The sequence below is a fragment of the Aeromonas sp. LsrichE-8G genome, assembly GCF_022869435.1.
GTDB lineage: Bacteria > Pseudomonadota > Gammaproteobacteria > Enterobacterales > Aeromonadaceae > Aeromonas > Aeromonas caviae.
Genome location: NZ_JALIHH010000214.1, coordinates 1 through 56,045 on the forward strand (window position 1 = coordinate 1; position 56,045 = coordinate 56,045).

Consider the following 56,045-nt stretch of genomic DNA (forward strand, 5'->3'; position numbering starts at 1 on the left):
AGTGGTGGGCATTCCCGCGGAATGCATGGTGTTTTTGCTCATGGGGGGAGCGTATCTAAGGAGCAGGATCAAGCAAGCAGGAAAGTGGGATCAAGAGACGATCGTCTCATTTTTCCTGTGTCAATACTGTTCCGGTGAATACTTACGTTTTGTCCATGGGGATCACGCAGAGCGCCTGCCAATGGGAGAGGAGCTGCCAGCTCAAGTCTTCCAGCTGCTGGTAGGGAATCTTGCGTGCCAGAAAATGGCGAACCGCCTGTGCCAGCGGGTCGGCGTGTTGGGTTATGTAATCATGACAGGTCACCGGCTCCTCCTTCTGGTTCTGCTCCCCGATGCGTGGCACACATCGGGGAGCAGAGTATAGAAAAAGAGACCGGTGACCCGTTCAGGGACGCGGTGGAATGTGATCCGGGCCGCGTTATTTGTCCGCGAGCAGCACCACTTTCTTCAGGATGATGGGGCTGGTGGGGACGTCGTTGGCACGCAGGATGGAGCTGTAGCCGGTCTGGACCTGGGCCAGTTTGTCCAGCACCTCCATCCCCTTCACAACCTGGCCGAACACGGTGTAACCGGCGCCGGCATTGGCGTTGAGGTTGTCGTTGTCCACCAGATTGAAATAGAACTGGCGAGTGGCGCTGTCGACCGCCTGGGTGCGGGCCATGGCGATGGTACCGCGCTTGTTGGGCAGGCCGCCTCTGGACTCGTTGACCACGGGATCGAAGGTCGGCAGGGGCTGGAACTGCTGGTTGTAGCCCCCACCCTGCACCACGAAGTTCTGGATCACCCGGTGGAACAGGCTGCCGTCATAGCTGCCGTCTGCCACGTAGCGCAGGAAGTTCTTCACGGTCTGGGGTGCCTGTTTGGGGGCCAGCTCCACGACGATGGTGCCATGGTTGGTCTCCATCTGGACTTTTTGACCGGCAAAAGCCAGGGGGGCGATTAAGGTGATCAGTAACCAGAGTTTCTTCATTTATATGTCCTCGCTCAGCTCGGCTGGCCCTTGAGATAACCGCGCAGCGCCTCGTCGGCCATGATCTGCTGCAGCACGCTGCCCAGTTGCTGGTTCAGGGTGGATTCCAGATCGGCCATGCTCGGCTCGCCCGGGCTCTCTTTGCTGGAGGACATGTTGAACTGCTTGGTCAGCTTGCTGCCCTGGAAGTCGGCAATCACCTGCAGGCTGACGCGGGACTTGGTGACATAGGTGAAGGTCTTCTCTTCCACGGTGACGGCGGCAGTGGAGATGGCCAGCGTCAGGTTGGTGGTGCCGCTGTTGCCCACTTCCAGGCCCTGGCTGCGCAGCCCTTCCGCCAGTTTTTCAGCCAGCAGGCTGTTGAGAGGCTGACTGCTGTTCACCAGCACAGGAGCCTTCTCTTTCTTCTTGATGGAGAAGACATAGGCGGCTTCACGCTTGTCCACCCCTTCCATGGTGATGCGGTTGCCGGAGTAGTACTGCTGGTTGGAGGGGATGACTTGCGGGTTGAGCAGGGCGCTCTCGGGCCAGTGAGTAGCACAACCGCCCAATACCAGAGCAGCCAGCAGCAAGAGTGACTTTTTCATCATGGGTTTCCTTTAGCTTTATCTTTAGCGTTTGATGGCTTTCAAAATAACGAATTTGCTGTTCGACGCAACGACTTGTGCGTTGCCAAACAGGCGCTTGAGTTTGTTGTGATAGTCCAGATGACGGTTGCCTACTATCCAGAGTTCGCCCCCCTGAGGCAACACCCGGTGGGCATCGCTGAACATCTGCCAGGCGATGTGATCGGTGATCGCCTGCAACTGATGGAAGGGGGGATTGCAGAGGATCCTGTCCGCTGCCCCGACGGGAACGTCATCGAGACAGTTGTTGACCATGAAGTGGGCACGGGGCAGGGCATCGGGCAGGTTGTGCTCGACGTTGAGCCGTGCGGACGCCACCGCCATCCGGGATTCGTCGATGAAGGTCACCTCCACCTCGCTGTCCCGCGCGAGCAGGGAGAGCCCGAGCACGCCGTTGCCACAGCCCAGATCGATCACTCTACGGGCACTGTGGATGGGCAGGTTGTCCAGCATGAAGCGGGCGCCGATATCCAGGCTGGTGCGCGAGAAGACGTTGGCATGGTTGTGGATGAGCATGTCGGTGCCTTCCAGCGGCCAGACGGTCGGGAAGGGACTGGTCAGGGACGGGCGCTCGGCGGCCGGGGTGCAATGAATGAGGCGCGCCTTCTTCCAGGCGAGCGAGGTGCGGGTCTCTCCCAGATACTTCTCGAACAGCTTGAGGGTGGATGTGTGGATGTCCTTGGCCTTGCCGGCAGCAATGATGCGGGTCGCGGGGGTCACGACCCCGCGCAGGGCAAGCAGTTGCTGCTCCAGCAGCGCCTGATACTTGGAGACCTTGATCACCACCAGGGCGGGGGCATCGGGCAGGGGGGCCAGGGCATCCTGCAGGGTGATGGCGTGGGGATCCAGCCCGTTTTCCGCCAGATTGGCCAGGGTGGCCCGCTCGCTGATGTGGGAGTCGGTCACGCAGACGGGGTCGTGGGCATGCAGGTAGCCTGCCAGGGCGCCGAAGCCGTCGTTCATGATGATGACGGGGCCGTCAGGTGCCTGCTGCGATTCGGCAAGGTGGCTTATCAGATACTCGTCCGCCGCATCCCAGGCCTGCAGGGGGTCCTGGCTCTGCCGCGGGTAACGATACAGGGTCAGGCGGCAGTGGGCCGTGTCGAGCAGGGTTTGCATAGGCAAGAGTCCAACGTGTGATTGATGAATGGCGACCGTCTGCCCCGTGTTGCCCGGCAGCGGTGAAAGTGGCGCTATTCTAGCGGCGGCGGAGAAATTCACCAGTCCGGTGCGGCGAGAGCGAGCGGATCCTTCGTACCTGATGCATCGGGCGCACAACCCTGGCTACAATGGCCGGATATTCAACGAGGAGTCCTTACCGTGAGCATGCAACAACAGATAGAGGCCAAGCTGGCCGCCGCGCTCTCCCCGAGCCACCTGGAAGTGATCAATGAAAGCTACATGCACAGGGTGGCACCGGGCTCCGAAAGCCACTTCAAGGTAGTTGTGGTGAGCCAGGCGTTTGAGGGACAGCGTTTGCTGGGGCGCCATCGTCAGGTGAACGGGGTGCTGGCCGACGAGCTGGCGGGAGCCATTCATGCATTGGCGCTGCATACCTATACCGAATCCGAGTGGCAGGCCCGGGAGCAGGCGCCAAAGACGCCGGGTTGCGTCAGCAAATCCCCCTTTGCGTGAGCCGTTGGACCTTCTGATGGCGCCTTCCTCGGGCCATTAACAGCGCTATCACGAATGGTGTGCCGCCAGGGATGAGGGGTGTAGCATTATTTTTTCTAATCCTTTTCCTTACGCCTGAAAAATACCTCTATATGGTTAGTTTTGCGAAAAGTCCTTTAAAACCACGGTTTGCAAGGACGTGCGCGAAATATTCAGTGAAGGTTAATTTTGTGATAGGGCGGGGATTTTCCCCATTTGGCGTGGCGGCTAACTCGCCTAAGGTGGTAAACTCAGGCGCTTTTGAATGATCCTGTATGTTGCTGATTTGTTTATTTCTTCGACAGCTTTCCGCGATGTTGACGGGCTCATTCAACAACTCGTCGTGATGTATTTCTCGGCGCTAACCAACCTGTCTTCCCTTAACGGTAGTGCAAGTGAGTATGATTACAATTAAAAGAGGACTGGACATCCCCGTGCTGGGTGCTCCGGAGCAAGTAATCTACGATGGCCCGGCCATCACCCGTGTTGCTACACTCGGCGAAGAGTTCGTGGGGATGCGTCCTACTATGTTTGTCAAAGTAGGTGATCGCGTCATTAAAGGTCAGGAGCTCTTCGAAGATAAGAAGAATCCCGGCGTTAAATTCACGGCCCCTGCCACCGGTGTGGTTTCTGAGATCAACCGTGGTGCCAAGCGTGTTCTCCAGTCCGTCGTCATCGACATCGATGGGTCCGACGAGCAGGTGACCTTTGAGCATTTTGCCTCCGCCGAGCTGGCACAGCTCGAGCGCAGCAAGGTGCAGGAAATCCTGGTTGCATCAGGCCAATGGACCGCGCTGCGTACCCGCCCGTTCAGCAAGGTACCGGCCGTGGGTTCCACCCCGCGCGCCATCTTCGTCACCGCCATGGACACCAACCCGCTGGCCGCCAGTGCGGAGCTGATCATCAAGGAACAGGCCCAGGCCTTCCTCGACGGTCTGGCCGTGCTGACCCGCCTGACCGATGGTACCGTCCACGTCTGCAAGGGCGAAGCCAGCCTGCCGCACTCCTCCTTGGCCCAGGTCAAGGAAGCCGTGTTCGTCGGTCCGCATCCCGCCGGTCTGCCGGGTACCCACATCCACTTCCTGGATCCGGTCGGTGCCAACAAGGTGCAGTGGCACATCAACTATCAGGACGTGATCGCTTACGGCAAGCTGTTCACCACCGGCCAGATCTTCACCGACAAGGTGATCTCCCTGGCTGGCCCGAACGTCATCAAGCCGCGTCTGCTGCGTACCCGTCTGGGTGCCAGCCTCAGCCAGCTGACCAACAACGAGCTGCGTGCGGACGAAAACCGCATCATCTCCGGTTCCCTGCTGAGCGGTGCCAAGGCCGAAGGGGTCCATGACTACCTGGGTCGCTTCCACAACCAGGTGAGCGTGCTGGGCGAAGGCCGTGAGAAAGAGTTCATGGGCTGGGTCAAACCCAGTGCCAACAAGTTCTCCATCACCCGTACCACCCTCTCTCACCTGATGAAGGGCAAACTCATCAACTTCACTACCACCACCAACGGTAGTGATCGCTCCATGGTGCCTATCGGCAACTATGAGCGTGTGATGCCGCTCGACATCCTGCCGACCCTGCTGCTGCGGGATCTGATCTCCGGTGACACCGACAGCGCGCAGGCGCTCGGCTGCCTGGAGCTGGATGAGGAAGATTTGGCGCTCTGTACCTTCGTCTGCCCCGGCAAGACAGAGTACGGCCCCGTCTTGCGTGAGTGCCTGACCAAGATCGAACTGGAAGGTTAAGCGATGAGTTTCAAGCAACTTCTTGAAAATATGGAACATCACTTCGAGCCGGGTGGCAAGTACGCCAAGTACTATGCCCTGTTCGAAGCGGCGTACACCCTGTTTTATACCCCGGGTTCCGTGACCCGCAATGCCGCCCACGTCCGTGATGCGATCGATCTGAAGCGCATGATGATCATGGTGTGGCTGGCCGTGTTCCCGGCCATGTTCTGGGGCATGTACAACGTCGGCAACCAGTCCATCGCCGCCATCGCCCACATGGGCAGCGCGGCCGGTGCCGATTCCTGGCAATACGCCCTGGCCACCCTGTTCGGTGCCTCGCTGGATCCGGCCGTCGCCGGCATCGGCAGCAAGATGCTGATCGGTGCGGCGCACTTCTTCCCGATCTACATCACCGTCTTCATCGTCGGTGGTTTCTGGGAAGTGTTGTTCGCCATGGTGCGCAAGCACGAGATCAACGAAGGCTTCTTCGTGACCTCCATCCTGTTCGCCCTGATCGTGCCGCCCGAGCTGCCCCTGTGGCAAGCTGCCCTGGGTATCACCTTCGGTGTGGTGCTGGCCAAGGAAGTGTTCGGTGGTACCGGCAAAAACTTCCTGAACCCGGCGCTGGCGGGTCGTGCCTTCCTGTTCTTCGCCTACCCGGGTCAAATCTCCGGTGATGCGGTCTGGGTTGCCGTTGACGGCTTCTCCGGCGCAACCGCACTGAGCCAGTGGGCCCAGGGCGGCCAGATGGCGCTGATCAACGGTGCCACCGGTGAAGCCATCAGCTGGATGGATGCCTTCCTTGGCAACCTGCCCGGTTCCATCGGTGAAGTTTCCACCCTGATGATCCTCATCGGCGCAGCCATGATCGTCTACATGCGCATCGCCTCCTGGCGCATCATCGCCGGCGTCATGGTCGGCATGGTCGCGACCTCCCTGCTGTTCAACGTCATCGGCTCCGATACCAACCCCATGTTCAGCATGCCGTGGCACTGGCACCTGGTGCTGGGTGGTTTCGCGTTCGGCATGGCCTTCATGGCGACCGACCCCGTTTCCGCTGCCTTCACCAACAAGGGAAAGTGGTGGTATGGCGCCCTGATCGGCGTGATGGTGGTGCTGATCCGGGTAGTGAACCCTGCATTCCCGGAAGGCATGATGCTGGCCATTCTGTTCGCCAACCTGTTTGCCCCCTTGTTTGACCATTTCGTGGCGCAGGCGAACATCAAGCGGAGGATCGCACGTGGCGTTTAATAAAGACTCTACTACCGGCACCCTCGCCGTAGTGACCGGTCTGTGTCTGGTCTGCTCCATCGTGGTCTCCGTGGCTGCCGTGGGTCTGCGTCCGGCCCAGCTGGAAAACAAGGCACTGGACAAGCAAAGCAACATCCTGTCCGTCGCCGGCGTCGACATCAGCGCCGTGGCCAAGCGTGATCTGGCCCAGCTCTATGGCGACAAGATTGAAGCGCGTCTGGTGGATCTGACCACTGGTGAGTTCGTTGACGGCGACGCCGACAACTTCGACACCAAGGTTGCCGCCAAGGATCCGGCCAAGAGCATCCGTCTGGCCCCGGCCGACGACAAGGCCGGCCTGCGTCAGATCTCCAAGCTGGTTCCCGTGTTCTTCGCGAAAGATGCCGAAGGCAAGGTCGACAACATCATCCTGCCGATCTACGGCCAGGGTCTGTGGTCCACCATGTACGCCTTCGTAGCGGTCGCGGCCGATGGTCAGACCATCAAGGGCATCACCTACTATGACCACGGTGAAACCCCGGGTCTGGGTGGCGAGATCGAGAACCCGGCCTGGCGCGAGCTGTTCGTCGGCAAGAAGCTGTTCGACCAGAACGGTCAGCCTGCGCTGCGGGTGATCAAGGGCCATGCTCCGGCTGGTTCCGAGCATGAAATCGACGGCCTGTCTGGTGCAACCCTGACCGGTAATGGTGTACAGCACACCTTCGACTTCTGGATGGGCCCCAAGGGCTTCGGTCCCTTCCTGGCCAAGGTACGTGCAGGAGAAATCAACAATGGCTGACAAGAGCGAAATGAAAAAGTTGCTGTTGACGCCTGTGCTCGGCAACAACCCCATCGCACTGCAGGTGCTGGGTGTCTGTTCCGCGCTGGCCGTTACCAGCCAGATGAAGACGGCGTTCGTGATGACGCTGGCCGTTACCGCGGTCACCGCCTTCTCCAACCTGTTCATCTCCCTGATCCGCAACCAGATCCCGAACAGCGTGCGGATCATCGCCCAGATGGCGGTGATTGCCTCGCTGGTTATCGTGGTTGACCAGGTGCTCAAGGCGTATGCCTATGACATCTCCAAGCAACTGTCGGTGTTCGTCGGCCTCATCATCACCAACTGTATCGTGATGGGTCGTGCCGAAGCCTACGCCATGAAGAGTGCCCCGCTGCCCTCCTTCCTGGACGGTATCGGCAACGGTCTGGGTTATGGCGCCGTGCTGCTGACCGTGGCCACCGTGCGCGAGATCCTGGGTTCCGGCACCTGGTTCGGCATCGAGCTGCTGCCGCTGGTGAACAATGGTGGCTGGTATGTGCCCAACGGCCTGCTGCTGCTGCCGCCGAGTGCGTTCTTCATCATTGGTCTGATCATCTGGGGCGTGCGCACCAAGGATCCCAAGCAGGTGGAGGCGAAGGATTAAGGTATGGAACACTATATCAGTCTGTTGATTCGCTCGATCTTCATCGAGAACCTGGCGCTCTCCTTCTTCCTGGGGATGTGTACCTTCCTGGCGGTGTCCAAGAAGGTCAAGACCGCCATGGGTCTGGGGATTGCCGTTATCGTGGTTCAGACCGTGGCCGTCCCGGCCAACAACCTGATCTACAACTACGTGCTCAAAGACGGTGCCCTGGTATCCGGTCTGGATCTGAGCTTCCTGAGCTTCATCACCTTCATCGGGGTGATCGCGGCCCTGGTACAGATCCTGGAGATGGCGCTGGACAAGTACTTCCCGGCCCTCTACAACGCCCTCGGTATCTTCCTGCCGCTCATCACCGTGAACTGCGCCATCTTCGGCGGCGTCTCCTTCATGGTGCAGCGTGACTACAACTTCGTTGAGTCCGTGGTCTATGGCGTGGGTTCGGGTGCAGGCTGGATGCTGGCCATCGTCGCGATGGCAGGGATCCGCGAGAAGATGAAATATTCCGATGTTCCGGAAGGCCTGCGCGGCCTCGGCATCACCTTCATCACCGCGGGTCTGATGGCGCTGGGCTTCATGTCCTTCTCTGGTATTTCCCTGTAATCGGAAAGGAAATATAGATGGAAATTATTCTGGGTGTGGTCATGTTCACCGTGATCCTGCTGGCCTTGGTGGCAGTCATTCTGTTCGCCAAGTCCAAGCTGGTGACCGCCGGTGACGTGACAATCAGCATCAACGGCGACCCGGCCAAGGCTGTGACCAGCCCGGCGGGTGGCAAGCTGCTTGGCGTGCTCGCCGGCAGTGGTATCTTCGTCTCCTCCGCCTGTGGCGGCGGTGGCTCCTGTGGTCAGTGCAAGGTGCGTGTGAAATCCGGCGGCGGCGACATCCTGCCGACCGAGCTGGATCACATCAGCAAGGGCGAAGCCCGTCATGGGGAGCGTCTGGCCTGCCAGGTCACCGTGCGTTCCGACATGGACATCGAGCTGCCGGAAGAGATCTTCGGCGTGAAGAAGTGGGACTGTACCGTCATCTCCAATGACAACAAGGCCACCTTCATCAAGGAGCTCAAACTGCAGATCCCCGATGGCGAGAGCGTGCCGTTCCGCGCCGGTGGTTATATCCAGATCGAAGCGCCTGCCCACCACGTGCAGTACAAGAACTTCGATATTCCCGAGGAGTATCGTGGCGACTGGGATCGCTTCAAGATCTTCGAGCTGGAGTCCAAGGTCAACGAGCCGATCATTCGTGCCTACTCCATGGCGAACTATCCGGAAGAGTTCGGCATCATCATGCTGAACGTGCGGATCGCAACTCCGCCGCCCAGCAACTGGACTGCCCCTCCCGGCCAGATGTCTTCCTACATCTTCAGCCTGAAGGCCGGTGACAAGGTGACCATCTCCGGTCCGTTCGGCGAGTTCTTCGCCAAGGACACCGACGCCGAAATGGTGTTCGTCGGTGGTGGTGCGGGTATGGCGCCGATGCGCTCCCACATCTTCGACCAGCTGCGCCGTCTGAAGACCAAGCGCAAGATGAGCTTCTGGTACGGTGCCCGTTCCAAGCGCGAGATGTTCTATGTCGAAGACTTCGACATGCTGCAGGCCGAGAACGACAACTTCCAGTGGCACGTCGCCCTGTCCGATCCGCAACCGGAAGACAACTGGGATGGCTACACTGGCTTCATCCACAACGTGTTGTTCGAGAACTACCTCAAGAACCACGAGGCGCCTGAGGATTGCGAGTTCTACATGTGCGGGCCTCCCGTGATGAACGCCGCCGTCATCAACATGCTGAAAAACCTCGGTGTTGAAGACGAGAACATCCTGCTGGATGACTTCGGTGGTTAATCCATGCACAGCGTTGTAAAGACCTGGCTAGCCTTCGGGCTAGCCTTTTTCTTGACTGGGTGCGGTCAGGAAACGGTCCAATCGAAGCCGGAGATCCACATCACCGGCAGCACCATGGGTACCTACTACTCCATCAAGGTGGCAGATAGCGCTGTTCAGGATGCCGCCAGGCTGCAAGCCGAGGTTGACGTCTTGCTGGAGCGGGTCAACGATCAGATGTCGACCTATCGCCCGGATTCCGAGCTGTCACGCTTCAACCAGCACAAGAGCAATACCCCTGTGGTGGTTTCCCGCGATACCGCACGGGTGGTAACCGAGGCCATTCACATTGGCCGCGATAGCCGCGGGGCGCTGGACGTCACCGTCGGTCCTCTGGTCAATCTGTGGGGCTTTGGGCCGGATGCCAGACCGACCAAGGTGCCGTCCGACGAGCTGATCGCCCAGACCCGGCAGAAGACGGGCCTTGGCAATCTGCATGTGATAACCTCTGCCGATGCCGATACCCTGCAAAAGGACATCCCGGACCTCTATGTGGATCTCTCCGCCATTGCCAAGGGGTTTGGCGTGGACAAGGTGGCCGAGTACCTGGAGTCCCAGGGGGCGCGCAACTATCTGGTGGAGATAGGCGGCGAGCTGCGCATCAACGGTGTCAATGGCAAGGGGCATCCCTGGCGTGTCGCCATCGAGAAGCCGACCGTCAATGCCGGTTCAGTACAGGAGGTGATCCTGCCCGGTGACAACGGGGTGGCCACCTCGGGCGAGTACCGCAACTATTACGAGCTGGACGGCAAGCGCTTCTCCCACACCATGGATCCGCTGACGGGCAAGCCCATCCAGCACCGCCTGGTGTCGGTGACCGTCATCCACCCCTCCTGCATGACTGCAGACGGGTTGGCGACCGTGTTTATGGTCATGGGGCCGGAGAAGAGCCTGGCCTATGCCAAGGAACGGGGGCTGGCCATCTTCACCATCACCAAGACGGATGACGGGTTCGAAGAGGCCTATTCGGATGCCTTCAAACCCTATCTGGTCAAGAAGTAAGGGGTAACTACATGCAGATCTTTCTGATCACCTTCGGGGTGTTTCTGATGGTCGTGGTGGCCATGGCCATCGGCTACATTTTCCAGCGCAAGTCCATCTCCGGCTCCTGTGGCGGCCTGGGTTCCATCGGGATCGAGAAGGAGTGCGACTGCCCCGAGCCTTGCGACAACCGCAAGAAGAAGATGGCCAAGGAAGAGGCCCGTCGCAAGATGCTGGTGGACAACCGCATCATCTAACGGCGGATATCGCTCTGAAGGCAGCCTTGCAACGAAACGAGCCGACCCCTGGGTCGGCTCGTTTTTTATGTGGCATGGGGTCAGTAGTCATATTGGCTGCATGCCTTTGCCTTGAACTCTTTCTTTCGCTTTGCCAGCTCCTCTCTGGTGCCCAGTTCATCCCCTTGCTGTATGGCTTTTTCCAAGGCGGCGATGCGCTGATAGAGCCAGTTGCACTCCGCAGTCGGGTGATCCTTGCTCGTGCCCGTCAGCGGCAGCAGCAGGCCCAGCAGCGGCCAGAATCTTCTCATCCTGCACCTCCCAGCCCCCGCAAATGGGAGCCCTGAGAGTCTATGCCCTAGCCCGCGCTGGCGCGCTGGCAGAAATGACAGGCTTGGGGTAGCATGGAACGTTCAACTGGTTATTCATACAGTATTTTTGTCGTTCGACACGCCTCCTCGCCGGATGCCCAGGGTCTATCCCTATGATCTGTTCGGGAGGCTGTCGACACAGCAACAGACACGGCCATGCGCAAGATCATTCACATCGACATGGACTGCTTCTTCGCCGCGGTGGAGATGCGGGACAACCCGGCCCTCAGGGAGGTGCCGCTCGCCATCGGTGGCGCCGCCGACCGACGCGGGGTCATCTCCACCTGCAACTACGTGGCGCGCCGCTTCGGGGTGCGCTCTGCCATGCCGAGCGCCCTGGCCAGAAAGCTCTGTCCGCCATTGGTGCTGATCCCCGGGCGGATGGCCGTCTACAAAGAAACTTCGCGCCAGTTGCGCGCCATCTTCCTGCGCTACACCGAGCAGGTGGAGCCGCTCTCCCTCGATGAAGCCTATCTCGACGTGACCCAGAGTCCCCGCTGCGGTGGCAGCGCCACCCTGATGGCGGCGGAGATCCGTGCCGCCATCAGCGCCGAGCTTGGGCTGACTGCCTCGGCCGGTGTGGCGCCGAACAAGTTTCTGGCCAAGCTCGCCTCGGAGCAGCGCAAGCCTGACGGCCTGTTCGTCATTCGCCCCCAGGAGGTGGACGAGTTCGTGCGCCAGCTCCCTCTTGGCAAGCTGCCCGGCATCGGCCGCAAGACGGCAGAGCGGCTGGAGTCCCTCGGGCTGTATTCGTGCGAAGATGCCCGCCAGCTCGGCAACGAGGAGCTGATTGCCCGTTTCGGCAAGCTCGGGGAGATGCTGGCCGGCCGCATCTGGGGGCATGACGATCAGCCGGTGCAGGCCCGGCGGGTGCGCAAGAGCATCGGTGTGGAGACGACGCTCGCCAGCGACGTGCTGGACGAGGACGCCTGCTGGCAGGTGCTCAGCCGGCTCATTCCCGAGCTGGAGCAGCGTTTTGCCAAGGCCTGCCCTGCGGAGATGCTGATGGGGCAGGGGATCAAGCTGAAGTTTGCCGATTTTCACCAGACCACCGTTTATCGCAAGGGGAGTTATCAGGCGGCACGTTTCCACGATCTGCTGCACGAGGGACTGCAACGGGCTCAAGGAAAGCCCATTCGCCTGCTCGGTCTGGTCGTTGGTTTGCCCGGAGCGGGTGAAATCAATCAATTAAGCCTGGATTTCTGCTGATTTAGTTAAGTTTTTGTATCCAAAACCGATACAGTGTTCACATCTGTAGACGTTAGGAAATAGTGGCATGAGTTCTCTTTCTGTTCAGGGACGGATCACCCTGATCGCCGGTTGCTGTCTGCTGGCCAGTGCCGTCGCGCTGGTGGCTTCTTCTCTTTTCAACGCGGCCCGCATGCAGGAGCAGGTGCTCACCTCCACCACCCTGGAGGGGCTGCACGCGGCAGAAAACTGGATGCAGGCCATGGGGGCGACCCAGGCAGCCCGGGTGACCAGCTACCTCGATGAGGCTTACTTCAGGGCGACCCTGCTTGCCGAGGGTATCTTGTTCCAGCGCAAGAACGCGGCCGACAACTTCGTTCACTCCGAGGCGCTGCGCAATGCCGTCAACCAGCAGTTGCAGGATGCGGCGGAGTCGTCAGCGAACCTGCTCGGTGTCTATGCGGTATTCGAACCCAACCAGCTCGACGGGGAGGATGACAACTATCAGGGGTCGACGGCGCTCGGGGCCAACGACAAGGGGCGTTTCTCCAGCTATTGGGCCAGGGTCGATGGCAAGGTGACCCTGGAGGTGATGGACGAGGCGATACTGGCCAACGACAAGCCCTCCGGACACGGCGGCCTTGAGAACGACTGGTACAGTTGCAGCATCCGCAGCAAGGCGCTCTGTCTGCTCGAACCCTATGTGGACGAGGTGGGGACCCAGCAGGTGTTGATGACCTCGGTAACCGTGCCGCTGCTGGACCAGGGCTCCCTGCTTGGCATGGTGGGGGTCGACATCTCCCTGGGGACCCTGCAGAGCCTGGTGGAAGAGATGGGCCGGACCCTCTACAAGGGGCAGGGCAAGGTGCTTCTGCTCAGCAGTGAAGGGCGGGTGGCCGGCGTGGAAGGGTTCCCCGTCGCCCTTGGCAATCTGCTGGAGCAGCAAGGGCTGGCGCAGGATCTCAAGGGGTGGCTGACCAAGGGAGATGTGGTGACGCGCTGGAGCCCGGATGGCGCACTGTTGCAGACCTTCGTGCCGGTCAGCATGCGCGGTACGGATCGCAAGTGGGGCACCTATATCGAGCTGCCCCGCGCCGTGGTGCTCGCCTCGGCCCTGCAACTGCAAGGGGAGCTTGAGGATCAGGCCCAGCGCATCGTGGCCACCCAGCTCACGATAGGTGGCGGGATTTCGGCGCTCGCCCTGCTCTGCATCTGGCTGATGGCCCAGCGCATCGTGGCGCCCATCCGTGCCGTGGTGGCACGCCTCAAGGACATCGCCAGCGGGGAGGGGGATCTCACCCAGCGCATCGATCTGCGCAGGGATGACGAGATAGGCGAGCTGGCCAAGTGGTTCAACAACTTCCTGGACAAACTGCAATCCACCATCAGCCAGGTGATCGACACTGTTGCGGGCACTCGGGCCAGTGCGGCCCTGGCGGCGCAAGGGGCAGCCCGTACCAGCGCCGGCATGCAGTCCCAGTATCAGGAGGTGGATCTGGTGGCGACCGCGTTTGAAGAGTTGAGCGCTACCGCCCTGCAGGTCGCCGGCAATGCCAATGCGGCGGTGGCGGCGGCCGATGAGGCCGACACGGCGGCTCAGGAGGGCAAGTCCGTGGTGGCGCAGACCCAGGAGGCCATGTCCAGACTGATGACGGTGATAAGCGACGCCAAACCAGTGGTGGAACACCTCTCCGCCAACAGCGACAACATCAACGACATCCTGGTGGTGATCCAGGGGATTGCCGAGCAGACCAACCTGCTTGCCCTGAACGCGGCCATCGAGGCGGCCCGAGCCGGTGAGCAGGGGCGCGGTTTTGCGGTGGTCGCCGACGAGGTGCGCAACCTGGCGGGCCGAACCCAGAACGCCATCGTCGAGATCCAGAACCTCATCGGCCAGTTGCAGTCGGGGACGGAGGCGGTGGTGAAGGCGATCCTGACCGGTCATCACCAGGCGGATCTGACCCTCACCAAGGTGGAGCAGTCGGTCAGCGTGCTGGAGCAGATCATCCAGGCTGTCGGCACCATCCACCAGATGAACGAGCAGATCGCGAGGGCCGCGCAGGAGCAGAGCGGAGTGGCGGACGAGATCAATCGCAACGTCAGCAACATTCGCGATGTGAGCCATACCATTCGGGCGGAAGCGGCGACCTCCGCTGACAACGGGCGCGAGCTGTCGCAACTGGCGGACAAGCAGCAGCAACTGGTGGGCCAGTTCCGGGTGTAGGGGAGGATAAGAAAAAAGGCGCCATCCAACCGGAGGCGCCAAACACATTCAGATGACAGACTGGGTTAAATCGACCTGATTTAGCCCTTCTTCCCGCAGAGGAAGAAACACAACACCACAATCACTGTCGACTCACTCACAAAAACCACATGTAAACCAACATGGAAGAGAAGGTGTGAGCCATATGACAACGAATTGCGTGGCGAATTATGTTTATTCACTGGTCGACCCGCAACCGACAATTTATAATGCGCCCCATTAGAAAAATTCATCGTCGGCCGATTCCATGTCTCGTCGTTTACCTCCGCTCAATGCACTGAAAGCGTTTGAAGCCGCGGCTCGTCACTTGAGCTTTACCCGCGCAGCAGAAGAGCTGTTCGTGACCCAGGCAGCCATCAGCCACCAGATCAAGGCGCTGGAGGAGTATCTCGGCATCAAGCTGTTTCGCCGCAAGAATCGCTCCCTGCTACTGACCGAGGAGGGGCAGAGCTACTTCCTCGACATCAAGGACATCTTCGCCTCCATCTCCGAGGCGACCGACAAGCTGCTGGCCCGCAGCGCCAAGGGGGCGCTCACCGTCTCCCTGCAGCCGAGCTTCGCCATCCAGTGGCTGGTGCCCCGCCTGGTCAAGTTCAGCGAACGCCACCCGGACATCGATGTGCGGATCAAGGCGGTGGACATGGACGAGGGGTCGCTGACCGACGACGTGGACGTGGCCATCTACTACGGCCGCGGCAACTGGCCGGGTCTTCGTTCGGACAAGCTGCACACCGAGTACCTGATCCCGGTCTGCTCGCCCCTGCTGCTGACCGGCCCCAAGCCCCTGCGCACCCCGGACGATCTGACCCGTCACACCCTGCTGCACGACACCTCCCGGCGCGACTGGAAGGCCTGGTTCCGCCAGCTCGACATCGATGCCCCCAATGTGAATCAGGGGCCCATCTTCAGCCACTCCACCATGGTGATCCAGGCGGCGATCCACGGTCAGGGGGTGGCGCTCGGCCACAGCGTGCTGGCCCAGCCGGAGATAGAGGCGGGTCGTCTCATCTGCCCGTTCGAACAGGTGCTGGTGAGCAAGAACGCTTTCTATCTGGTGTGTCAGGAGCAGCAGTCCGATCAGGGCAAGATAGTGGCCTTCCGTGACTGGATGCTGGAACTGGTGGAGCAGGAAGAGGCCCGCAGGAGTGCCCGCCTTGCCGATGCCTGAGGAGTTGACCTGGTGACTGACCTGACAAGAGAGGGGGCGAGTGACGCCCCCGTTCGCATTCTGCTGGCCCACGGCGCGGGGGCGGGCATGGAGCACCGCTTCCTGGCCGAGTTGTCGCGACTGTTGGCGGGGCCGGAGATCGAGGTGGTGCGCTTCAACTTCCCCTATATGACCAAACGGGCTCAGGACGGCAAACGCAGGCCGCCGGACAGACAACCCGTGCTGCTGGCTCACTGGCGCGAGATGGTGCGCCAGTTTGCCCATCCCCGGCTGTTTCTGGCGGGCAAGTCCATGGGGGGAAGGATGGCGGCCGAGCTGTTTTGCGAGGGGGGCGACGAGATGGATGCTGCAGGATTGATCGTTCTCGGGTATCCTTTCCACCCCCCGGCCAAGCCCGACGCATGGCGGGGCGAGGTGCTCAAGCTGATCACGACGCCCACGCTGCTGCTGCAGGGGGAGCGCGATACCTTCGGTTCCCGCGCCGAGCTGGCCGATTTCCCCTTCTCACCCGCCGTATCGGTCCACTGGCTGACCGACGGGGATCATGGTTTCAAACCGAGAAAGGCGAGCGGTATGAGCGAGCAGGAGAACCTGCGCCTGGCTGCGGAGCGGATCAAGGGTTTTATCGCGGCGGTGGGCCGCTCCTGACCATCTCGAGCGGGTCGAGAGAAGAAGCGTGCAAGGAGAGAAGATGCAGATCCAACGACATTGGCTGGTGCTGGCGGGCTTCTTCGGCCTGACGGCCACCATGCTCGGGGCCTACGGCGCTCACGGGCTGGCGGCGACCGGCATTGCTCCTTCGTTGCTGGCGGCGTTCAACACCGCCGTGCAATACCAGTTTTTCCACGCCCTGGCCCTGCTGGTGCTGGGGTTGTGCGGCGTGCGCGGCAAGGTGATCACCTTCGCGGGCGCCGTCTTTGTGCTGGGGATCCTGGGATTCTCCGGCAGTATTTACGCCATGGTGCTGCTTGGCAGCAAGGGGCTGGGGCTCATCACCCCGGCCGGTGGCCTCTGTTTTATGTTGGGATGGGCGGCTCTGATGTGGGCCGGCTGTCGTCTTGGAGGAAAGAATGAATAATCTGCTGCTTTATTGCCGCCCGGGTTTTGAGAAAGAGGCGGCGGCAGAGATCACCGAGCGTGCCGGCAACATGCAGTGCTACGGCTTTGCCCGGGTCAAGGACGACAGCGGCTATGTGATCTTCGAGTTGTATGACGAGGAGCAGGCCGATCTGCTGGCGCGCAAGCTGCCGTTCCGCGAGCTCATCTTCATTCGCCAGATGCTGGTGGTGACCCACGAGCTGAAAGATCTGGAAATAAGCGATCGGGTCTCTCCCATCCTGGAGGCGGCGAGCGGTTACGCCATTTGCGGTGATCTGCGGGTGGAGACGGCCGATACCAACGAGGCGAAGGAGCTCTCCGCCTTCTGCCGCAAGTTCACCGTGCCGCTTCGCCAGGCGCTGCGCAGCAACGAGATCCTGACCAAGAAGGAGACCCCGAACCGTCCCGTGTTCCACGCCTTCTTCCTGGCCAATGACCACCTGATGCTGGGGTACTCCTACTCCTTCAACAACTCTGCCTTCCACATGGGGATCCCGCGCCTGCGATTCCCGGCCGATGCCCCGAGCCGCTCCAGCCTCAAGCTGGAAGAGGCGTTCTACGTCTTCGTGCCGAAGGAAGAGTGGGACTTGCGCCTGTGCTCCGGCCTGAAGGCCGTGGATCTTGGCGCCTGCCCGGGTGGCTGGACCTATCAGCTGGTGCGTCGTGGCATGATGGTGACGGCGGTGGACAACGGCATGATGGCCCAATCCCTGATGGACACAGGCCAGGTGAAGCACATCCGTGACGATGGTTTCGTGTGGCGGCCGAGCAAGAAGAATACCTACTGGCTGGTGTGCGACATGGTGGACAAGCCGGCGCGAGTGACCCACATGGTGGCCGACTGGTTCAGGGAGAACGACTGTCAGGAAGCCATGTTCAACCTCAAGCTGCCGATGAAGAAGCGCTACGCCGAGGCGGTGCACAACATCGAGGTGCTGCGCGGACTGCTGGCCGACATCGACGGCGGTTTCATCATTCAGGCCAAACAGCTCTATCACGATCGCGAAGAGATCACGGTGCACGTCTACAACAAGTTCTGGGTCTCCAAGCTGTCCCCCAAGTCCTGAAGCTGCATCGGGAACAGGGCATGAAAAAACCGGACGGTGACGTCCGGTTTTTTTGTGTCTGGGTCATCAGAAGCGGTAGTCCAGACGCATCATGGACTCGTCGTCGGTGATCTTCAGCTCAATTTGCAGGGGAATGGTCTTGTCACTGGGGTTGAACTGCATCTTGACGCCATCCCCGCGAAGCTTGACCGAGGTGTTGATGCCGCCAGCGTTGAACTTGATCCTGGGCTTTTGCTTTTCGAAGGAGAGGCTGACGCTCTTCTCTGCCGTGAGGTTCAGCTTCTGATAGGGGGTGATCTGCCGATTGCCGTTGCTGTCGGTGGTGATATCCACCCCCAGAGAGAGCGGCTTGGGCTGTTTGAGCAGATCGTTGGTATCCAGGGTGGATTGCCAGGTCTGCTTGGCTGGCGCTTCGTGCTGGGGAGGCGGCGTCAACCAGGCATTGTCGACTGGCCTGTCTAATGCCGTGGCACTGCTGCTGACGATCAGCAAGATGAAAGTAGCACGCATGGTGGATCTCCTTATCCCTCATATCAACATAGTATTCATCTGGCGAGGGAGGTAGGGAGGCGTTGGCATAAAACAAAGGGAGCCGAAGCTCCCTTTTAAAATCATATGGTTGGACTCTATTTATAGACGGTCGATGATGGCCTGGGTGAATTCGCTGGTGGACGCAGTGCCCCCCAGGTCACGGGTCACCCGAGCACCGGACTCGATGGTCGCCCGCACGGCCTCGCGAATGCGCTCCGCCTTGTCCTGCATGCCGAGATACTCCAGCATCTGGATGGAGGCGAGGATCACCGAGGTGGGGTTGGCGATGTTCTTGCCGGCGATGTCCGGCGCAGAGCCGTGTACCGCTTCGAAGATGGCGGCCCCTTCACCGATGTTGGCGCCTGGCGCCATGCCCAGCCCCCCCACCAGACCGGCACAGAGATCCGAGAGAATGTCGCCGAACAGGTTGGTGGTGACCATCACATCGAAGCGCTCCGGGTACATCACCAGGTTCATGCAGGCGGCGTCGACGATCATCTCCTCGTTCTGGATGTCCGGGTAGCGGGCCGCGACCTGACGGGCCACTTCTAGGAACAGGCCGGAGGTGGACTTGAGGATGTTGGCCTTGTGGATGATGGTGACCTTCTTGCGTCCTTCCTGGCGCGCCAGCTCGAAGGCGAAGGTGACGATGCGCTCGGCCCCTTCCCGGGTGATGATGCTCATCGCCTCGGCGCTCTGGTTGTCATCGCTGCGCTTCTGGCCGGCACCGGAGTACATGCCTTCGGTGTTCTCGCGCACCGTGATGATGTCGATGTTGTCGTAACGGCTCTTGGTGCCCTTGAAGGAGAGGACGGGGCGCACGTTGGCGTAGAGATTGAACTTCTTGCGCAGGGAGACGTTGATGGAGGTGAAGCCACCGCCGACCGGAGTGGTGAGCGGGCCTTTCAGGCTGACCTTGTTCTTCTCGATCAGGTCGAGGGTGGCCTGGGGCAGCAGCTCGCCATGTTTTTCCAGGGCTACCAGACCGGCGTCTGCGTATTCGTAGTCGAAGTCACAACCCGCGTGGGTCAGGATCTGGATGGCGGACTCGATGATGCTGGGGCCGATGCCGTCGCCCGGGATGACGGTAATCTTTCTTTTTGACATGAGGCGTATCCACTTCTAGGGAACAGAGGGGGAGGATTCGTCGGCTTTATACCATTTTTGCACCACATCCTCCATGTTTCTTTACATTTTACCCATTTATGTCAACAGGTACGGCCTGTCTTGGGAAATGGTGTGCTGGGGATCACGCCCCGGCATCAGGGATGGGAGGGTAGCGGATCTCCCGCAGGTTGAACCCGAGCGGGATATCGTGCTGCAGCCGGACCAGGCGTTGGGCCAGCAGGGCCTCTTCCCGGTGCTGGCGCAGCTTGAGCAGGGGTCTGGTGGCCTCCTCCCGCTCACAGGCCTCCAGCATGGCAGCCAGGTCCCCGTATTGCTGCAGCAACTGGGTGGCGGTCTTGGGGCCAATGCCGGGCACCCCCTTGATGTTGGAGCCGCTGATACCGGTCAGGGCCCAGAAGTCCACAAGCTGGGTCGGTGTAACGCCGTACTGCTGCTGGACGAAGGCGGCATCCAGCCAGCGTTTGTTGAAGTAATCCCGCACCCGGATCTGCGGGCAGATGAGCTGGCAGAACCCCTTGTCGGTGGAGATGATGGTGGCGCTGGCGCCGTGCTGGGCAATGCCGCTTGCCAGGGTGGCGATGAGATCGTCCGCCTCGTCGGTCTGGGAGAGCAGGGCATCCACACCGCACTCCCAGAAGGCGTCCTGCAGGTCGGCAAGCCCTTCTCTCAGCTCATCCGGCATGGGGGTGCGGCCCTCCTTGTAGGGGGGATAGAGCGTCTTGCGCCAGCTGTGGACCTCACCGTCAAAGACCGCGATGGCGTGGGTCGGCTTGCTGGCCGCCAGGAGCTTCTTGCAGGTGTTGATGAGGTTGGCACGGGTGGCGAGCAGGGCCTGAGCCGGGGTCAGTCCCTGCTGGCTCTGCACCGCGTGCAGTCGGCGGATGAGGTTGAGGGCATCGATGATGAGCAGGTGTGGCATGGGGCACTCCGGGCGTCGGGGATTGCCATTGTAACAATGGTGGCGTCTCCTGCTAACCCCGTAGAAGACCAGTCAATGAAAGAGGGGCCCATGGGCCCCTCCGGTGCGGTGCATTGTGATGTCCCGACTATTTGACTATCTCGTAGCAGGGAACGTACTGGCTGCCCGGCAGCTTCATGCGCTGCTGCTTGACGAAGCTTTCCAGCAATCTGTCCATCAGGTGCATCAGCTCCTTGTCGCCGTGCAGCTTGAAGGGACCCTTCTTCTCGATGGCCCTGATGCCCCCTTCCTTGACGTTGCCTGCGACGATGCCTGAGAAGGCGCGGCGCAGGTTGGCTGCCAGCAGCTGGGGTGGCTGGTTGCGATGCAGATCCAGGCTGGCCATGCTGGCGTGATCCGGCTCGAACGGCAGCTGGAACTCGGGCTCGATCCGCAGGGACCAGTTGAAGGAGTAGGCATCTCCCACCGACTTGCGGTATTCGCGGATCTTCGGCATCGCCTCCTTCATCACGCGGGCCACCTCGGGCGCATCGCCGATGATGATCCGGTAGAGACTGGTGGCGGCTTCCCCCAGGGTCGCCTTGACGAAGTCGTCGATGGCGCGGAAGTAGTCGGCGCTCTCTTTCGGGCCGGTCAGCACGATGGGGATGGGTTGGCGATCGTTGGCCGGGTGCATCATGATACCGAGCAGGTAGAGCAGCTCCTCGGCAGTTCCGACCCCGCCCGGGAAGATGATGATGCCGTGACCCAGACGCACGAAGGCTTCCAGCCGCTTCTCGATGTCCGGCAGGATCACCAGCTCGTTGACGATGGGGTTCGGCGGTTCGGCGGCGATGATGGAAGGCTCGGTGAGACCGATGTAACGGCCGTTGCGCACCCGCTGCTTGGCGTGGCCGACGGCGGCCCCTTTCATGGGGCCCTCCATGGCACCCGGACCGCAGCCGGTACAGATGTTGAGCTCGCGAAGACCCAGCTCGCTACCCACTGCCCGGGTGTACTGGTATTCCACCTCGTTGATGGAGTGGCCGCCCCAGCAGACCACCAGGTTGGGATCCGCGCCGGGCAGGATCGCCTTGGCGTTGCGCAGGATGGCGAACACCACGTTGGAGATATGGGTGGAGCTGGTCAGGTTGACCAGACGATTGGACTCGAGCTGGGTCGACACATAGAGAATGTCCCGCAGCACGGAGAACAGGTGCTCCTGGATGCCGCGGATGATCTCGCCGTCGACGAAGGCGTGCTCGGGGGCGTTGAACAGCTCGAGCTTGACCCCGCGCTCGCGCCGGATCACGTGAATATCGAAGGATTTGAAACGTTCCAGTATCTCTTTGGAACTGTCGGTATGGCTGCCGGAGTTGAGGACCGCCAGCGAGCAGTTGCGAAACAGTTGATAGATATCGCTGGAGGCCGTCTGCTTGAGGCGATCCACCTCGAGCTGGGACAGCAGGTCCATGCTGCCCACGGGATTGATGTGTGTAATCATAATTTCCCCTTTCACTCGCTTGTTATCGTTGTGCTTTCCCTGGGGAGAAAACGGGATGCTTTGGCATCCCTCGGGTTCGATAGTAGAGGCAAGGGGGTGGGCAGGGGAATAGGGGGACTGTGCGTTTGCCGCTTTTTTAGCCGTCCCTCAAAGCGGATTCAGGCGAGATTGACCTGATCCCGGCCGGAGTGCTTGGAACTGTAGAGCGCCTTGTCGGCGCGCTCGAACGCATCCGTGGTATGGTCGCCGGTCCGAAACAGAGTGGCACCGATGGAGATGGTGATCTCGACCCTGGCATCGCGAAAGCGGAACGGGATGCTCTTGATGGTCTGACGCAGGTTCTCCAGCGGCTTCTGGTACTTGTCCGGATTGATGTTCGGCAGCAAGACCACGAACTCCTCACCGCCAAAGCGGGCGATGAAGTCGGTGTCGCGCAAGGCGTTCTGCAGGGCCTTGGCAACCACCTTCAATGCCTTGTCGCCGGCCATGTGGCCGTAGTTGTCATTGATGTGCTTGAAGTGGTCGATGTCGATGATGGCCAGGCACAGGGGGGTGCCATAGCGTAACCAGCGTTTGTATTCGAGCTCGAGCCGCTCGTCCAGGGCCGCCCGGTTGTGTACCTGGGTCAGGCTGTCGAGGAAGAGCTTGTGTTTCTGGATGCTGAGCCGCTTCTTGTACTCGGCGGTCTCGTCCTTCATCAACCTGAGCTTGGCTTCCATGTTGGAGAGGTGGGTGAGCAGGTGGCGCTCGCGGTTGGCCATCTCCTCCCGCTCCTGCTGCAGCCGGCGGATAGTGTCCAGATGCCCAGAAATGGCGCCCCTGAGTATCTGTGGCGAGTCATGGGCTGCCATGGCGCGATCGATGGCGGCGAGTTCCCGCTCCAGCGCCTGTCCGCTGAGATGGGCGGCATTTTGCAGCGCCCGCCCTTCATCCAGGGATTCGGTAAAGCTGTAATGGACCGAGGAGAGACTCTCGTTCAGGGTGCTGAGAAACGCCTGGGAGGCTTTGCGCTCTTCCCGGGTACCCTCGATGATGAGTTCGATGATCTGCAGGCAGAGTTCGGCCAGCAGGGCAGGGGTGATGCCCCCGAGCAACTGGCGGCGGATGTCTGCGAGGCTCTCGCCCACGGCGCCGGCAAAGTCGAGCTCGGTGATGAGACGCTGCAACTCGTCTGAAATCTGGGCATGTGCCTTGATGTCAAAGGAGTCGGTAGGGGCCGGGCTGGAGAGCTCGGTGGGGATCTCCGCCGAAGGGGGGATCAGCGGCTTGCGCGGCAGCAGCTGGATCTTGATCGCCTGCTGGTAGAACTCCAGCAGCCGGATCACCTTCTTCTGGTGATCGCCGATGCCGTAACTCTCCGGGCTGGCGAGAAACTCCTTGAGGGCGCGGCGGGTATCTTCCGGAAACCCCTTGATGGTTTTGAGCTGTTTGCTGCCGAGATCGATGGCTGCCCGGGTCAGGCTGATGGACTCTTCCATGGTGTGGCTGTGCTGCTGCAACAGCTTCTCGATGGCGATCAGATCGGCATCGATGGAGGTGAGCGGAGGGTTGCCTTCAAGTTTCTGCTTGAGCTTGGCGAGCCGGTTGTCGAGCTCGCGATCGTGGCCGCGACAGGCTTGCATCAACTTGCCGATGAACTGGATACTGCGGGTGCGTTCGGCATCGGAGAAGCTCGCCATGCCGTCAAGCTCCTGCTGTTTCTGCTGGAGGGATTCCCTGAGTCTTGCCAGTTGTCCTGTTACGGCAGCCATATCATTCATTCTTCAGGTCGCCCTGTTGTCATTATCGTTTTTGTTTCGTCCAGCAACAGAAAGCCAATCAAAGACCCCGTTGAGTACCTTTTTGTCACGGATTGTCCGCAACCTTCGTCCGTGAAAGCGCAAGCCAGTTAACCCATTGCTTTTCATGAGAAGAATTTACTTTTACCAGTCCCTTGTCAATTGCCATCAAGCAGCATTGCCACACATCTCCGTTAAAAAATGCGGCCTGCTGGCAATCGATGGCGGCCAGCTCAAGCCAGACGCTCTGCTGGCATTTTTCGCTGAGCTGAATGGCTCCCGAGAGGGCTAGGTAGCAGAGATCGAACAGGCCGTGGTGATCGAGGGCCATGGCCGCCTTGGGCAGGAAGGGATGGCTGACGATGCCGAGGCTGATGCGCCTGTCCAGCGGGTGCTCGCAGGGGAAGGCTGCCAGGGTGTCGAGCAGGGTCTGAGCCAGCTGATGCAACTGGGCCACGTGGCGCTGGGGCACCACATAGAGCAGGTGGCCTTCGCGCAGGTCGTAGATGCGGCCATCTTGCGGGGTCAGTTCGTTGACGTAGCGGCCGAAGGCCTGCTCTATCTCGCGGCTGACCTGATAGCCGTGTTGCTCCAGGCTGTTGATCAGGAAGGGAACCCGGAACAGCAGGTAGTGCAGCTTGTCGTCAAATTCGCTGGTGGGGCGTTCGCTCAGGTACCAGCGCTCGGATTTCTGCTGGCGCTTGGCCATCTCCCGCGGCCAGCGGCTCATCAGTCGCTGCCAGTTGGCCAGGCCGCTGCGCGGCTCTACCAGCAGGGCTTCTCCCAGCTGTTTGGCATGAAGGCGCGCGACCCGCAGTTTCAGCCAGAGGGTGAAGAACAGATAGATGAAGAGTGCCAGCAGCAGCCCGGTGCTGACGCTGGTCCAGAGGTATCGCTCCTGCTGGTGCTGGCTGGCGTCGAGTTGCTGTTCCAGCTCCTTGACCTGTTGCACCCGCTCCACCTGGGCGTAGTTGTCGCGCACCGCCTCCTGCTCCAGCGCCAGCTGTTGCTGGCGAACCAGTTCGCTGCGCTGGTGGTAATTCTTGTAGCTCTCCAGGGCCTGCTGGAGGTAACCCTTCTGCTCATAGGCGACGGAGAGCAGGCGGAAGATCTCGAATTGGCGCCGGATGTCCCCAATCCGGTTGGCCAGGGTGAGAGCGTTCTCCAACTGCAGGATGGCGATGCCCGCCTCCTGCTGCTTGAGGTGCAGCTCTCCCAGCAACAGCAGGGTGTCGATGAGCGACTCCTTGTCATCCCCCAGCTCATGGGACTGGCGTGCGGCGTTCAGGTAGTTTCGCGCCAGGTTGAGATTGCCGGTCTGCAGGTAGGTCTTGCCTATCTCGAACTTGAGATGGGCGATGCGGGTACGGTTGCTGCTCTCGTCCAGCAGGTCGAGGGCATTGAAGAAATAGACCAGCGCCATGTTCATCTCGCCCTGATCCCGGTTGAGACGGGCGAGCACGATCAGGGCGTCGCTCAGCATGGAGGAATTGCCGAGGGCATGAAAATAGTTGGCCGCCTCGCTGGCGTATTGCAGCGCTTTTTGTGGCTCCTGCTCTTCCTGATAGAGGCTGACCATCTGGTTCGAGAGCAGGCCGAGGAAGAGGGGATCCTGCAGGGGCTTGGCTTGCTGTTGTGCTTCGATGTACTCCCCCAGTGCAAGCTGGGGCTGACCCAGAGCCTGATAGAGATCCCCGCCCACGGCGCTGGTCCAGGCCCTGGCCAGAGGCTGTTTGGCGTGATCCGCCCATTTGCGGGTCTCGGCCAGCTGCTGTTTGGCGAGATCGAATTGCCGTTCCTCTATGCTGGCGTTGACGCGCAGCAAGCGGCTGTAGACCTGCAACTGGCTCTCCTTGAGGTCGGGATTGGCCAGCAGTTTGTCGAGTTTGTCGAGCAGGGGGGCCGCGGCGCCATGGGTATGCTGTTGCAGGTTGCGGCTTCTAACCAGCAGATAGAGCCCATGGGCCTGCAGCTCGAACTGCTGCTCTTTCTCGGCCATGGCGATGCCCTGCTCAAAGGACTCCTGTGCCTGGGCGAACTGCCCTAGCTGCTGCAGACACTCCCCCTTGAGCAGATAGGCGCCCGTGGTCTGGGTGGCGGTACCGTAGTTCAGCATCGGCTCGCGATAGCCGTATTCCTGACGGTTGCTGATGATCTGCTTGGGATTGTTAGCCGTGCGTTCGAGGAAGGAGGTGGCAATCTGGGCACATCTGGCGGGATCGGTCAGCACCAGGGTCTGGGCCTGCTGCAGGTCGATGGACAACTGCTCCTTGGCCAGATCCAGATCAGGAGCCGACAGGGAGGACATCATCATTGCCAGAAAAAACAGTTGATTCATTGGATTAAGAACGGCACGGAGGTGCAGGCATGTTATCCAAGCCCACCCCCGCCCGTCCAGAGTTTACTGAGGTGATGCGCAGCCGGCCGCAGCCCGCAGGATGGCGGCGCCGGTGATTACTGGCGAATGAGGCGCAGGTTCGCCGGAACCGGCTCCCAGTCGCTGCGGAAGGGGTTGATGTCCAGGCCGCCGCGGCGGGTGTAACGGGCATGGACGGTCAGTTTTTCCGGGGCGCAGAAGTGCTTGAGATCGGTAAAGATGCGCTCGATGCACTGCTCGTGGAACTCGTTGTGCTGGCGGAACGAGATGAGGTAGCGCAACAGCTTCTCCCGGTCGAGGCGCGGGCCGCGATAGTGGATCACCACGGATCCCCAGTCCGGCTGGCTGGTCACCAGGCAGTTGGACTTGAGCAGGTGGCTGTGCAGGGTCTCCTCCACGATCTCGCGACCGGCGGCCCCTTGCAGCAGGGTCTCGTCAAACTCGTAGCCATCCACCTCGATATCCAGGTTGTCGATGCACTCACCGGGCAGCTGGGCTATCTGGTGGGGGGCCTGGTCGAGGGTGAAGAGGGTGACGCTCACCGGGGCACCAGCGCAGCCACTCAGGTCCTGAACCAGCAGCGCTTGCACTGCCTCCAGGGAGTCGCAGCGGGTCTGGTTGAAGGAGTTCAGGTAAAGCTTGAACGACTTGGACTCGATGAGATTCGGGCTGGTAGCAGGCACAAAGACCTCCCCGATGGCAACCACGGGCTTGCCTTTGGCATTGAGCCAGGAGAGTTCATACAGGGTCCAGACGTCGCACCCCTGGAACGGCAGTTCACCTCTCAGGCCAAGATCGTCGCGGTTCAGGCTGCGTGGCACGGGCTGCAGCAGACTCGGGGTGTACTGGCTGATGTAGGCGGACTGCTGCCCCAGGCTCAGGCCTTGCAGCGCACTGGCGCCGGCGTATCTCTCTTGTTTGCTCATGCTGGTTTGCTCACGCTTGTCTGATAAGGGGTTTGATGGTGCAATGGCCCGATTTTTCGATCAGGTACTTGCGGCCATCAGAGGCCGCTATTGTGGGGAATATCGATGTCGGATCAAGTCCTGTCTGCCCTGGAGCAGTTCTTTTTACGCTGGCAGCGCGATGGCGAAGGAAGGCGGGGGTTACCCCTGTGTGACTGGGAGGCCGACTGGCGCTCTCCTTGCGAGCTGGATGAACCCAGGGAGGGGCGGGTCGCCTGGCGTCCGTTCCAGCGGGAGCAGGCAGCCGACTTCACGGCCATGGAGAACGCCCTGGAGCTGACGCTGCATCCCAGCGCCATCGCCCTGTTTGGCCACTGGTTCAGCCGCCCTCTGCCCTGCTCTTTCAAGGGGCTGCGCATCGAACTCATCCTGCCGTGGAACGACGCCGATCTGGATCTGCTCAAGGAGAACCTCATCGGCCACCTGCTGATGCTGCGCAAGTTGAAGCGATCCCCTTCACTCTTCATTGCCACGACCCGCAACGAGATGACGCTGGTGTCCCTCGATAACGAGAGCGGCCAGGTGTGGCTGGAGTGGCTGGACTCCGGACGGCGCCTGACGCTGGCTCCCTCGTTGCCGGCCTTTCTGGCGCGACTGGAAACCTTGCCCCAGTGATGCCCCAAAAGAGAGGGCCTTGCCACCTGGCAAGGCCCTCTCTTTTTATTGAACCATTGTGCGCGGTAGGCTCCTACTCCTTGAAGTCCCAGGAGAGGTTGGACACCAGCCTGCAAGGCTCGCACCTGAAGTCGAAGATCTCGTGCAGGGGGGCGTCCAGCGCCCATGGGCCACCACAGCCAGGGCAGGGGCGAGCCCGCTCTTCGGTAGCGCTCAGGCCACCTACCCGGTAGAGATAGTAATAGGTGGGGATGCCGCTCAGGACCTCCAGCCGTCTGGCGAGATCGCTGCCCCGGCGATGAAGGCGGCTGCCCACCTCGCCGATTTCGTGCAGGGCGGCGTGTTCGGCGATGGAGCCGTTCATCTGCAACTGATCGCAGGCTTCCCAATCTTCCTGCCACTTGATGATCTGCTTGTGGTCACCGTTGGCGACGGCGGGCAGCCGATAGAGCGGGATGGGGGCGAAGTGGTCGCCGCAGCGCAGGGGAGAGCAACTGTGCAGGAAGCTGGTGTAGAGCAGCATCCAGCTGGGGCGCTCCCCCTGCTCTGCGCACGGGTCCGTGCTGTCCGAGAGCAGATCCGCCCCTTGCAGGTGGAGTTTGGGGGCGAGCAGGCCCGCCTGGTGCAGACCTTGCTCGGCAAGGGCGACCAGCTCGCTCTGGTTGTCAGGGTGCAGGCTGTCCTGCTCCGGGCAGACCACCCGGCTGACGAAATAGCCTTCGTGCATGCTGGTGGGAAACTCCCGCCCCAGGATCTGACCCTGATAGCGCAGCATGTCGAGGTAGTGGACGATGGCCCGCTCGGCCTCCCCGAGGGACGTATCGCGGTAGCACTCAAAGGTGAGTTCGAGGATATACATGGCGATGGGTCAATCCGGCTTCTGGTTGAGCAGCAGATCGGTGAGGCGATCGACCTTCTGCTCCAGCCGGGCGAGCTGTTCGCTCAGTTGCTGAAGAGTGACGCTTTCCGTGGCCAAGGGGGACGCCTCGGGGGCACTGGCGGGGGCGGGCGCTGTCGCCGCGGGCTGGGGTTGTTGCTTCCACTGGCTCAACACCTTGAGCAGCTCGGCCATGGGCACGGGATGGCTGAGGCGGGCCTTGACCATGGCGGTAGAGGGGGTGATCCCCCTGGCACTGAGTTCGTTGGCTATCTGGATGATCTCTTGGGCTGACATCTTGGCTCCTGCACGGCCGTCTTGCTGCGGGTGGATAGTGGCACAGAGCTTAATCAAAGCCTGTCCATCAGGAAAGCGGAGCGAAGGGCGTGGGTGGCGAGAGGGAGGGGATTGGCGGCTCCGCGTCTACCCAACGCTGGCCGCCGGGAGTGCGGGGATCAGGTCCCCTGGCGCAGCATCACATCCAGCTGGTCGATGGCTTCCGCCCAGTCGGCGTCGTGGCTGAGGGCATCGCGCAGAAAGCCTGCCTGGGAAGGCGTCCAGAACGGCGCGTCGGGCAACTGGGTATGGCGATCGATGGGATGGTCGCGGATAAAACGCTGCTGGCTGATGTCGTCACTGGCCAGCCCCAGCTGGGCAAACAGGGCGGCCATGTCATGGGTGAGCAATTCCATGTCGGTACTCCTTGGAAGGGGGCTGTGGAAGAGTATAGCCAGCCCCCGTGCTCTCAAATCTAGGAGGGGAGACGATGGGGTGGCAGCTCGACACCGGCGACATGCAGCCCCTGCATGCAGAGCTGCCCCTGATAATGGCTCTCTCCGTCGCTGGAGAACTCGAACTGGTAGTAGGTGAGCAGGCGCAGGGGCTTGTGCCCCAGGGCACGGTGTGTCCGCGCCAGCGACAGCAGTTGCAGGTCGTGGTGCTGGCAGTAGCGGCGCATGTATTGCCAAGCCAACTCCGCCTGGCGGCGCTGTTGCCAGAAGGCCCAGCCAACGAGGCCGAGCAGCAAGATCCCAAGCATTTCTCCCATCAGCGGGTTCCTTCTGTGATGTGTGTGGGGCCCTGTTCACCTCAGGCAACAGGGCCGTTGTGTCGGGCCTAGGTGGCAGCGAACAGGCGACCGATGGCCAGACCCAGGGCCTCGCTGCGTTCGGGGTCACGCAGTTTTGCCAGCATATCATTGCGCAATGCCGGTAGCGTGACGAGCTCGGCAAATACCTGGTTGAAGAACTGGGTGGGTTGCAGGGCAAGCTGCTCGAGGAACAGGCCGAGCAGCGCCGGGCTTTTCAGATCGGGCCAGAGGCGGCCCGCGATGGCGAGCAGCAGGGAGGGGCTGGGGCGGGTCTGCAGCAGGGTCAGCAGCTTGTTGCTGCGCAGCTCGTTGCCCGGGCAGGAGGCCAGGGCCCGGCACAGATAGGCCAGGGTCTCGGCATCGGGCTCGACGCACTCCTGCTCCTTGCCGATGCGCTCCAGCAGCGCGCCTTGCAGGGCGAGGGGGAGGGGCGCGTTCTCCAGGCTCTGGCACAGGGCGTAGAGCGGTGCCTGCGGGAGCTTCGGCAACGCCTTGCACACCAGGGCCAGGTTGCGCTCATCCTGCAGCCGCTCCGCCAGATCGGCAAAGCCCTGCAGCCCCAGGTGCTGCCACCCCTCTTCCCCCGGCGCCGCCAGATAGTGGCAGAGCGCCTCGTAGTAGGAGGAAGGGGCCTGCTCCAGCTGGCGGGCCAGCTTGGCGTGCAGGCTGGCCATCTTGGCCTCGGCCGGACGGAAGGTGTAGGGGTTGTCGGCCAGACGCTGCGCCTTCTCCTCATCCAGCTCCCCGGTGAGCTTGTAACCCAGGGTCTCGACCACCTGGTCCATGAAGTGCTTGGGGCCGCTGGAGATGAGCAGACCGCGCTCATCGAGGGCAAACTTGAGGAACCAGAGGTAGTGTCTTGACTCAGCGGGCTGGAAGAAGTGCACGCCGAGCCAGGCATGTTGCTGCAACGGCCAGGGGTAGGGCTCCTGCTGCTGCTCGATGCGCACGAAGAGGTCGCTCGCCAGCGGGCGCACCTGGCGGCCCATGTCGAACAGCTGGAACTGGGTATCGGCCTGGGTCAGAAATTCGGTCAGCGTATTGATGGAAGACATGAGGAGATCCGGCTTGAAGGTGATGCCGGGGATTATAAGGAGGCTGCACCAGATAGCCAGTGGCGGTCGCAGCGGGCGAGAGGGCGACGGCAGCATGGCAGCCGTCCCGGGGGCGGTGTATAGTAACGCCCCTTTTTGATGGCTCTGTTGAGTGGGGCGCCGACACCCGTCGGCCACACGATGAGGAAGTGAGATGAATCAATATCTGCTGGTCGCCGGCCTGCTGGGAGAGTTGACCGCCGAGCTGCAACGCCTGGAACGCTGGCAAGCCGATCATCCGGGCAGCGAGGCGCTGGCAAGCGAGCTGCCGTTCTGCGTCGATACCCTGAGTTTCGATCAGTGGCTGCAATTCGTGCTGATCCCCCGCATGGAGCAGCTGGTGCTGCGGCAGGCGCCGTTGCCGACCAGCGTCTCCCTCTACCCCATGGCGAGCGAAGTCTACAAGGAAGAGCTGGCCGAGGTGGAAGCCCTGCTGCGTCTGATCGCCCGCTTCGATCTGCTGCTCTCCGGCAAAGTGGTCGAGCAATGATGGGTGAGCCGGTCAGCGCAGAGAACGCCTTGGTACCGACCCTGCTCTATCAGGATGACTGGCTGGTGGCGGTCAACAAGCCGTCGGGTCTCCTGGTGCACCGCAGCTGGCTCGACAAGGGGGAGACCCGCTTCGCCATGCAGATGACCCGGGATCTCATCGGCGGTCGCCATGTCTATCCGGTACACAGGCTCGACAGGCCCACCTCTGGGGTGTTGCTGTTTGCGCTGGATCCGGCCGTGGCCCGCACCCTGACAGAGGCTTTCGCCGCGCGCCGCGTACACAAGGAGTATCTGGCGCTGGTGCGGGGATGGGCCCCCGAGGAGGGGCTCATCGATTACCCGCTCAAGGAGCAGCTGGACAAGATAGCCGACGCCATGAGCGACCCGGATCGCCCCGCCCAGGAGGCGGTGACCGCGTTTCGCCGCCTGCACAGGGTCGAGCTGCCCCATGCGGTCTCCAAGAAGCATCCCACCAGCCGCTACAGCCTGGTCCGCCTCTTTCCCAAGACGGGGCGCAAGCACCAGCTGCGCCGCCACCTGGATCACCTGTTCCATCCCATCGTCGGCGACACCACCCATGGCGATGGCCGGCATAACCGCTTCTTTCGCGAGCACTACGGCTGCGACAGGCTGCTGCTGATCGCCCACAAGCTCAGCTTCGAGCATCCCGTGCTCAAGGTGCCGATGCGGATCCAGGCGCCGTTGGGGCCCCAGGTGCTGCAGCTGTTCGCCGAACTGGGCTGGCCCGCCAGCGAGAGCGACTACGGCGTCTGAGTCAGTCTTCATCTGTTTCCTCTGACCGGGCTGTGGCATGCTGTAGGCCAGGTCCGTCAGAGGAATGACTTATGGCTCAACGAGATACTTCTCCCTTCACCGCGTGTCATCATGTCCAGCCTGGGGGAAATCCCCCGAGCATCCCGCCCGAAGCGGGCCAGCCTCTTCCCCTGAGGAGTCGCTGATGGCCGAGATCGACATCCTGGTCGGCACAGTCTATGGCGCCGCCATGCTGGTGGCCGAGACCCTGAGCGACCACCTGCAAGCCAGCGGCCATGTCTGCCGTATCTTCGACGAGGCCGAACTGGAGGACATCGATGCCTCCCGTTTTCTGCTGATCGTCAGCGCCACCACGGGGCAGGGCGATATTCCCCCCAACTTGCAACCCTTTGCCAGCGCCCTGGCCGATCGTGCTCCTTATATGAAGGGGTGGCGCTATGCCCTCATCGCCATGGGGGACAGCAGCTATGAGCATTTCTGCGGGGCGGGGCGAAGGCTGGATGAGTTGTTGCAGGAGCTGGCGGCCGTTCCCCTGATACCGCGTCTGGAGATAGACGCGACTGTGGTGGATGAGCCAGAGGTGGCGGCGCTGGCCTGGCTGAAAACCTGGGAAAATAGGCTGTAGCCGGATTGGCGCATATTTTAAATGTCTCCCCCGTGAGCCTGCTGACGGGGGAGCATTATTTTGGGACTCATTGCTTCTACTCTCAAATATTATCCTGTCTGATTGCCGGTTATTTTTCTCTCGAACAGAGTGCACCGACAGACCCATATTCATCAAAAACGCGACAAACCAGAAAATTAAAAGTTCCCCATTGAAAGCGATTTCAATCATGTTTTTGCCACTGAGCGATTGGTTTTTAACTTAACTCTCATCGCAAATTAATGTTTGAATGCATTTTTCATAGTCTATTATTGCTGTGACTGGCTTTTTTGGGGTGACTTGTTGTTCTTGTTATGCTTTTCTTGACTGACGCTCTCTCCTGTGGCTTGAGGGGAGCGATTTGTCACCATTTTGTGAATCAGCTCATGTTTGTCCCGAAATTGGCTACCTATAATCGGCCTCGGTTATCACCAAAACGTTTTTCCGGTGATAAGAACTTGAATATCAGGATCACACTCCTCTCAGCGGGAATAAGGAAAATGAAAATGAAAGCAAAGTGGCTCCCGATCGCTGCAGCAGTTACCGCAGCCCTGGCTTCCCAAGCCGCCTTCGCCGTTGATTTCCACGGCTACTTCCGTTCAGGTGTCGGCGTTTCCGGTGACGGCGACATGGTGAAATACAGCGTCAACAAGGTTGGTCGTCTGGGTAACGAAAACGACACCTACGGCGAAGTGCAACTGGGTCAGGAAGTCTTCAACAAAGATGGCAAGACTTTCTACGTTGATTCCATGTTCGCCATGTCTTCTGACGGTTCCAACGACTGGGAAGGGACCGGCACCGTCTGCAACTTCGACGCCAAGCAGTGCAACGGCGACTCCGACTTCGCTCTGCGCCAGTTCAACGTGCAAGCCAAGGGCCTGCTGGGCTTCGCCCCGGAAGCCACCCTCTGGGCCGGTAAGCGTTACTACCAACGTCACGACATCCATATCTCTGACTTCTACTACTGGAACATCTCCGGTGCCGGTGCCGGTATCGAAGGCATCCAGGCTGGTCCTGGCAAGGTCTCCTTCGCCTGGGTTCGCAACGACCGCAGCGCAGCCGATGTCTTCGGTCAGTACACCCAGACCGGTGTAGATGGCAATGGTGATCCGGTTTACCAGAAGAACGAAAATCTGAACGTCAACACCCTGGACGTGCGTTATGCCGGCATCCCGCTGTGGCAAGACGGCTCTCTGGAAGTGGGCGCCATGTATGCCCTGATCAATGAGACCGACGCTCAGAAAGAGCTGAAAAACGACAACATGAAGAACGGCGTCATGCTGACTGCCGAACTAACCCAAGGCATCTTCGGTGGCTTCAACAAGACCGTGCTGCAGTACGGTACCGAAGGCTACTCCAAGACCATGGCCTTCTACGGTGACGGCTCCTGGTACGGTGCTGAAGCGAAAGACGGTGCCGATGGCTACCGTATCATCAACTGGGGTGTCATCCCGATGGGCAACTCCTGGGAGATGGGTCACCAGTTGGTCTACGGTGTAGGCAACGAGATGTGGAATGGTAACGACAAGTACGAAACCATGTCTGCCGTTATCCGCCCGATGTACAAGTGGGATGACTTCAACAAGACCATCTTCGAAGGCGGCTACTTCCAGGACAAGAACAAGTCCACCTCCGGTACCACCGACAAAGACGGTGCTTACAAGCTGACCCTGGCCCAGGCCTGGTCCGCCGGCTCCAGCTTCTGGGCCCGTCCGGAAATCCGTGTGTTCGCCTCCTACCTGGAGAACACCGAGGACAACAACGCCTTTGAAGGCGGTACCTCCAAAGACACTTATCAGGTTGGTGTGCAAGCAGAAGCCTGGTGGTAAGCAATATCTTCAGTTAAGTTAGTCACTGCCCCCTTATGGGGGCAGTTTTGTTTCTCAGGAATTGGCAACCGGGTTATGGAGATAAGAAGAATGAAACTGGTAAAGATGTCTATCGCGGCCGTGGTTACCGCGCTGTTGGCCGGCTGTTCCGGTAGCATGGTCGTGCCCGTGCAGGATCACGCCTCCATCCTGAGCAATGCCGATCAGGCCAAGCAGGCGCTCTCCCAGGCGACGAGCTGCTGCCAGGATTTCAACGAATTCAATTATGTTTCTCTGCCGGAAGGCGAGACGCTGCTGACCATAGATGGCAAGCAGCCCAGTTATCAGTTCGACGAGGGGATGAGCTACTTCGCCGCCTATCGTCTGCCCATCAATACCGGCAACCTGGCCATCACGCTGGCATCCCAGGTGAGCAAGACGGTGATGATTCCCAAGGTGATCATGCTGGATGCCCAGTTTAAGGTGACTCGCGTATTGGGTGAGTCCGTATTCAGTTATCAACCCGCCCACCTGCTCGACAATGACAGGATCGAAGGCAAGGTGTTCGTGGACCGCAGCATGCCGGGCAATCCCGCCAGCGAAACCTATATGGTCATATATGCCCCGGGGAATGAGCTGTCCGGCAGCACTACCATCTTGCACCCGGCCAAGGCCTTTGCCCGTGCCAATGGCACGGTCGAGCCGGATATCAAGGATCCCGTGATCCCGCATTCACCCTGGGGCCTGGTGCAGATCAAGGCGGTCGACATGGCCAAGGGGCAGGGTATCGAGGCCGTCTTCAAGCCCGAGTATTCGGACAAGGTGGCGATGAGTCAGGCCAAGCCGGCCACAACAGCCGTGGCTGCCTCGGCCGTCACCACGGCGGCAGTGGCCGCAGCACCGAGTACGCCGGCTCCCGCCATGCTGAGCGAAACCGAGAGCTTCTACAACGCCCAGATCGAGAAGGCGGTGAAGGCCGGGGATATCGACAAGGCGATGCAACTGGTGAATGAAGCGGAACGTGCCGGGTCAACCAAGGCGAAATCCGTCTTTATTGATGCGGTGAAACGGTCACAAAAGAACTAAATATCCTGATTTATTTAAATTGCTATTTGTTGGAGGCCTCCCTTGTTGGAGGCCTTTTTAATCGGTAGACTTGATAATATAAAGCAGTGGTTGGTTACATTTAGTTACACTGGGTTTCGCTGTGTATTATTTTGTTTCTCCCTGATTTATTTTGAAGTGGTTTTTTTCTTTTTGCGGCATTGCTATAACAACGCGAAATAATATTCAAGATTACACCCTTCCTGCTTATTTATTATCTTGTGATCTCTCCTCCAAATTTATTATTCCCTTGTCCTCGGTAGAGGTAATTCCATATCTGCTGGGTTATATTCTGGTGGTCAAAATAAGCAACCCGGGAAACGCTCCAGTACAATCGCGGATGAAGCAGGTGGCCATCCATAAACTGTACGGGGTCGTTGTCGGAAAAAAAATCCATTCAGGAGCGCACACATGTTAAAAAATGCATTCTCTAATCTGCAAAAGGTCGGTAAGGCGCTGATGCTGCCTGTATCGGTCTTGCCCGTAGCAGGTATTCTGCTGGGGGTGGGGGCTGCCCACTTCAGCTGGCTGCCGGAAATCGTCTCCCAACTGATGGAGCAGGCCGGTGGTTCCGTCTTTGGCCAGATGGCTCTGCTGTTTGCCGTGGGCGTCGCTCTCGGCTTCACCAATAACGACGGTGTATCCGGCCTGTCCGCCATCGTCGGCTACGGCATCATGGTCGCCACCCTGAAGGTGATGGCCCCTGTGATGGGCGTCGAGAGCATCGATACCGGTGTGCTGGGCGGTATCCTCGCCGGTGGTGTTGCCGCCTGGGCGTTCAACCGCTTCTACAAGATCCAGCTGCCCGAGTACCTCGGCTTCTTCGCAGGCAAGCGTGCCGTGCCCATCATCACCGGTTTCGTCTCCATCGGTCTGGGTGTGGTCCTCTCCTTCATCTGGCCGCCGATCGGTGGTGCCATCGGTGCCTTCTCCGACTGGGCTGCCAACCAGAACCCGGTTCTGGCCTTCGGTATCTACGGCGTGGTTGAGCGCTCCCTGATCCCGTTCGGTCTGCACCACATCTGGAACGTGCCTTTCTTCTACCAGGCGGGTACCTGTGTCAACGCCGCCGGTGAAACCGTGCACGGCATCATGACCTGCTTCCTGACCGCGGACGATGCGTCCCGCGCTGCCGGTAACGGCTTCGGTCAGCTGGCCGGTGGTTACCTGTTCAAGATGTTCGGTCTGCCTGCCGCTGCGTTTGCCATCGCACACGCTGCCAAGCCGGAAAACCGTGCCAAGATCGTCGGTATCATGGCCTCTGCCGCCCTGACCTCCTTCCTGACCGGTATTACCGAACCTATCGAGTTCTCCTTCCTGTTCGTGGCTCCGGTGCTGTACGCCATTCACGCGCTGCTGGCGGGTCTGGCCTATGTCCTGACCAACATGCTGGGTGTCGTTCACGGTCACACCTTCTCCAACGGCTTCATCGACTTCGTGGTGCAATCTCCGCGTGCCGACAACATGCTGCTGCTGGTGGGTCTGGGTCTGGTCTACGCAGTCATCTACTACGTGGTCTTCACCGTGGTCATCCGTGCCATGAACCTGAAAACCCCGGGTCGTGAAGACGAAGCTGCCCAAGAGTCCTCTGCCGGTCAAAGCAAGGACGAGATGTCTGCTGCACTGGTCTCCGCCTTCGGTGGCAAAGAGAACATCGCCTCTCTGGACGCCTGCATCACCCGTCTGCGTGTCGGTGTGAAGGACGTGGCCAAGGTTGACCAGGCTGGTCTGAAGAAGCTGGGCGCCGCCGGTGTGGTGGTGTCGGGTTCCGGTGTACAAGCCATCTTCGGCACCAAGTCCGACAACCTGAAAACTGAAATGGACATCTGGATGAAGAGCAACTGATTGTCGCTCCGATATCCGAGTTCCGAAAAGGGAGGCGCAAGCCTCCCTTTTTGCTGGGTTGCGTTTGGTGGCGGGACATGTGCGGGGGCTTTCCTGACGGCGCCAGCATGGTGTGACCCAATGAAAAAGGCGCCCCTGGGCGCCTTTGCTGCATCAGACCGGCTTAAAGCTTTTCGAGATCCCGTTCTATCTCGCTGATCTTGTTCTGCACCACCTTTTCCAGATGACGCAAGTCGCGCAGTATTTTCTGCTTGATGTCCGGATCGGCGGAAGGCTGGCCGCCCTGGGTCAGATTGTCCAGCTCATCCACCACGTATTTGAGGTTGGCGTTGATCTCGGTGACATCTTTGTACTCATGGGTCCCCGAGTCGACCAGCATGGTCTTGCGCTGGCGAGGGTATTTGAATTTGACGCTCTTGGCGAAGAATTCACCCTTCTGCTTCTTGAAATAGATCTTGAGGATGTCGTGGTTGGCTTCCTGGCGCAGGGTGTAGCTGTCCACCGAGGTGGGTTCCTGGATCCCCAGGCTCTTGAGATTCTCGTACATCGGGCTTCCTTGGTTTGAAACGATCCTGACCCCTCTATCTTACCCGAGTCCGGACGCCTTGCCTGTGACAGGCGCGCCAAATTCAAATTGGTTTCAAAGTGGTCTTCTGTAATCAACGAGCCAAGGGGGAGGGGTAAACACCTAGTCAGCACTGCCATAAGCGGTATCGTCTCATGGGGGTGTGCAGTGCTGGTGGGGCAGGGGAGTTGGCGTCCACCCATGGGAGCGGGCATGAAAAAGGGCACCAGAGGTGCCCTTGATGACATCGGCGGGGATTACTCGTCGATGGAGCGCAGCAGGGCGTTGATGCCGACCTTGGCGCGGGTCTTGGCATCCACCTTCTTGACGATGACGGCGGCGTAGAGGCTGTACTTGCCGCACTTGGAGGGCAGGGAGCCGGAAACGACCACGGAGCCGGCCGGGACGCGGCCGTAGTGGATTTCGCCGGTTTCGCGGTCATAGATGCGGGTGGACTGGCCGATGAAGACCCCCATGGAGATGACGGAGCCCTCCTCGACGATTACCCCTTCCACCACTTCGGAACGGGCACCGATGAAGCAGTTGTCTTCGATGATGGTCGGGTTGGCCTGCAGGGGCTCCAGTACGCCGCCGATGCCGACGCCGCCGGAGAGGTGCACGTTCTTGCCGATCTGGGCGCAGGAGCCCACGGTGGCCCAGGTGTCGACCATGGTGCCTTCATCGACGAAGGCGCCGATGTTGACGTAGGAGGGCATCAGCACGGTGTTCGGGGCGATGAAGGAGCCTTTGCGCGCGGTCGCGGGCGGCACGACGCGTACACCGGCAGCCTTGAACTGCTCTTCGGTGTAGTTGGAGAACTTCAGGGGAACCTTGTCGTAGTACTGGGCATCGTCGCCCTTGATGATGCCGTTGTCGTTGATGCGGAAGGAGAGCAGCACGGCCTTCTTCAGCCACTGGTGGACGACCCACTCGCCGGCAATCTTCTCGGCAACCCGGGCTTTGCCGGAGTCCAGCAGGTCGATGGCTTCCAGAATGGCGGCCTTGGTGGCGGCATCGACGGAGCCGGGAGTGATGGAGTCACGGCGCTCGAAGGCCGCTTCGATGGTCTGTTGCAACTGGGTCATGACAGGTTTCCTTTATAAAATTCTGTTTGTTGTATCACACTTTTCCAATCGTTTTTAAGGGCTCTCGCCGATTTCTTCAGAATCAGGGCGATTTATTGTACTTGAGTGGTCCAACCATTTGTTCTGATTGAGGAATCAATACGTCAAAAAGCCTCTTTCGAGGCTTCATCCGAGCGTGTCAGGCACTCTCGCCAACCGGTTCCTGGGGGTTGAGCTGATTGACCAGCCTCTCCTCGAGGGCTTGCTGCTCCTCCGGGTTCAGCGGCTCTCCGGCCAGGGTGGTGAGGCTGAAGAAGTCCTCCACCCGCTCACCGATGGTGGTGATCTTGGCGGCATGGAGGGAGAGGCCGCACTGCTGGAACACGGCACCGATACGGGCCAATAGGCCCGGAGTGTCCAGGGCCGTCAGCTCCAGCAGGGTGTGGCGGTTTTCCCCCTTGTGAGGCAGGAAGACCACCCTGGTCGGCACGCTGAACTGGCGGTGGCGTCTGGACAGGGGCTTGCTGCGCAGTACCAGTTTGCCCGGCTCCTGAAGGGCTTTCTCCAGCGCCTTCTTGATGGTGGCGGTACGGTTGGGGCTGATGGGCTCGCCGTTTGGCTCCAGCACGATGAAGGTATCGAGCACGTAGTCGTTGCGCGAATTCATGATCTGGGCGTCGTGGATGCTGAGGTTCTTCTGATCCAGTGCCGAGGCCACGGTGGCAAAGAGGTTGGGGGTATCGCGGCAATAGATGAACACCTCGCTACCGCCCCGTATGGGATGCTTGCCGATGAGCACCAGGGGGGCCGGGTTGTCACCGTGGGCGATGATCTTGCGGCAGTGCCAGGCGATCTGCTCCGGGCTGTGGCGCAGGAAGTAATCGGCCTTGAAGTCGTTCCAGAGGGCGGTGACCGCCTCCTGTGGCACCTCACGCTGGGTCAGGATCTGCCTGGCCTGGCGCTGGTTTTCACGGATCTTGAGGCGCATGTCCGGCGGGTTTTCCAACCCCTGGCGCAGGGCCTTCTGGGTGGCGAAGTAGAGTTCGCGCAGCAGGGTGCCCTTCCAGTCGTTCCACAGACTGTCGTTGGTGGCACAGATGTCGGCCACGGTCAGGCAATAGAGCAGGTCGAGGTGCAATTCATCCCGCACCTTCTGGGCGAAGTCGGTGACCACGTCCGGGTCGTAGATGTCGCGGCGCTGGGCGGTGACCGACATCAGCAGATGGTGGCGCACCAGCCAGGCGACCAGTCGGCTCTCGTAGCGATCCAGCCCGTGCAACTGGCAGAACTCCAGCGCATCCACGGCCCCGAGTTCGGAATGATCGCCACGCCTGCCCTTGGCGATGTCGTGGAAGAGGGCGGCGATGCTGAGCAGCTCGGGCTTGCGCAACTGGGTGAACACCTCGTGGCAGAGCGGGTGAGTCTGGCGGCTGGCCGTATTCGGGAAGCGATGGATGTTCTGCAGCAGCCGATGGGTGTGCTCGTCTACCGTGTAGGCGTGGAACATGTCGAACTGCATCTGGCCGACGATGAGGTTCCACTGGGGCAGGTAGGCCGCGAGGATCCCGTACTTGTGCATCAGGGTGAGCGGCTGGCCGATGCCGTTGGGGTGGCGCAGGAGCGCCATGAAGAGACGGCGGCACTCGGGTAGATCTTGCAGCCAGCAGTTGAGGGTGCGTCTGGCCTCGCGCAACTGGCGCAAGGTGGCGGAGTGGATGCCGGCAATCTCCGGGTGCTGGGCTATCTGGTAGAAGAGTCGCAGGATGGCGGCAGGATCCCGGCCGAACAGCTCGGAGTCCACCGCATCGATGAGGCGGCCGCGTAGCTGGAATTCGTCGCTGATGCGGCGCACGTCCATGGCGGTGTTGCCGAGAATGGCCTCGTCAAAGAGTTGCAGCAGCATCTCGTTGAGCTCGGCCACCCGCCGAACCGTCTGGTAGAAGCGCTTCATCATCTGCTCGACCGGGCCGTTGCCTTCCCCCTCGAACCCCAGCATCTGGGCCACGGTGCGCTGGCGGTCGAACAAGAGACGGTTATCCCCCTTGTTGATGGCCATGTGCAGGGCGAAGCGCACCTTCCACAGGAAGTTCTGACAGTCGAGCAGCTCCCGGTACTCGGCCCGGTTGAGAAAACCGTGGCTGGTCATCTCGAACAGGGTGGTGGCGCCGAAGTGGCGGCGGGCGACCCAGGCCAGGGTTTGGATGTCGCGAAGGCCCCCGGGATTGTTCTTGAGATCCGGCTCCAGCTTGTAGGCGGTGCCGAGAAACTGCTGGTGGCGCAGGGCCTGCTCTTCGCGTTTGGCACGAAAGAAGGCTTCGCTCGGCCAGAAGTGCTGGGGCTGGGTGGCCGCCTGCAACTGCTCGAATCCCACCAGGCGACCCGTGATGTAACGGGCCTCGATGAGGTTGGTGGCAACCGTGATGTCGTTGCGACCCTGCTCGATGCACTCGGCCACGTTGCGCACCGCCTGGCCCACCTCCAGCTTGAGATCCCACAAGAGGGTGATGAACTCGCCGATGCGAAGCCCCAGCACCTCGTCCAGTTCATCTCCTTCGTAGAGGATCAGCAGGTCGATATCGGAGTGGGGATGGAGTTCGCCGCGGCCATAGCCGCCTACCGCGATCAGGGTGAGCTCGGTCCTGTCGAAGCCGAACTTGTGCCAGAGCCTGGTCAGCAGCGCGTCCATGTATTCGGAGCGGGTGGCCACCAGTTCGATGATGTTGTCACCGGCGTCGAAGCGCTCATGCAGCCAGGCGAGAAAGCGGCTCAGATACTCCTTGCAGTTGTCACGGGTGAGCTGATCGTCTGGGAGCAGATGGGGAGAAAGCAGGCTGGCATCCATGGCATGTCACACTCTCGGTCGGGCCGGGTAAAGAGCAACCCCGGCGCGCGGCCGGGGTTGAATGTCAAACGTGGTGGATAAAACGCTCGATAGTGTCGTCGGGGCGCAGGGTCAGGACCTCGCAGCCATCCTCGGTCACCAGCAGGGTGTGCTCCCATTGGGCGGAGTCGCCGCCGTCCTTGGTGGTCACGGTCCAGCCATCCTTCGGATTGACCTTGCAGTGGTACTTCTTGCTGTTGACCATGGGCTCGATGGTGAAGCACATGCCCGCTTTCAGCTCCAGCTTGCCGCCGTTGCGGTAGTGCAGGATCTGCGGCTCTTCGTGGAACTCGGCACCGATGCCATGGCCGCAGTAGTCGCGTACCACGGAGAAGCCGGCCTGCTCGACGATGGGCTGGATGACGGCGCCGATCTCGGTGATGCACATGCCCGGGCGCACCCGCTTGATGGCGGCATAGAGGCTATCCTGGGCCACCTTGCAGAGCTGGCGGCGCAGGGGGGTGGTCTGGCCCACGATGAACATGGCGGAGGTATCGCCGTGATAACCATCCTTGATGACGGTGATGTCCAGATTGATGATGTCCCCTTCCCGCAGCTTCTTGTGGTTCGGGATGCCATGGCAGATGACATCGTTCACCGAGGTGCAGATGGACTTGGGGAAGCCGTGGTAATTGAGCGGCGCGGGGATGGCCTGCTGCACGTCGACGATGTAGTCGTGGCAGAGGGTATTCAGTTCGTCTGTGGTGACGCCCGCCTTGACGTGGGGGGCGATCATGACCAGCACGTCGGCGGCCAGCTGGCCGGCGACACGCATTTTTTCAATCTCTTCCGGTGTCTTGATTTTAATGGACATGGGATCTCTCTTGGGGCCTGATTGCGCATCCTGCCGATGCCCAACAACCAGGTAATGAAAAATAGATGCGTTTGCAATCAGGGCGAAATTTTATCCCCAACCCCCGTTTACTTCCAGTGTGATCGTCATCGCAACGTCATCAGGCGGTCGCACCATGGTCCGGGATCCATTTTTAGCACCCGGGCTGGTGGTGTCATGACCAAAGTTATGGTATAAAGCGCGCCGGAATGGGGAACTCGTGTCCTCATACCATCACCCTTACTCAACAACACACACACATCGACACATATGCCGGGGTGCCTTAACGGGTCGGTTATATGGGATGTGTGGAGGCCTAACCCCAATACAGAGGTATAAAATGGCTAAAGTTTCTATGCGCGACATGCTGCAAGCCGGCGTTCACTTCGGTCACCAGACTCGTTACTGGAACCCGAAAATGAAGTCCTACATCTTCGGCGCCCGCAGCAAAGTTCACATCATCAACCTGGAAAAAACCGTTCCGATGTTTGACGATGCCATGAACTTCATCAGCTCCGTAGCTGCCAAGAAAGGCAAGGTACTGTTCGTAGGTACCAAGCGTGCCGCGTCTGAAGCCGTCAAAGAAGCCGCTGAGCGTTGCGACCAGTTCTATGTTAACCACCGCTGGCTGGGCGGCATGCTGACCAACTGGAAAACCGTTCGTCAGTCCATCAAGCGCCTGAAAGATCTGGAAACCCAGAGCGAAGACGGTACCTTCGACAAGCTGACCAAGAAAGAGGCGCTGATGCGTACTCGCGAAATGGAAAAGCTGGAGAAGAGCCTGGGTGGTATCAAGAACATGGGCGGCCTGCCTGACGTTCTGTTCGTTGTCGATGCCGACCACGAGCACATCGCTATCAAAGAAGCCAACAACCTGGGTATCCCGGTAGTTTCCATCGTTGATACCAACTCCAACCCGGACGGCGTTGACTATGTCATCCCGGGTAACGACGACGCTATCCGTGCCGTACAGCTGTACCTGAACGCTGCTGCTGACACCGTTCTGGAAGCCCGCGAGCAGGACATCGTTGTTCAAGCCGAACAAGATGGCTTCGTTGAAGCTGAGTAATTGATAAGGACTGAAAAGCCCTTATTAACCAAGCTGATGTAATTGGTTAGCAGGGGCCCTTGTGGCCCCTGTTTCTTGTCAATTCAAGACCGAGGATACTGGACATGGCAAACATTTCTGCCGCCCTGGTAAAAGAACTGCGCGAGCGCACCGCCGCTGGCATGATGGATTGCAAAAAAGCGCTGGAAGAAGCCAACGGTGATATCGAGCTGGCTATCGAGAACATGCGTAAATCCGGTCAGGCCAAGGCCGCCAAGAAAGCTGGCCGTATCGCCGCTGAAGGTGTGATCTTCGCCCGTACCGAAGGCAACGTTGCCGTCATGATCGAGCTGAACTGCGAGACTGACTTCGTTTCCAAGGATGCCGGTTTCCTGGCCATGGGTCAGAAGATCGTCGAGATCGCTGCCACCCAGAAAATCGCTGACGTTGACGCGCTGAAAGCCGCCGACTTCGGCAACGGCGAGTCCGTCGAGCTGACCATCACCAACCTGATCGCCAAGATCGGTGAGAACATGAACCTGCGTCGCGTGATGCTGGTTGAAGGTGACAACCTGGGCACCTACGTTCACGGCTCCCGCATCGGTGTTATCACCAAGCTGGTTGGCGGTACCGACGAGCTGGCCAAAGATCTGGCCATGCACGTTGCTGCCAACAGCCCGCAATTCGTCAAACCGGAAGACGTGTCTGCCGAAGTCGTTGCCAAAGAGCGCGAAATCCAGATCGACATCGCCATCAACTCCGGCAAGCCGAAAGAGATCGCCGAGAAGATGGTTGAAGGCCGCATGAAGAAGTTCACCGGTGAGGTTTCCCTGACTGGTCAACCGTTCGTGAAAGATCCTTCCATGACCGTTGCCGAGCTGCTGAAGAAAGAAGGCGCTGACGTTGTTTCCTTCACCCGTTTCGAAGTGGGCGAAGGCATCGAGAAGCAAGAGACCGACTTCGCTGCTGAAGTAGCAGCCCAGATCGCGGCCGCTCAGAAGGCCTAATCGAACCGGTTTTTCCGTTTCCCCAGACCGCGACTTATGTCGCGGTCTTTATATGACCAGGAATCAGTGACATGAGTACCAATCCCAAGCCTGCATACAGACGTGTTCTTCTGAAGTTGAGTGGTGAAGCCCTGCAAGGATCCGAGGGTTTCGGCATTGATCCGGCGGTGCTGGAACGGATGGCCCAAGAGATCAAAGAGCTGGTTGAGCTGGGTGTTCAGGTCGGTCTGGTCATCGGTGGCGGCAACCTGTTCCGTGGTGCCGGCCTTGCCAAGGCAGGCATGAATCGCGTGGTGGGTGACCACATGGGCATGCTGGCGACCGTCATGAACGGCCTGGCCATGCGTGATGCCCTGCATCGTGCTTATGTGAATGCCCGCCTGATGTCGGCCATCTCCCTGCAAGGGGTCTGCGACTCCTACAGCTGGGCCGAAGCCATCAGCCAGCTGCGCGCCGGCAAGGTGGTGATCTTCTCTGCCGGTACCGGCAACCCCTTCTTTACCACCGACTCGGCAGCCTGCCTGCGCGGTATCGAGATCGAAGCCGACGTCGTGCTGAAAGCCACCAAGGTCGATGGCGTGTTCACCGATGACCCGGTCAAGAACCCGGATGCCGTGCTCTATCAGGAACTGAGTTATGATGAAGTTCTTGAAAAAGAACTCAAAGTGATGGATCTTGCTGCTTTTACCCTGGCCCGCGACCACGATCTGCCGATCCGGGTGTTCAACATGAACAAACCGGGCGCGCTGCGCCGCGTGATCATGGGTGAGCCGGAAGGTACCCTGATCCACCAGGCCAGCAAGTAAGGCAAGTGTGAGCCCTAGGCTCGCTTGTCCATTACGCCAGTCAACAAGATAGATACGAGCCGCCCGTCGGCTCGTTCGCCAAAAGGAAAACCACTGTGATCAACGAGATTAAAAACGACGCCAAGGACCGCATGGGCAAAAGCGTAGAGTCGCTGAAGACCCAGATGTCCAAGATCCGTACCGGCCGTGCTCACCCGAGCCTGCTCGACGGCATCCAGGTGGAGTATTACGGTGCTGCCACTCCTCTGAAGCAGTTGGCCAACGTGGTGGCAGAAGATGCCCGTACTCTCTCCATCTCCATCTTCGATCGCTCCATGATCCAGGCGGTGGAAAAAGCCATCCTGACCTCCGATCTGGGCCTGAACCCGTCCAGCAACGGCCAGACTCTGCGCGTGCCGCTGCCGCCGCTGACCGAAGAGCGTCGCCGTGATCTGACCAAGATCGTCCGTGCCGAAGCCGAAGGTGCCCGGGTTGCCATTCGCAACATCCGTCGCGATGCCAACGCCGACCTGAAAGCCCTGCTGAAAGAGAAAGAGATCTCCGAAGACGACGACCGTCGCGCCCAGGAAGAGATCCAGAAGCTGACCGATACCTTCATCAAGCTGGTGGATGACGCCCTGGTTGTGAAGGAAAAGGAGCTAATGGAAATCTAAGCCTCCGACAGGTATATTACGAGCGCCGTGTAGTGCCCCTGCACGGCGCTTTTGTCTTTGTGGGAGAAATGAATGTCGCTTTTGGCAGCGCTAGGCGATAGCGCCAGCTCGTCCTTGCCCCGTCACGTCGCCATCATCATGGATGGCAATGGTCGCTGGGCCCAGAACCGCGGCAAGATGCGGGTTTCCGGGCACAAGGCGGGCGTGAAATCCGTGCGTGAGGCCGTGGCCTTTGCCGCCCGTGCCAAGATGGAGGCGCTGACCCTGTTTGCGTTTTCCAGCGAGAACTGGCGCCGTCCGGAAGGGGAAGTCAACGCCCTGATGGAGTTGTTCATGACGGTGCTGGGTCGCGAGGTGAGCAAGTTGCACAGCAACGGCATTCGCCTTCGGGTGATTGGCGACACTGCCCGCTTCAGCGAGCGGCTGCAGGCCAAGATCGCCAAGGCCGAGGCCCTGACCGCCAACAATCAGGGATTGACCCTCAATATCGCCGCCAACTATGGCGGTCAGTGGGACATCGCCCAGGCGGCCCGGACCCTGGCACGGGCCGTGGCGGCGGGTGAACTGGATGCCGAGGCGGTCGATGAGGCGGCATTGGGTCGTCATGTCTGCATGGCTGATCTGCCCCCCGTGGATCTGTTGATCCGCACTGGCGGGGATCATCGCATCAGCAACTTTGTCCTGTGGCAGCTCGCCTATGCCGAACTCTATTTTACCCCGGTCCTGTGGCCCGATTTTGACGAGGCCGAGTTCAGTGGGGCAGTTGCCTCCTTCGTTGCTCGCGAGCGTCGCTTCGGGTGTACGGGTGAACAGATCCGGGAATTGATCGCCGCGCAACAGACCGGCTAAACCCCGCTCCCAAGAGAGAGGTTTCTTTTGCTAAAACAACGAATTATTACCGCATTACTGTTAGTACCCCTAGTGTTGGGGGCGCTGTTTTTTCTGCCGTTGAAATTCTTTGCCCTGCTCGCCGCCCTGGTCTTTCTGCTGGCCAGCCGTGAGTGGAGTGCCTTCGTCACTGCCCAGCCGCAACAGTGGTTGCCGCTGGTGTTCTGTCTGCTGCTGGGGGCCAGCCTGTTTTGGGTGCCCGTGGAGCAACTCTGGATCCCCCAACTGCATCCGCTGGTGATGGGCGTGCTCTGGACCGCTGTCAGCTGGTGGCTGCTGGGGCTGGTGCTGGTGCTGCGCTACCCGCAAAGCGCCAGGCTGTGGCGTGAATCCATCTGGCTCAAATCCCTGTTCGGTCTGGTGACCCTGGTTCCCTTCTTCTGGTCCCTGGTGGCCATTCGCGGTTACAACTTCTACCACGACCCCATGATGGGAGCCTGGATCCTGCTGTTCGTGATGGGACTGGTCTGGGCGGCAGATTCTGGCGCGTATTTTTTCGGCAAGGCGTTCGGCAAACACAAGCTGGCACCGGCCGTGAGCCCGGGTAAAACCATCGAAGGCATGCTGGGTGGGCTGTTTACCGCCAGCCTGCTGGCCATCGGCGTGACCTGGTTCATGGGCTTCGTGCCTGCCAAGATGGGCACCGTGCTGCTCTGTTCTCTGCTGGCGGTGCTGGCCTCCGTGCTCGGCGATCTGGCCGAGAGCATGTTCAAGCGGGAAGCCGGCATCAAGGATTCCGGCACCCTGTTGCCGGGCCATGGGGGCATTCTCGATCGCATCGACAGCCTGACGGCGGCGCTGCCCGTCTTCCTGCTCAGCTACCTGTTGCTCGGTCCGGAGTTTTGATGTTTCGCGCACTGATGATCCCGGGAGCGTCCCGCTCCATCAGTCTGTTACCCAATCAGGAGTCTTGATGCAAAACCTGGTGATCCTGGGAGCGTCAGGCTCCATCGGTCAGAGCACCCTCAAGGTACTGCGCCACAACCCCGGGCGCTGGCAGGTGCTGGCGCTGACCGCTGCACGCAGCGTGGACGCCATGCTGCGCGACTGTCTCGAATTCTCCCCCCGGTTCGCCGTCATGGTGGACGAAGGCGCCGCCAGCGAGCTGGCGGGTCGGCTCAAGGCTCACGGCAGCACCACTCGGGTGTTGTCCGGTCAGGCAGCCCTGTGCGACGTGGCTGCTCACCCCGATGCCCACAGCGTGATGGCGGCCATTGTCGGTGCGGCGGGTCTGGCACCCACCATGGCTGCCGTGCGCGCCGGCAAGCGCATTCTGCTGGCCAACAAGGAGGCGCTGGTGATGTCCGGAGCCTTCTTCATGGAGGCGGTGCGAGAGCACGGCGCCGAGCTGCTGCCCATCGACAGCGAACACAACGCCATCTTCCAGTGCCTGCCGGTCGACGTGCAGCGCCAGCCCGGTTTCTGCGATCTGGCCGGGGCGGGGATCAGCAAGATCCTGCTGACCGGCTCCGGCGGACCTTTCCGCTATGCCGATGTGGGTGAATTGCACCATGTCACCCCGGCGCAAGCCATTGCCCATCCCAACTGGTCCATGGGGGCCAAGATCTCGGTGGACTCCGCCACCATGATGAACAAGGGGTTGGAGTACATCGAGGCGCGCTGGCTGTTCAATGCGGCCCCCGAGCAGATCCAGGTGGTGATCCACCCCCAGTCCGTCATTCACTCCATGGTGCAGTACAAGGATGGCTCCGTGCTGGCCCAGCTCGGCAACCCGGACATGTGCACCCCCATTGCCCACGCTCTGGCCTATCCGGAACGGATCGAGTCCGGTGTGGAACCTTTGGATTTCTTCAGTGTCGGAGAGTTCAGCTTTATCCGGCCCGACTATGAGCGCTATCCCTGTCTGGCGCTGGCCATGAGCGCGTGCCAGCAGGGGCAGGGGGCGACCACCTCCCTCAATGCCGCCAACGAGGAGGCCGTCGCGGCTTTTCTTGCAGAGCGGATCGGATTTATGGATATTGCCAGAGTCAACGAATCCGTCATGGCCGAGCTGGGCAGTAGTGCTGCCGGCTCTCTGGCGGATCTCATCGCCCTGGACGGTACGGCCCGAGCCCGTGCCCAGCAACTGATAAAGGAGCTTGCCGTATGAACGGACTGTGGTGGCAGCCAGCCCCTCTCCATGCTCTCGAGCGCAGGACTGGACATGACCGCGAGGTACGCGGCTGATGGGCGGGGTTCTGTGGAATATCGGCGCCTTCATCGTGGCCCTCGGGCTGCTGGTGGCGGTGCATGAATTTGGCCACTTCTGGGTGGCTCGTCGTTGCGGCGTCAAGGTGGAGCGCTTCTCCATCGGCTTTGGCAAGGCCATCTGGCGTCGCCTTGGCAAGGATGGCACCGAATACGTGCTGGCCCTGATCCCCCTTGGCGGTTACGTCAAGATGCTGGATGGCCGGGTCGACGAACTCAAGCCGGGGGAGGAGGCGCAGGCCTTCAACCACAAGAGCGTCTGGGCCCGGATGGCCATCGTCGCGGCCGGCCCCATGGCGAACTTCGTGTTCGCCCTGTTCGCCTTCTGGCTGATGTTCATGATAGGGGTGCCGAGCGTCAAACCCGTGGTGGGCGAGGTGCGTCCCGCCTCCATCGTGGCAGAGGCCGGCATCCTGCCAGGCATGGAGATCGTCGGCGTCGGCGGCGAGGAGACCGGTGACTGGGAGAGCGTCACCTACGCCCTCATCAGCCACCTTGGCGATGACTCGGTCCAGCTCAAGCTCAAGGCGGCCAACACCAGCTATGCAGTGGACAAGACCCTGCAGCTGGCAGGTTGGAAATTCGATCCGGACAAAGAGTCACCCATCGGGAGCCTCGGGATAGTGCCCCTCGGTGGCAAGGTGCTGCCCGTGGTGGAGGCCGTGGTGCCATCGAGCGCCAGCGAGAAGGCCGGCCTTCAGATAGGGGATCGCATCAAGGGGGTCGATGGAGAGGCCATCACCGAATGGACCCAGTTTGTCGAGCGTGTCCAGCAGTCACCGGCGCAGCCGCTGCAGGTGACGGTGGAGCGCGGGGGCAGCGAGATGACCCTGACCCTGACCCCGGACGGGAAGAAAGTGAAGGGCCAGCTGGTCGGTTTTGTGGGCTTGTCGCCGCAACTGGTTCCATTACCGGATGAGTATCGAACTCTGTTACAGTATGGGCCTTTGCAAGCCCTGTGGCATGGGGTCCAGAAGACCTGGAGCCTGATCACCCTGACCTTCGACATGATAGGCAAGCTGATCGGTGGCATCGTCTCTTTGGACAACCTGAGCGGCCCCATCTCCATCGCCAAGGGGGCCGGCAGCAGCGCCGATTACGGGTTGGTCTATTTCCTCGGATTCCTGGCGCTCATCAGCGTCAACCTGGGGATCATCAACCTGTTCCCCCTGCCGGTGCTCGATGGTGGCCATCTGGTCTATTTCCTCATCGAGGCGATCACCGGCAAGCCGGTATCGGAAAAAATTCAGGAAGTTGGGTTCAGGATAGGCGCCGCCATTCTGATGTTACTGATGGGCATTGCGCTGTTTAATGATTTCGCTCGCCTCTGAGGCCAGAGCATCAACAAGGACACATAAGAACAAAATGGCTGTTAAAAAAGCATTGGTGTTGAGTTGCCTGCTGGGGGCCAGCTTCCTGGCTCAGGCTGCCCCGGCCTCTTTTGTGGTGCAAGACATTCAGGTCGAGGGCCTGCAGCGGGTGACCCTGGGTGCCGCCCTGTTGAATCTGCCGGTGCGTGTCGGTGATTCCGTCGACTCCGTGTCCCTGGCGAACGCCATCAAGAAGCTCTATGCCTCCGGCAACTTCGAGGACGTCAAGGTCTATCGCGAGGGTCAGGTGCTGCAAGTGGTGGTCAAGGAGCGCCCGACCATCTCCAGCATCGAGTTCTCCGGCAACAAGGACATCAAGGAAGAGCAACTGACCCAGAGCCTGGAATCCTCCGGGATCCGCGTGGGTGATCCGCTGGATCGCACCGTGCTGAGCTCCCTCGAGAAAGGGCTGGAAGATTTCTACTACGGCGTGGGCAAGTACTCCGCCAAGGTCAAGGCCATCGTCACCCCGCTGCCGCGCAACCGAGTCGACCTCAAGTTCACCTTCGTGGAAGGGGAAGCGGCCAAGATCCAGCAGATCAACATCGTCGGCAACAACGTCTTCCCGGAAGAGAAGCTGCTGGCCCAGCTCTCCCTCAAGGACGACGTGCCCTGGTGGAACTTCACCGGCGATCAGCGCTACCAGAAGCAGAAGCTGGCCGGTGACATCGAAGTGCTGCGCTCCTACTACATGGACCGCGGCTACATCCGCTTCACCCAGGAGTCCACCCAGGTCTCCATGACCCCGGACAAGAAGGGGGTCTATGTCACCCTCAACGTCAAGGAAGGGGAGCAGTACAAGGTTTCCGGCATCCAGCTCAAGGGCGACCTCATCGACCGCGGCGGCGAGATGAAGGGCCTCATCCCCATCGAGGCGGGCAGCGTCTACTCCGCCAGTCAGGTGACCCATACCGAAGAGGTGCTCTCCAAGTTCCTCGGCCGTTACGGCTACGCCTATCCGAAAGTGGTCACCTTCCCCCAGATCAACGACCAGACCAAGGAAGTGGAGCTCATCGTCAACGTTGAGCCGGGTCCCCGGGTCTATGTGCGCAACATCAACTTCAGCGGCAACGTCACCACCAAGGACGAAGTGCTGCGTCGCGAGATGCGCCAGATGGAGGGCACCTGGCTCTCCTCCGACAACGTCGAGCAGTCCAAGACCCGTCTCAACCGCCTCGGCTTCTTCGAGACCGCGGAAGTGGACACCAAGCGGGTGCCGGGCAGCGATGACCAGGTCGATCTGGACTTCAAGGTCAAGGAGCAGCCGGCGGGGTCCATCAACGCCGGTATCGGCTACGGCACCGAGTCGGGTCTGAGCCTGCAGGCGGGTCTGCAGCAGGACAACTTCATGGGGACCGGCAAGAAGATCGGCATCAACGCCAGCACCAACGACTACTCCAAGAGCGTCGACCTGAGCTATAACGACCCCTACTTCACCGTGGACGGGGTGAGCCTGGGCGGCCGTCTCTACTACAACAAGTTCAGTGCGGCCGACGCCAACATCGTGGACTACGAGAACACCACCGTCGGTTTCCGTCTCTCCAGCGGCTTCCCGGTCAACGAGAACAACCGTCTCGACTTCAGCCTGGGCTACGAAAACAACAAACTGTCCCAGCCCAACCCCTATGTACAGGTGGACGAGTTCTGGAAGGTCTACAACGGCAATCTGGATGGCGACAACCGCATGGTGTTCAACACCGTGGACGTCACCGCCGGCTGGACCCGCTCCACCCTCAACAAGGGTCAGTTCCCGACCTCCGGTGACCGCCAGCGGGTGAACGCCAAGGTGACGGTGCCCGGCATGGATCTGCAGTACTTCAAGCTCAACGCAGAAGATGCCCACTACTTCCCGTTTGATGCCGATCACAAATGGGTCATGCTGGCCAAGGCCCGTGCCTCCTACGGCGATGGCTACGGCACCAATGGCGATTACGAGCACGTCCTGCCGTTCTTCGAGAACTACTACGCCGGTGGTTTCGATACCCTGCGCGGTTTCAAGAGCAACACAGTCGGTCCGAAGGCGCTCTACTACTACAACCTGAGTGGTAACGACGTCATCCAGGGCACTGACAGCTCGGTCGGGGGCAACGCCCTGGCGGTGGCCTCGCTGGAAATGATCGTGCCGACGCCCTTTGCCTCCGAGACCTATCAGCCCCAGCTGCGGACCAGTTTCTTCATCGACGCCGGTTCCGTGTGGGATACCCACTTCGACTACAGCCAGTATCAGAACCGTTGCTTCAGTGGTTGCAACTATCTGATGGACTACTCCGACCCGAGCAACATCCGGATGTCGACCGGCCTGTCGCTGCAGTGGCTCTCTCCCATGGGCCCGCTGGTGTTCGTGCTGGCAAGACCAATCAAGAAATACGAAGGGGACGACACCCAAGTCTTCTCCTTCAACATCGGCCGTACCTTCTAAGGGGAGCGGACGCCCCCCCGCCATGGCGGGGGGAAGCATGATGGGTCGCGCGTTTGCGTGCCTCACCAGGTAACAAGACGATCTCGTGGATCGCTTGCACAATCAGGTAAATCAGGTAGCCCTCGACCGAGGGACCAAGGAGTAAGTGTGAATAAAGCGTTGAAAGTAGCTGGTTTGAGCTTTGCACTGATGGCTGCCGGCATGGGTTCTGCCTTCGCTGAGACCAAGATTGCCGTGGTCGACATGGGCGAAGTCTTCCAAAAGCTGCCCCAGCGTGAAGCCGTTGCCAAGAAGCTGAAGGGCGAGTTCGAGCCGCGCATGCGTGAACTGCAGAAGCTGGAGTCCGACGGTCAGGCACTGGTCGAGAAGTTCAAGAAGGACGAAGCCTTCATGAGCGCCGAACAGAAGAAGCAGAGCCAGGAGAAGCTGGCCAAGCTGCAAATGGAATTCAACCAGAAGCGTCAGGCGTTTGAACAGGACAACGGTCGCCGTCAGTCCGAAGAGCGCAACAAGATCCTGACCAAGGTGCAGGCTGCCATCGACGCCATCGCCAAGAGCAATGGCTACGATCTGGTGCTGGAGCGCAACGCCGCCCCGTATGCAGCCAGCAAGCTGGACATCTCCGGCCAGGTTATTTCTCAGGTTAGCAAGAGCAACTAATTGATGGCATTCACTCTCGCACAGCTGGCCCAGCAACTGGGGGCCGAGGTCCATGGGGATGGGACCCGGGAAATTCGCAAGGTCGCGACACTGGAAAAAGCCGGGGAGGGGGAGATAGCCTTCCTGTCCAACAAGAAGTACCGGCATTTTCTGGAGCAGAGCAAGGCCACTGCCGTGCTCATCACCGAGGCAGACCTGCCGTTTTGCCCCACCAACGCCCTGGTGCTCAAAGACCCCTATGTGGGCTTTGCCCGGGTTGCCCAACTGCTGGACACCACCCCGCAGCCGGCCATGGATATCCATCCGAGCGCCGTCATCGCGGCGGACGTGCAACTGGGCGAGAGAGTGGCCATCGGTGCCAATGCGGTGATCGAATCCGGCGTCGTGCTGGGTGACGATGTGCGCATCGGCCCGGGCTGTTTCGTTGGCAAGGATACCCGACTGGGAGCGCGCTCCCGGTTGTGGGCCAACGTCACCCTCTATCACAACGTGACCCTGGGCACGGACTGTCTGGTACAGGCCGGCACCGTGATCGGGGCAGACGGTTTCGGTTATGCCAACGAGCGCGGCGAGTGGATCAAGATCCCCCAGCTCGGCGGCGTGACCATCGGCAACCGGGTCGAGATCGGTGCCTGCACCACCATCGACCGCGGTGCGCTGGAAGATACCCGCATCGCTGACAACGTCATCATCGACAACCAGTGCCAGATCGCCCACAACGTCGAGATCGGCTACGGCACTGCCGTGGCGGGCTCCACCGTGATGGCCGGTAGTCTCAAGGTCGGCAAATACTGTATCATTGGTGGTGCCTCCGTCTTTAACGGGCACATGGAGATCTGCGACCAGGCCACCGTCACCGGCATGGCCATGGTGATGCGTCCCATCACCGAGCCCGGTATCTACTCTTCCGGCATCCCCCTGCAAACCAATAAAGAGTGGCGCAAGACCGCCGCCCGGGTGATGCGTATCGAAGAGATGCACAAGCGGTTGAGCAAGCTTGAGAAAAAGCTGGATCAAGAATAATCACGATTGGTATAGGGTACTGTTTTGACTACTGAAAAGAAGAGCCTGGGCATCCAGGAAATCATGGATCTGCTGCCCCACCGTTATCCGTTCCTGATGGTGGACAAGGTGGAAAACTACGAGATCAGCGATGAGCGCAAGACCCTGCGCGCCATCAAGAACGTCTCGTTCAACGAGCCGATCTTCCAGGGCCACTTCCCGGCCAAGCCGGTCTTCCCCGGCGTGCTGATCCTGGAAGCCATGGCCCAGGCCACCGGTATCCTGGCCTTCACCATGGTGGGCAAGCCGTCCCCCAACGAGCTCTATTACTTTGCCTCCATCGACAATGCCCGCTTCAAGCGCCCGGTGGGCCCCGGCGATCAGCTGGTGCTGGATGTGGAGTTCCTGAAGGAGCGTCGCGGCATCGCCAAGTTCACCGGTGTCGCCACCGTCGACGGTGAAGTGGTCTGTACTGCCGAACTGATGTGCGCCAAGCGCGAGGTATAACCGTGATCGATCAGACTGCCATCATCCACGACACCGCCATCGTCCATGAGTCTGCCGTCATCGGCAAAGGGGTTGAAATCGGCCCCTTCACCGTCATCGGTGCCGAGGTGGAAATCGGTGACAACACCTGGGTGAGCTCCCACGTGGTGATCAAGGGCCCGACCAAGATCGGTCGCGGCAACAAGATCTTCCAGCACACCTCCATCGGTGAGGATTGCCAGGACAAGAAGTACGCCGGCGAGCGCACCTTCCTCGAGATCGGCGACAACAACGTGTTTCGCGAGAACTGCACCGTGCACCGCGGCACCACCCAGGACCAGAGCCTGACCAAGGTGGGTAGCGGCAACCTGTTCATGGTCAACGTTCACGTTGCCCACGACTGCATCATCGGTGACAACTGCATCTTCGCCAACAACGCCACCCTGGCGGGCCATGTGCACATCGGTGACTTCGTGATCTTCGGCGGTCTGTCTGCCATTCACCAGTTCGGCCGCGTCGGCTCCCACGCCTTCGTCGGCGGCTGCGCTGCCCTGAACAAGGACGTGCCGCCCTACGTGATGGCTGCCGGCAACTACGCCAAGCCGTTCGGGGTCAACTCCGAAGGCCTGCGTCGTCGTGGCTTCAGCGCCGAGGCGATCTCTGCCGTCAAGCGCGCCTACAAGGAGATCTTCCGCTCCGGCAAGACCATTGAAGAGGTGATGCCCGTGCTGAGCGAGATGGCCCAGAGCGA

General features: G+C 60.4%; 56 protein-coding genes (1 of these 56 running past the window's edge). 35 read left to right on the forward strand and 21 right to left on the reverse strand.

Going from position 1 to position 56,045, the window contains the following annotated elements:
• Positions 1–142: 142 nt before the first annotated feature.
• The 4 genes from MUW49_RS19005 to MUW49_RS19020 form a co-directional block, all read right to left on the reverse strand.
• Positions 143–304 carry a hypothetical protein gene (locus MUW49_RS19005; RefSeq protein WP_244813089.1) on the reverse strand — a complete coding sequence of 54 codons (162 nt, stop codon included), beginning with the start codon at positions 302–304 and terminating at the stop codon, positions 143–145.
• A gap of 114 nt (positions 305–418) precedes the next feature.
• Positions 419–970: a peptidylprolyl isomerase gene (locus MUW49_RS19010; protein WP_041211273.1), complete on the reverse strand. Its 552-nt coding sequence runs from the start codon at positions 968–970 to the stop codon at positions 419–421.
• A gap of 14 nt (positions 971–984) precedes the next feature.
• Positions 985–1,557: a YajG family lipoprotein gene (locus MUW49_RS19015; protein ID WP_010673362.1), complete on the reverse strand. Its 573-nt coding sequence runs from the start codon at positions 1,555–1,557 to the stop codon at positions 985–987.
• 24 nt (positions 1,558–1,581) lie between these two features.
• On the reverse strand, positions 1,582–2,715 hold the full coding sequence (locus tag MUW49_RS19020; protein WP_111896964.1) for a methyltransferase: 1,134 nt from the start codon (positions 2,713–2,715) through the stop codon (positions 1,582–1,584).
• Positions 2,716–2,922: 207 nt separating this feature from the next.
• Between MUW49_RS19020 and MUW49_RS19025 the strand changes: the two genes are divergently transcribed.
• The 9 genes from MUW49_RS19025 to nqrM all read left to right on the forward strand — a co-directional run bounded on the left by MUW49_RS19025 (position 2,923) and on the right by nqrM (position 10,748).
• On the forward strand, positions 2,923–3,231 hold the full coding sequence (locus tag MUW49_RS19025) for a BolA/IbaG family iron-sulfur metabolism protein (RefSeq protein WP_010673364.1): 309 nt from the start codon (positions 2,923–2,925) through the stop codon (positions 3,229–3,231).
• Between the two features lie 419 nt (positions 3,232–3,650).
• A complete protein-coding gene (locus MUW49_RS19030) occupies positions 3,651–4,994 on the forward strand; it encodes a Na(+)-translocating NADH-quinone reductase subunit A (protein WP_029313920.1) in 1,344 nt (447 codons plus the stop codon).
• Between the two features lie 3 nt (positions 4,995–4,997).
• Positions 4,998–6,227: an NADH:ubiquinone reductase (Na(+)-transporting) subunit B gene (locus tag MUW49_RS19035; protein WP_010673367.1), complete on the forward strand. Its 1,230-nt coding sequence runs from the start codon at positions 4,998–5,000 to the stop codon at positions 6,225–6,227.
• On the forward strand, positions 6,217–7,005 hold the full coding sequence (locus MUW49_RS19040; protein WP_039040709.1) for a Na(+)-translocating NADH-quinone reductase subunit C: 789 nt from the start codon (positions 6,217–6,219) through the stop codon (positions 7,003–7,005). The genes MUW49_RS19035 and MUW49_RS19040 overlap by 11 nt, the downstream gene beginning before the upstream one ends.
• Positions 6,998–7,630, forward strand: coding sequence for an NADH:ubiquinone reductase (Na(+)-transporting) subunit D (locus MUW49_RS19045; RefSeq protein WP_005303545.1), 633 nt, complete (start codon positions 6,998–7,000; stop codon positions 7,628–7,630). The genes MUW49_RS19040 and MUW49_RS19045 overlap by 8 nt, the downstream gene beginning before the upstream one ends.
• Positions 7,631–7,633: 3 nt before the next feature.
• On the forward strand, positions 7,634–8,230 hold the full coding sequence (gene nqrE / locus MUW49_RS19050; protein WP_005303538.1) for an NADH:ubiquinone reductase (Na(+)-transporting) subunit E: 597 nt from the start codon (positions 7,634–7,636) through the stop codon (positions 8,228–8,230).
• Positions 8,231–8,247: 17 nt separating this feature from the next.
• Positions 8,248–9,471 carry an NADH:ubiquinone reductase (Na(+)-transporting) subunit F gene (gene nqrF, locus MUW49_RS19055; RefSeq protein WP_010673369.1) on the forward strand — a complete coding sequence of 408 codons (1,224 nt, stop codon included), beginning with the start codon at positions 8,248–8,250 and terminating at the stop codon, positions 9,469–9,471.
• Between the two features lie 3 nt (positions 9,472–9,474).
• A complete protein-coding gene (locus tag MUW49_RS19060) occupies positions 9,475–10,512 on the forward strand; it encodes an FAD:protein FMN transferase (RefSeq protein ID WP_109422048.1) in 1,038 nt (345 codons plus the stop codon).
• Positions 10,513–10,523: 11 nt separating this feature from the next.
• Entirely contained in the window at positions 10,524–10,748 is a 225-nt protein-coding gene (gene nqrM, locus MUW49_RS19065; RefSeq protein ID WP_010673371.1) for a (Na+)-NQR maturation NqrM, read from the forward strand.
• An 80-nt stretch (positions 10,749–10,828) separates the two neighbouring features.
• Here nqrM and MUW49_RS19070 read toward each other — a convergent pair whose 3' ends face one another.
• Entirely contained in the window at positions 10,829–11,038 is a 210-nt protein-coding gene (locus tag MUW49_RS19070; protein ID WP_048208185.1) for a hypothetical protein, read from the reverse strand.
• A gap of 216 nt (positions 11,039–11,254) precedes the next feature.
• Between MUW49_RS19070 and dinB the strand changes: the two genes are divergently transcribed.
• The 6 genes from dinB to rlmM all read left to right on the forward strand — a co-directional run bounded on the left by dinB (position 11,255) and on the right by rlmM (position 17,882).
• Entirely contained in the window at positions 11,255–12,307 is a 1,053-nt protein-coding gene (gene dinB / locus MUW49_RS19075) for a DNA polymerase IV (RefSeq protein ID WP_103858145.1), read from the forward strand.
• Positions 12,308–12,374: 67 nt separating this feature from the next.
• Positions 12,375–14,510, forward strand: a complete 2,136-nt coding sequence (locus tag MUW49_RS19080) for a methyl-accepting chemotaxis protein (RefSeq protein ID WP_244813090.1) — start codon at positions 12,375–12,377, stop codon at positions 14,508–14,510.
• A 286-nt stretch (positions 14,511–14,796) separates the two neighbouring features.
• Positions 14,797–15,717 (forward strand): transcriptional regulator GcvA, encoded by a 921-nt coding sequence (locus tag MUW49_RS19085; protein WP_103858147.1) that lies wholly within the window; start codon positions 14,797–14,799, stop codon positions 15,715–15,717.
• Between the two features lie 12 nt (positions 15,718–15,729).
• The gene (locus tag MUW49_RS19090) at positions 15,730–16,365 is read left to right on the forward strand and encodes an alpha/beta fold hydrolase (protein WP_103858148.1); all 636 of its coding nucleotides are present in this window, start codon (positions 15,730–15,732) and stop codon (positions 16,363–16,365) included.
• Positions 16,366–16,408: 43 nt separating this feature from the next.
• Positions 16,409–16,795, forward strand: a complete 387-nt coding sequence (locus MUW49_RS19095) for a DUF423 domain-containing protein (protein ID WP_010673377.1) — start codon at positions 16,409–16,411, stop codon at positions 16,793–16,795.
• Positions 16,788–17,882, forward strand: coding sequence for a 23S rRNA (cytidine(2498)-2'-O)-methyltransferase RlmM (gene rlmM, locus MUW49_RS19100; RefSeq protein WP_041214679.1), 1,095 nt, complete (start codon positions 16,788–16,790; stop codon positions 17,880–17,882). Before MUW49_RS19095 ends, rlmM begins: the two co-directional genes overlap by 8 nt.
• Positions 17,883–17,948: 66 nt before the next feature.
• Here rlmM and MUW49_RS19105 read toward each other — a convergent pair whose 3' ends face one another.
• From MUW49_RS19105 to queF, 7 genes are all read right to left on the reverse strand, one after another.
• Positions 17,949–18,392 (reverse strand): hypothetical protein, encoded by a 444-nt coding sequence (locus tag MUW49_RS19105; protein ID WP_010673379.1) that lies wholly within the window; start codon positions 18,390–18,392, stop codon positions 17,949–17,951.
• Between the two features lie 120 nt (positions 18,393–18,512).
• Positions 18,513–19,520, reverse strand: a complete 1,008-nt coding sequence (locus tag MUW49_RS19110; protein ID WP_103858150.1) for an isocitrate dehydrogenase — start codon at positions 19,518–19,520, stop codon at positions 18,513–18,515.
• A gap of 142 nt (positions 19,521–19,662) precedes the next feature.
• The gene (gene xni, locus MUW49_RS19115) at positions 19,663–20,460 is read right to left on the reverse strand and encodes a flap endonuclease Xni (RefSeq protein ID WP_103858151.1); all 798 of its coding nucleotides are present in this window, start codon (positions 20,458–20,460) and stop codon (positions 19,663–19,665) included.
• 127 nt (positions 20,461–20,587) lie between these two features.
• Positions 20,588–21,943, reverse strand: coding sequence for a nucleotide 5'-monophosphate nucleosidase PpnN (ppnN, locus tag MUW49_RS19120; RefSeq protein ID WP_010673382.1), 1,356 nt, complete (start codon positions 21,941–21,943; stop codon positions 20,588–20,590).
• Positions 21,944–22,101: 158 nt separating this feature from the next.
• A complete protein-coding gene (locus tag MUW49_RS19125; protein ID WP_134997578.1) occupies positions 22,102–23,703 on the reverse strand; it encodes a GGDEF domain-containing protein in 1,602 nt (533 codons plus the stop codon).
• Positions 23,704–23,788: 85 nt separating this feature from the next.
• The gene (locus tag MUW49_RS19130) at positions 23,789–26,059 is read right to left on the reverse strand and encodes a hypothetical protein (protein ID WP_103858152.1); all 2,271 of its coding nucleotides are present in this window, start codon (positions 26,057–26,059) and stop codon (positions 23,789–23,791) included.
• A 116-nt stretch (positions 26,060–26,175) separates the two neighbouring features.
• Positions 26,176–27,024, reverse strand: coding sequence for an NADPH-dependent 7-cyano-7-deazaguanine reductase QueF (gene queF, locus MUW49_RS19135; RefSeq protein ID WP_042015869.1), 849 nt, complete (start codon positions 27,022–27,024; stop codon positions 26,176–26,178).
• A 105-nt stretch (positions 27,025–27,129) separates the two neighbouring features.
• On the opposite strand from queF, the gene syd reads away from it, so the two are divergent.
• Complete coding sequence (gene syd / locus MUW49_RS19140; protein ID WP_049636267.1) at positions 27,130–27,678, forward strand: SecY-interacting protein; 549 nt, start codon at positions 27,130–27,132, stop codon at positions 27,676–27,678.
• Between the two features lie 73 nt (positions 27,679–27,751).
• On the opposite strand, the gene MUW49_RS19145 is transcribed toward syd, so the two are convergent.
• The 5 genes from MUW49_RS19145 to MUW49_RS19165 all read right to left on the reverse strand — a co-directional run bounded on the left by MUW49_RS19145 (position 27,752) and on the right by MUW49_RS19165 (position 30,700).
• A complete protein-coding gene (locus MUW49_RS19145) occupies positions 27,752–28,537 on the reverse strand; it encodes a Zn-ribbon-containing protein (protein ID WP_113977712.1) in 786 nt (261 codons plus the stop codon).
• 9 nt (positions 28,538–28,546) lie between these two features.
• Positions 28,547–28,852, reverse strand: a complete 306-nt coding sequence (locus tag MUW49_RS19150; protein WP_010673388.1) for a DNA-binding protein — start codon at positions 28,850–28,852, stop codon at positions 28,547–28,549.
• A 158-nt stretch (positions 28,853–29,010) separates the two neighbouring features.
• Positions 29,011–29,247: a DUF2789 domain-containing protein gene (locus tag MUW49_RS19155; RefSeq protein WP_039039420.1), complete on the reverse strand. Its 237-nt coding sequence runs from the start codon at positions 29,245–29,247 to the stop codon at positions 29,011–29,013.
• 59 nt (positions 29,248–29,306) lie between these two features.
• The gene (locus MUW49_RS19160) at positions 29,307–29,603 is read right to left on the reverse strand and encodes a DUF3301 domain-containing protein (protein WP_039039421.1); all 297 of its coding nucleotides are present in this window, start codon (positions 29,601–29,603) and stop codon (positions 29,307–29,309) included.
• A gap of 68 nt (positions 29,604–29,671) precedes the next feature.
• Complete coding sequence (locus MUW49_RS19165; RefSeq protein WP_244813091.1) at positions 29,672–30,700, reverse strand: DUF3549 family protein; 1,029 nt, start codon at positions 30,698–30,700, stop codon at positions 29,672–29,674.
• A gap of 193 nt (positions 30,701–30,893) precedes the next feature.
• Here MUW49_RS19165 and MUW49_RS19170 point away from each other — a divergent pair, with 193 nt between their 5' ends.
• The 6 genes from MUW49_RS19170 to ptsG all read left to right on the forward strand — a co-directional run bounded on the left by MUW49_RS19170 (position 30,894) and on the right by ptsG (position 37,405).
• Positions 30,894–31,229: a YqcC family protein gene (locus MUW49_RS19170; protein WP_244813092.1), complete on the forward strand. Its 336-nt coding sequence runs from the start codon at positions 30,894–30,896 to the stop codon at positions 31,227–31,229.
• Entirely contained in the window at positions 31,229–32,005 is a 777-nt protein-coding gene (gene truC, locus MUW49_RS19175; protein ID WP_200164909.1) for a tRNA pseudouridine(65) synthase TruC, read from the forward strand. Before MUW49_RS19170 ends, truC begins: the two co-directional genes overlap by 1 nt.
• Positions 32,006–32,189: 184 nt before the next feature.
• A complete protein-coding gene (locus MUW49_RS19180; RefSeq protein WP_042074738.1) occupies positions 32,190–32,630 on the forward strand; it encodes a flavodoxin in 441 nt (146 codons plus the stop codon).
• Positions 32,631–33,154: 524 nt separating this feature from the next.
• Positions 33,155–34,477 carry a maltoporin gene (locus MUW49_RS19185; protein WP_280520847.1) on the forward strand — a complete coding sequence of 441 codons (1,323 nt, stop codon included), beginning with the start codon at positions 33,155–33,157 and terminating at the stop codon, positions 34,475–34,477.
• Positions 34,478–34,567: 90 nt separating this feature from the next.
• Positions 34,568–35,542 (forward strand): MalM family protein, encoded by a 975-nt coding sequence (locus MUW49_RS19190; protein WP_244813093.1) that lies wholly within the window; start codon positions 34,568–34,570, stop codon positions 35,540–35,542.
• Between the two features lie 429 nt (positions 35,543–35,971).
• A complete protein-coding gene (gene ptsG, locus MUW49_RS19195) occupies positions 35,972–37,405 on the forward strand; it encodes a PTS glucose transporter subunit IIBC (protein WP_244813094.1) in 1,434 nt (477 codons plus the stop codon).
• A 163-nt stretch (positions 37,406–37,568) separates the two neighbouring features.
• Here the strand turns inward: ptsG and MUW49_RS19200 are convergent, their stop codons facing one another.
• From MUW49_RS19200 to map, 4 genes are all read right to left on the reverse strand, one after another.
• Positions 37,569–37,952 carry a DUF3461 family protein gene (locus MUW49_RS19200; protein WP_039039426.1) on the reverse strand — a complete coding sequence of 128 codons (384 nt, stop codon included), beginning with the start codon at positions 37,950–37,952 and terminating at the stop codon, positions 37,569–37,571.
• Between the two features lie 275 nt (positions 37,953–38,227).
• Complete coding sequence (dapD, locus tag MUW49_RS19205; protein ID WP_010673400.1) at positions 38,228–39,055, reverse strand: 2,3,4,5-tetrahydropyridine-2,6-dicarboxylate N-succinyltransferase; 828 nt, start codon at positions 39,053–39,055, stop codon at positions 38,228–38,230.
• A gap of 178 nt (positions 39,056–39,233) precedes the next feature.
• A complete protein-coding gene (gene glnD, locus MUW49_RS19210; protein ID WP_244813095.1) occupies positions 39,234–41,876 on the reverse strand; it encodes a bifunctional uridylyltransferase/uridylyl-removing protein GlnD in 2,643 nt (880 codons plus the stop codon).
• Positions 41,877–41,940: 64 nt separating this feature from the next.
• Positions 41,941–42,729, reverse strand: a complete 789-nt coding sequence (gene map / locus MUW49_RS19215; RefSeq protein WP_043152303.1) for a type I methionyl aminopeptidase — start codon at positions 42,727–42,729, stop codon at positions 41,941–41,943.
• Positions 42,730–43,087: 358 nt separating this feature from the next.
• On the opposite strand from map, the gene rpsB reads away from it, so the two are divergent.
• From rpsB to lpxA, 13 genes are all read left to right on the forward strand, one after another.
• A complete protein-coding gene (gene rpsB, locus MUW49_RS19220; protein ID WP_010673403.1) occupies positions 43,088–43,816 on the forward strand; it encodes a 30S ribosomal protein S2 in 729 nt (242 codons plus the stop codon).
• A gap of 104 nt (positions 43,817–43,920) precedes the next feature.
• Positions 43,921–44,802 (forward strand): translation elongation factor Ts, encoded by an 882-nt coding sequence (gene tsf / locus MUW49_RS19225; protein WP_010673404.1) that lies wholly within the window; start codon positions 43,921–43,923, stop codon positions 44,800–44,802.
• A 71-nt stretch (positions 44,803–44,873) separates the two neighbouring features.
• Complete coding sequence (gene pyrH, locus MUW49_RS19230; RefSeq protein WP_010673405.1) at positions 44,874–45,608, forward strand: UMP kinase; 735 nt, start codon at positions 44,874–44,876, stop codon at positions 45,606–45,608.
• Positions 45,609–45,703: 95 nt separating this feature from the next.
• Positions 45,704–46,261 (forward strand): ribosome recycling factor, encoded by a 558-nt coding sequence (frr, locus tag MUW49_RS19235; protein ID WP_010673406.1) that lies wholly within the window; start codon positions 45,704–45,706, stop codon positions 46,259–46,261.
• Between the two features lie 72 nt (positions 46,262–46,333).
• Positions 46,334–47,110 (forward strand): polyprenyl diphosphate synthase, encoded by a 777-nt coding sequence (uppS, locus tag MUW49_RS19240; RefSeq protein WP_039039427.1) that lies wholly within the window; start codon positions 46,334–46,336, stop codon positions 47,108–47,110.
• 27 nt (positions 47,111–47,137) lie between these two features.
• The gene (locus MUW49_RS19245; RefSeq protein WP_029313939.1) at positions 47,138–47,995 is read left to right on the forward strand and encodes a phosphatidate cytidylyltransferase; all 858 of its coding nucleotides are present in this window, start codon (positions 47,138–47,140) and stop codon (positions 47,993–47,995) included.
• A 67-nt stretch (positions 47,996–48,062) separates the two neighbouring features.
• The gene (gene ispC / locus MUW49_RS19250; RefSeq protein WP_010673409.1) at positions 48,063–49,259 is read left to right on the forward strand and encodes a 1-deoxy-D-xylulose-5-phosphate reductoisomerase; all 1,197 of its coding nucleotides are present in this window, start codon (positions 48,063–48,065) and stop codon (positions 49,257–49,259) included.
• A gap of 76 nt (positions 49,260–49,335) precedes the next feature.
• Positions 49,336–50,688: a sigma E protease regulator RseP gene (gene rseP / locus MUW49_RS19255; RefSeq protein ID WP_043152308.1), complete on the forward strand. Its 1,353-nt coding sequence runs from the start codon at positions 49,336–49,338 to the stop codon at positions 50,686–50,688.
• 34 nt (positions 50,689–50,722) lie between these two features.
• Positions 50,723–53,146 (forward strand): outer membrane protein assembly factor BamA, encoded by a 2,424-nt coding sequence (gene bamA, locus MUW49_RS19260; RefSeq protein ID WP_043152310.1) that lies wholly within the window; start codon positions 50,723–50,725, stop codon positions 53,144–53,146.
• Positions 53,147–53,293: 147 nt separating this feature from the next.
• Positions 53,294–53,806 carry an OmpH family outer membrane protein gene (locus MUW49_RS19265; protein ID WP_029313943.1) on the forward strand — a complete coding sequence of 171 codons (513 nt, stop codon included), beginning with the start codon at positions 53,294–53,296 and terminating at the stop codon, positions 53,804–53,806.
• A gap of 3 nt (positions 53,807–53,809) precedes the next feature.
• Complete coding sequence (gene lpxD / locus MUW49_RS19270) at positions 53,810–54,829, forward strand: UDP-3-O-(3-hydroxymyristoyl)glucosamine N-acyltransferase (RefSeq protein WP_039039449.1); 1,020 nt, start codon at positions 53,810–53,812, stop codon at positions 54,827–54,829.
• 24 nt (positions 54,830–54,853) lie between these two features.
• A complete protein-coding gene (fabZ, locus tag MUW49_RS19275; protein WP_010673414.1) occupies positions 54,854–55,315 on the forward strand; it encodes a 3-hydroxyacyl-ACP dehydratase FabZ in 462 nt (153 codons plus the stop codon).
• Positions 55,316–55,317: 2 nt separating this feature from the next.
• Positions 55,318–56,045, forward strand: the 5' portion of a protein-coding gene (lpxA, locus tag MUW49_RS19280; protein ID WP_080988583.1) for an acyl-ACP--UDP-N-acetylglucosamine O-acyltransferase. It continues 64 nt past the right edge of the window; 728 of the gene's 792 nt are visible here — the first part of the coding sequence; its start codon is at positions 55,318–55,320; its stop codon lies beyond the right edge, outside the window.

What these genes read in the sequence shown, in the direction of transcription:
- MUW49_RS19180 (WP_042074738.1), top strand. Translation starts at nt 32,190, where the DNA reads ATGGCCGAGATCGACATCCTGGTCGGCACAGTCTATGGCGCCGCCATG.
- MUW49_RS19145 (WP_113977712.1), bottom strand. Translation starts at nt 28,537, where the DNA reads ATGTATATCCTCGAACTCACCTTTGAGTGCTACCGCGATACGTCCCTC.
- MUW49_RS19150 (WP_010673388.1), bottom strand. Translation starts at nt 28,852, where the DNA reads ATGTCAGCCCAAGAGATCATCCAGATAGCCAACGAACTCAGTGCCAGG.
- ispC (WP_010673409.1), top strand. Translation starts at nt 48,063, where the DNA reads ATGCAAAACCTGGTGATCCTGGGAGCGTCAGGCTCCATCGGTCAGAGC.
- MUW49_RS19095 (WP_010673377.1), top strand. Translation starts at nt 16,409, where the DNA reads ATGCAGATCCAACGACATTGGCTGGTGCTGGCGGGCTTCTTCGGCCTG.
- MUW49_RS19190 (WP_244813093.1), top strand. Translation starts at nt 34,568, where the DNA reads ATGAAACTGGTAAAGATGTCTATCGCGGCCGTGGTTACCGCGCTGTTG.
- glnD (WP_244813095.1), bottom strand. Translation starts at nt 41,876, where the DNA reads ATGGATGCCAGCCTGCTTTCTCCCCATCTGCTCCCAGACGATCAGCTC.
- bamA (WP_043152310.1), top strand. Translation starts at nt 50,723, where the DNA reads ATGGCTGTTAAAAAAGCATTGGTGTTGAGTTGCCTGCTGGGGGCCAGC.
- MUW49_RS19130 (WP_103858152.1), bottom strand. Translation starts at nt 26,059, where the DNA reads ATGAATCAACTGTTTTTTCTGGCAATGATGATGTCCTCCCTGTCGGCT.
- MUW49_RS19185 (WP_280520847.1), top strand. Translation starts at nt 33,155, where the DNA reads ATGAAAGCAAAGTGGCTCCCGATCGCTGCAGCAGTTACCGCAGCCCTG.
- lpxD (WP_039039449.1), top strand. Translation starts at nt 53,810, where the DNA reads ATGGCATTCACTCTCGCACAGCTGGCCCAGCAACTGGGGGCCGAGGTC.
- MUW49_RS19035 (WP_010673367.1), top strand. Translation starts at nt 4,998, where the DNA reads ATGAGTTTCAAGCAACTTCTTGAAAATATGGAACATCACTTCGAGCCG.
- MUW49_RS19025 (WP_010673364.1), top strand. Translation starts at nt 2,923, where the DNA reads ATGCAACAACAGATAGAGGCCAAGCTGGCCGCCGCGCTCTCCCCGAGC.
- rseP (WP_043152308.1), top strand. Translation starts at nt 49,336, where the DNA reads ATGGGCGGGGTTCTGTGGAATATCGGCGCCTTCATCGTGGCCCTCGGG.
- pyrH (WP_010673405.1), top strand. Translation starts at nt 44,874, where the DNA reads ATGAGTACCAATCCCAAGCCTGCATACAGACGTGTTCTTCTGAAGTTG.
- nqrE (WP_005303538.1), top strand. Translation starts at nt 7,634, where the DNA reads ATGGAACACTATATCAGTCTGTTGATTCGCTCGATCTTCATCGAGAAC.
- truC (WP_200164909.1), top strand. Translation starts at nt 31,229, where the DNA reads ATGGGTGAGCCGGTCAGCGCAGAGAACGCCTTGGTACCGACCCTGCTC.
- xni (WP_103858151.1), bottom strand. Translation starts at nt 20,460, where the DNA reads ATGCCACACCTGCTCATCATCGATGCCCTCAACCTCATCCGCCGACTG.
- dapD (WP_010673400.1), bottom strand. Translation starts at nt 39,055, where the DNA reads ATGACCCAGTTGCAACAGACCATCGAAGCGGCCTTCGAGCGCCGTGAC.
- MUW49_RS19105 (WP_010673379.1), bottom strand. Translation starts at nt 18,392, where the DNA reads ATGCGTGCTACTTTCATCTTGCTGATCGTCAGCAGCAGTGCCACGGCA.
- MUW49_RS19200 (WP_039039426.1), bottom strand. Translation starts at nt 37,952, where the DNA reads ATGTACGAGAATCTCAAGAGCCTGGGGATCCAGGAACCCACCTCGGTG.
- queF (WP_042015869.1), bottom strand. Translation starts at nt 27,024, where the DNA reads ATGAGCAAACAAGAGAGATACGCCGGCGCCAGTGCGCTGCAAGGCCTG.
- dinB (WP_103858145.1), top strand. Translation starts at nt 11,255, where the DNA reads ATGCGCAAGATCATTCACATCGACATGGACTGCTTCTTCGCCGCGGTG.
- nqrM (WP_010673371.1), top strand. Translation starts at nt 10,524, where the DNA reads ATGCAGATCTTTCTGATCACCTTCGGGGTGTTTCTGATGGTCGTGGTG.
- MUW49_RS19045 (WP_005303545.1), top strand. Translation starts at nt 6,998, where the DNA reads ATGGCTGACAAGAGCGAAATGAAAAAGTTGCTGTTGACGCCTGTGCTC.
- MUW49_RS19030 (WP_029313920.1), top strand. Translation starts at nt 3,651, where the DNA reads ATGATTACAATTAAAAGAGGACTGGACATCCCCGTGCTGGGTGCTCCG.
- MUW49_RS19170 (WP_244813092.1), top strand. Translation starts at nt 30,894, where the DNA reads ATGAATCAATATCTGCTGGTCGCCGGCCTGCTGGGAGAGTTGACCGCC.
- MUW49_RS19020 (WP_111896964.1), bottom strand. Translation starts at nt 2,715, where the DNA reads ATGCAAACCCTGCTCGACACGGCCCACTGCCGCCTGACCCTGTATCGT.
- MUW49_RS19080 (WP_244813090.1), top strand. Translation starts at nt 12,375, where the DNA reads ATGAGTTCTCTTTCTGTTCAGGGACGGATCACCCTGATCGCCGGTTGC.
- ptsG (WP_244813094.1), top strand. Translation starts at nt 35,972, where the DNA reads ATGTTAAAAAATGCATTCTCTAATCTGCAAAAGGTCGGTAAGGCGCTG.
- MUW49_RS19125 (WP_134997578.1), bottom strand. Translation starts at nt 23,703, where the DNA reads ATGAATGATATGGCTGCCGTAACAGGACAACTGGCAAGACTCAGGGAA.
- MUW49_RS19165 (WP_244813091.1), bottom strand. Translation starts at nt 30,700, where the DNA reads ATGTCTTCCATCAATACGCTGACCGAATTTCTGACCCAGGCCGATACC.
- rlmM (WP_041214679.1), top strand. Translation starts at nt 16,788, where the DNA reads ATGAATAATCTGCTGCTTTATTGCCGCCCGGGTTTTGAGAAAGAGGCG.
- MUW49_RS19010 (WP_041211273.1), bottom strand. Translation starts at nt 970, where the DNA reads ATGAAGAAACTCTGGTTACTGATCACCTTAATCGCCCCCCTGGCTTTT.
- MUW49_RS19060 (WP_109422048.1), top strand. Translation starts at nt 9,475, where the DNA reads ATGCACAGCGTTGTAAAGACCTGGCTAGCCTTCGGGCTAGCCTTTTTC.
- MUW49_RS19015 (WP_010673362.1), bottom strand. Translation starts at nt 1,557, where the DNA reads ATGAAAAAGTCACTCTTGCTGCTGGCTGCTCTGGTATTGGGCGGTTGT.
- rpsB (WP_010673403.1), top strand. Translation starts at nt 43,088, where the DNA reads ATGGCTAAAGTTTCTATGCGCGACATGCTGCAAGCCGGCGTTCACTTC.
- ppnN (WP_010673382.1), bottom strand. Translation starts at nt 21,943, where the DNA reads ATGATTACACACATCAATCCCGTGGGCAGCATGGACCTGCTGTCCCAG.
- MUW49_RS19070 (WP_048208185.1), bottom strand. Translation starts at nt 11,038, where the DNA reads ATGAGAAGATTCTGGCCGCTGCTGGGCCTGCTGCTGCCGCTGACGGGC.
- MUW49_RS19110 (WP_103858150.1), bottom strand. Translation starts at nt 19,520, where the DNA reads ATGTCAAAAAGAAAGATTACCGTCATCCCGGGCGACGGCATCGGCCCC.
- MUW49_RS19155 (WP_039039420.1), bottom strand. Translation starts at nt 29,247, where the DNA reads ATGGAATTGCTCACCCATGACATGGCCGCCCTGTTTGCCCAGCTGGGG.
- uppS (WP_039039427.1), top strand. Translation starts at nt 46,334, where the DNA reads ATGTCGCTTTTGGCAGCGCTAGGCGATAGCGCCAGCTCGTCCTTGCCC.
- map (WP_043152303.1), bottom strand. Translation starts at nt 42,729, where the DNA reads ATGTCCATTAAAATCAAGACACCGGAAGAGATTGAAAAAATGCGTGTC.
- MUW49_RS19085 (WP_103858147.1), top strand. Translation starts at nt 14,797, where the DNA reads ATGTCTCGTCGTTTACCTCCGCTCAATGCACTGAAAGCGTTTGAAGCC.
- nqrF (WP_010673369.1), top strand. Translation starts at nt 8,248, where the DNA reads ATGGAAATTATTCTGGGTGTGGTCATGTTCACCGTGATCCTGCTGGCC.
- tsf (WP_010673404.1), top strand. Translation starts at nt 43,921, where the DNA reads ATGGCAAACATTTCTGCCGCCCTGGTAAAAGAACTGCGCGAGCGCACC.
- syd (WP_049636267.1), top strand. Translation starts at nt 27,130, where the DNA reads ATGTCGGATCAAGTCCTGTCTGCCCTGGAGCAGTTCTTTTTACGCTGG.
- MUW49_RS19160 (WP_039039421.1), bottom strand. Translation starts at nt 29,603, where the DNA reads ATGGGAGAAATGCTTGGGATCTTGCTGCTCGGCCTCGTTGGCTGGGCC.